The sequence below is a fragment of the Synergistaceae bacterium genome (genome assembly GCA_031272035.1).
In the GTDB taxonomy this organism is placed as follows: domain Bacteria; phylum Synergistota; class Synergistia; order Synergistales; family Aminobacteriaceae; genus JAISSA01.
This window is the reverse complement of record JAISUO010000013.1, coordinates 1-57,671: the sequence shown is the minus strand read 5'-3', so window position 1 is coordinate 57,671 and position 57,671 is coordinate 1. Positions and strand designations below refer to the sequence as shown.

48 protein-coding genes are annotated in these 57,671 nt (G+C 55.6%); 43 read left to right on the top strand and 5 right to left on the bottom strand.

Annotated elements, in window-relative coordinates:
* The first annotated feature begins 88 nt into the window (after positions 1-88).
* The 14 genes from LBR61_01455 to LBR61_01390 all read left to right on the top strand — a co-directional run bounded on the left by LBR61_01455 (position 89) and on the right by LBR61_01390 (position 20,180).
* On the top strand, positions 89-1,651 hold the full coding sequence (locus LBR61_01455) for an FAD-dependent oxidoreductase (GenBank protein MDR1730738.1): 1,563 nt from the start codon (positions 89-91) through the stop codon (positions 1,649-1,651).
* Positions 1,652-2,036: 385 nt separating this feature from the next.
* Positions 2,037-2,453: a tripartite tricarboxylate transporter TctB family protein gene (locus LBR61_01450; GenBank protein MDR1730737.1), complete on the top strand. Its 417-nt coding sequence runs from the start codon at positions 2,037-2,039 to the stop codon at positions 2,451-2,453.
* 29 nt (positions 2,454-2,482) lie between these two features.
* On the top strand, positions 2,483-3,967 hold the full coding sequence (locus tag LBR61_01445) for a tripartite tricarboxylate transporter permease (protein ID MDR1730736.1): 1,485 nt from the start codon (positions 2,483-2,485) through the stop codon (positions 3,965-3,967).
* 143 nt (positions 3,968-4,110) lie between these two features.
* Positions 4,111-5,103, top strand: a complete 993-nt coding sequence (locus LBR61_01440; protein MDR1730735.1) for a tripartite tricarboxylate transporter substrate binding protein — start codon at positions 4,111-4,113, stop codon at positions 5,101-5,103.
* Between the two features lie 118 nt (positions 5,104-5,221).
* The gene (locus LBR61_01435; protein MDR1730734.1) at positions 5,222-7,357 is read left to right on the top strand and encodes an acetate--CoA ligase family protein; all 2,136 of its coding nucleotides are present in this window, start codon (positions 5,222-5,224) and stop codon (positions 7,355-7,357) included.
* 45 nt (positions 7,358-7,402) lie between these two features.
* Complete coding sequence (locus tag LBR61_01430; GenBank protein ID MDR1730733.1) at positions 7,403-8,209, top strand: enoyl-CoA hydratase/isomerase family protein; 807 nt, start codon at positions 7,403-7,405, stop codon at positions 8,207-8,209.
* Between the two features lie 267 nt (positions 8,210-8,476).
* On the top strand, positions 8,477-9,619 hold the full coding sequence (locus tag LBR61_01425) for a mandelate racemase/muconate lactonizing enzyme family protein (protein ID MDR1730732.1): 1,143 nt from the start codon (positions 8,477-8,479) through the stop codon (positions 9,617-9,619).
* Positions 9,620-9,635: 16 nt separating this feature from the next.
* On the top strand, positions 9,636-10,442 hold the full coding sequence (locus LBR61_01420) for an enoyl-CoA hydratase/isomerase family protein (GenBank protein MDR1730731.1): 807 nt from the start codon (positions 9,636-9,638) through the stop codon (positions 10,440-10,442).
* A 35-nt stretch (positions 10,443-10,477) separates the two neighbouring features.
* Positions 10,478-12,619, top strand: coding sequence for an acetate--CoA ligase family protein (locus LBR61_01415; protein MDR1730730.1), 2,142 nt, complete (start codon positions 10,478-10,480; stop codon positions 12,617-12,619).
* A gap of 70 nt (positions 12,620-12,689) precedes the next feature.
* Positions 12,690-14,054, top strand: a complete 1,365-nt coding sequence (locus LBR61_01410) for a sodium:solute symporter family protein (GenBank protein ID MDR1730729.1) — start codon at positions 12,690-12,692, stop codon at positions 14,052-14,054.
* Positions 14,055-14,398: 344 nt separating this feature from the next.
* Positions 14,399-15,934, top strand: coding sequence for a histidine ammonia-lyase (gene hutH, locus LBR61_01405; protein MDR1730728.1), 1,536 nt, complete (start codon positions 14,399-14,401; stop codon positions 15,932-15,934).
* A 25-nt stretch (positions 15,935-15,959) separates the two neighbouring features.
* On the top strand, positions 15,960-17,204 hold the full coding sequence (gene hutI / locus LBR61_01400) for an imidazolonepropionase (GenBank protein ID MDR1730727.1): 1,245 nt from the start codon (positions 15,960-15,962) through the stop codon (positions 17,202-17,204).
* Positions 17,205-17,437: 233 nt separating this feature from the next.
* The gene (locus LBR61_01395; GenBank protein MDR1730726.1) at positions 17,438-18,820 is read left to right on the top strand and encodes a sodium-dependent transporter; all 1,383 of its coding nucleotides are present in this window, start codon (positions 17,438-17,440) and stop codon (positions 18,818-18,820) included.
* A 67-nt stretch (positions 18,821-18,887) separates the two neighbouring features.
* Positions 18,888-20,180: a hypothetical protein gene (locus tag LBR61_01390; protein MDR1730725.1), complete on the top strand. Its 1,293-nt coding sequence runs from the start codon at positions 18,888-18,890 to the stop codon at positions 20,178-20,180.
* A 207-nt stretch (positions 20,181-20,387) separates the two neighbouring features.
* Here the strand turns inward: LBR61_01390 and LBR61_01385 are convergent, their stop codons facing one another.
* Entirely contained in the window at positions 20,388-21,143 is a 756-nt protein-coding gene (locus tag LBR61_01385; GenBank protein ID MDR1730724.1) for a YoaP domain-containing protein, read from the bottom strand.
* Positions 21,144-21,390: 247 nt separating this feature from the next.
* Between LBR61_01385 and LBR61_01380 the strand changes: the two genes are divergently transcribed.
* The 4 genes from LBR61_01380 (at position 21,391) to LBR61_01365 (ending at position 28,629) form a co-directional block, all read left to right on the top strand.
* Positions 21,391-23,034 carry a nucleoside kinase gene (locus LBR61_01380; GenBank protein MDR1730723.1) on the top strand — a complete coding sequence of 548 codons (1,644 nt, stop codon included), beginning with the start codon at positions 21,391-21,393 and terminating at the stop codon, positions 23,032-23,034.
* A gap of 103 nt (positions 23,035-23,137) precedes the next feature.
* Entirely contained in the window at positions 23,138-24,865 is a 1,728-nt protein-coding gene (gene ade / locus LBR61_01375) for an adenine deaminase (GenBank protein MDR1730722.1), read from the top strand.
* Positions 24,866-24,976: 111 nt separating this feature from the next.
* Positions 24,977-26,278, top strand: coding sequence for an NCS2 family permease (locus tag LBR61_01370; GenBank protein MDR1730721.1), 1,302 nt, complete (start codon positions 24,977-24,979; stop codon positions 26,276-26,278).
* 32 nt (positions 26,279-26,310) lie between these two features.
* The gene (locus tag LBR61_01365; protein ID MDR1730720.1) at positions 26,311-28,629 is read left to right on the top strand and encodes a hypothetical protein; all 2,319 of its coding nucleotides are present in this window, start codon (positions 26,311-26,313) and stop codon (positions 28,627-28,629) included.
* Here LBR61_01365 and LBR61_01360 read toward each other — a convergent pair.
* The gene (locus LBR61_01360) at positions 28,606-29,430 is read right to left on the bottom strand and encodes a sulfite exporter TauE/SafE family protein (GenBank protein ID MDR1730719.1); all 825 of its coding nucleotides are present in this window, start codon (positions 29,428-29,430) and stop codon (positions 28,606-28,608) included. The two genes, LBR61_01365 and LBR61_01360, sit on opposite strands and share 24 nt — an antisense overlap.
* 35 nt (positions 29,431-29,465) lie before the next feature.
* A complete protein-coding gene (gene pgsA / locus LBR61_01355) occupies positions 29,466-30,035 on the bottom strand; it encodes a CDP-diacylglycerol--glycerol-3-phosphate 3-phosphatidyltransferase (GenBank protein MDR1730718.1) in 570 nt (189 codons plus the stop codon).
* 319 nt (positions 30,036-30,354) lie between these two features.
* Between pgsA and LBR61_01350 the strand changes: the two genes are divergently transcribed.
* The 3 genes from LBR61_01350 to pdxA all read left to right on the top strand — a co-directional run bounded on the left by LBR61_01350 (position 30,355) and on the right by pdxA (position 34,222).
* On the top strand, positions 30,355-31,617 hold the full coding sequence (locus LBR61_01350; protein MDR1730717.1) for a class II fructose-bisphosphate aldolase: 1,263 nt from the start codon (positions 30,355-30,357) through the stop codon (positions 31,615-31,617).
* A 229-nt stretch (positions 31,618-31,846) separates the two neighbouring features.
* Complete coding sequence (locus tag LBR61_01345; protein ID MDR1730716.1) at positions 31,847-33,109, top strand: hypothetical protein; 1,263 nt, start codon at positions 31,847-31,849, stop codon at positions 33,107-33,109.
* 57 nt (positions 33,110-33,166) lie between these two features.
* Positions 33,167-34,222 (top strand): 4-hydroxythreonine-4-phosphate dehydrogenase PdxA, encoded by a 1,056-nt coding sequence (pdxA, locus tag LBR61_01340; GenBank protein ID MDR1730715.1) that lies wholly within the window; start codon positions 33,167-33,169, stop codon positions 34,220-34,222.
* A 65-nt stretch (positions 34,223-34,287) separates the two neighbouring features.
* On the opposite strand, the gene LBR61_01335 is transcribed toward pdxA, so the two are convergent.
* Together LBR61_01335 and LBR61_01330 are read right to left on the bottom strand one after the other, a co-directional pair.
* On the bottom strand, positions 34,288-36,426 hold the full coding sequence (locus LBR61_01335; GenBank protein ID MDR1730714.1) for an FAD-dependent oxidoreductase: 2,139 nt from the start codon (positions 36,424-36,426) through the stop codon (positions 34,288-34,290).
* Positions 36,427-36,591: 165 nt separating this feature from the next.
* The gene (locus LBR61_01330) at positions 36,592-37,101 is read right to left on the bottom strand and encodes a rubrerythrin family protein (GenBank protein ID MDR1730713.1); all 510 of its coding nucleotides are present in this window, start codon (positions 37,099-37,101) and stop codon (positions 36,592-36,594) included.
* Between the two features lie 277 nt (positions 37,102-37,378).
* Between LBR61_01330 and fapR the strand changes: the two genes are divergently transcribed.
* The 22 genes from fapR (at position 37,379) to LBR61_01220 (ending at position 57,468) form a co-directional block, all read left to right on the top strand.
* Entirely contained in the window at positions 37,379-37,957 is a 579-nt protein-coding gene (gene fapR, locus LBR61_01325) for a transcription factor FapR (protein MDR1730712.1), read from the top strand.
* A gap of 87 nt (positions 37,958-38,044) precedes the next feature.
* The gene (gene plsX, locus LBR61_01320) at positions 38,045-39,034 is read left to right on the top strand and encodes a phosphate acyltransferase PlsX (GenBank protein ID MDR1730711.1); all 990 of its coding nucleotides are present in this window, start codon (positions 38,045-38,047) and stop codon (positions 39,032-39,034) included.
* A gap of 17 nt (positions 39,035-39,051) precedes the next feature.
* Positions 39,052-40,023 carry an enoyl-[acyl-carrier-protein] reductase FabK gene (fabK, locus tag LBR61_01315; protein ID MDR1730710.1) on the top strand — a complete coding sequence of 324 codons (972 nt, stop codon included), beginning with the start codon at positions 39,052-39,054 and terminating at the stop codon, positions 40,021-40,023.
* Entirely contained in the window at positions 40,020-40,967 is a 948-nt protein-coding gene (fabD, locus tag LBR61_01310; GenBank protein ID MDR1730709.1) for an ACP S-malonyltransferase, read from the top strand. Before fabK ends, fabD begins: the two co-directional genes overlap by 4 nt.
* Complete coding sequence (gene fabG, locus LBR61_01305; GenBank protein ID MDR1730708.1) at positions 40,964-41,716, top strand: 3-oxoacyl-[acyl-carrier-protein] reductase; 753 nt, start codon at positions 40,964-40,966, stop codon at positions 41,714-41,716. The genes fabD and fabG overlap by 4 nt, the downstream gene beginning before the upstream one ends.
* Before the next feature lie 31 nt (positions 41,717-41,747).
* Positions 41,748-41,999: an acyl carrier protein gene (gene acpP, locus LBR61_01300; GenBank protein MDR1730707.1), complete on the top strand. Its 252-nt coding sequence runs from the start codon at positions 41,748-41,750 to the stop codon at positions 41,997-41,999.
* Between the two features lie 191 nt (positions 42,000-42,190).
* On the top strand, positions 42,191-43,432 hold the full coding sequence (fabF, locus tag LBR61_01295; GenBank protein MDR1730706.1) for a beta-ketoacyl-ACP synthase II: 1,242 nt from the start codon (positions 42,191-42,193) through the stop codon (positions 43,430-43,432).
* A 34-nt stretch (positions 43,433-43,466) separates the two neighbouring features.
* Entirely contained in the window at positions 43,467-44,195 is a 729-nt protein-coding gene (gene rnc / locus LBR61_01290; protein ID MDR1730705.1) for a ribonuclease III, read from the top strand.
* Complete coding sequence (locus LBR61_01285) at positions 44,183-45,040, top strand: hypothetical protein (GenBank protein MDR1730704.1); 858 nt, start codon at positions 44,183-44,185, stop codon at positions 45,038-45,040. The genes rnc and LBR61_01285 overlap by 13 nt, the downstream gene beginning before the upstream one ends.
* A 309-nt stretch (positions 45,041-45,349) precedes the next feature.
* Positions 45,350-46,438, top strand: coding sequence for a uracil phosphoribosyltransferase (gene upp, locus LBR61_01280; GenBank protein MDR1730703.1), 1,089 nt, complete (start codon positions 45,350-45,352; stop codon positions 46,436-46,438).
* A gap of 10 nt (positions 46,439-46,448) precedes the next feature.
* The gene (locus LBR61_01275) at positions 46,449-47,348 is read left to right on the top strand and encodes an undecaprenyl/decaprenyl-phosphate alpha-N-acetylglucosaminyl 1-phosphate transferase (protein ID MDR1730702.1); all 900 of its coding nucleotides are present in this window, start codon (positions 46,449-46,451) and stop codon (positions 47,346-47,348) included.
* Between the two features lie 4 nt (positions 47,349-47,352).
* A complete protein-coding gene (gene wecB / locus LBR61_01270) occupies positions 47,353-48,498 on the top strand; it encodes a UDP-N-acetylglucosamine 2-epimerase (non-hydrolyzing) (GenBank protein MDR1730701.1) in 1,146 nt (381 codons plus the stop codon).
* Positions 48,499-48,531: 33 nt separating this feature from the next.
* The gene (murA, locus tag LBR61_01265) at positions 48,532-49,800 is read left to right on the top strand and encodes a UDP-N-acetylglucosamine 1-carboxyvinyltransferase (GenBank protein MDR1730700.1); all 1,269 of its coding nucleotides are present in this window, start codon (positions 48,532-48,534) and stop codon (positions 49,798-49,800) included.
* Positions 49,797-50,669, top strand: a complete 873-nt coding sequence (locus tag LBR61_01260) for a hypothetical protein (GenBank protein ID MDR1730699.1) — start codon at positions 49,797-49,799, stop codon at positions 50,667-50,669. Before murA ends, LBR61_01260 begins: the two co-directional genes overlap by 4 nt.
* Positions 50,670-50,732: 63 nt before the next feature.
* The gene (locus LBR61_01255; GenBank protein ID MDR1730698.1) at positions 50,733-51,356 is read left to right on the top strand and encodes a uracil-DNA glycosylase; all 624 of its coding nucleotides are present in this window, start codon (positions 50,733-50,735) and stop codon (positions 51,354-51,356) included.
* Positions 51,356-52,054: a di-trans,poly-cis-decaprenylcistransferase gene (uppS, locus tag LBR61_01250; GenBank protein ID MDR1730697.1), complete on the top strand. Its 699-nt coding sequence runs from the start codon at positions 51,356-51,358 to the stop codon at positions 52,052-52,054. The genes LBR61_01255 and uppS overlap by 1 nt, the downstream gene beginning before the upstream one ends.
* Positions 52,035-52,853: a phosphatidate cytidylyltransferase gene (locus LBR61_01245; GenBank protein MDR1730696.1), complete on the top strand. Its 819-nt coding sequence runs from the start codon at positions 52,035-52,037 to the stop codon at positions 52,851-52,853. The genes uppS and LBR61_01245 overlap by 20 nt, the downstream gene beginning before the upstream one ends.
* Complete coding sequence (gene dxr / locus LBR61_01240) at positions 52,850-54,031, top strand: 1-deoxy-D-xylulose-5-phosphate reductoisomerase (GenBank protein MDR1730695.1); 1,182 nt, start codon at positions 52,850-52,852, stop codon at positions 54,029-54,031. The genes LBR61_01245 and dxr overlap by 4 nt, the downstream gene beginning before the upstream one ends.
* Positions 54,032-54,033: 2 nt before the next feature.
* The gene (gene rseP, locus LBR61_01235; GenBank protein ID MDR1730694.1) at positions 54,034-55,077 is read left to right on the top strand and encodes an RIP metalloprotease RseP; all 1,044 of its coding nucleotides are present in this window, start codon (positions 54,034-54,036) and stop codon (positions 55,075-55,077) included.
* A gap of 86 nt (positions 55,078-55,163) precedes the next feature.
* Positions 55,164-56,198 carry a (E)-4-hydroxy-3-methylbut-2-enyl-diphosphate synthase gene (gene ispG, locus LBR61_01230; protein ID MDR1730693.1) on the top strand — a complete coding sequence of 345 codons (1,035 nt, stop codon included), beginning with the start codon at positions 55,164-55,166 and terminating at the stop codon, positions 56,196-56,198.
* Positions 56,199-56,280: 82 nt separating this feature from the next.
* The gene (gene argF, locus LBR61_01225; protein ID MDR1730692.1) at positions 56,281-57,228 is read left to right on the top strand and encodes an ornithine carbamoyltransferase; all 948 of its coding nucleotides are present in this window, start codon (positions 56,281-56,283) and stop codon (positions 57,226-57,228) included.
* 48 nt (positions 57,229-57,276) lie between these two features.
* Positions 57,277-57,468, top strand: coding sequence for a hypothetical protein (locus LBR61_01220; protein ID MDR1730691.1), 192 nt, complete (start codon positions 57,277-57,279; stop codon positions 57,466-57,468).
* Positions 57,469-57,671 lie beyond the last annotated feature (203 nt).

Below are 57,671 nucleotides of genomic sequence, written 5' to 3'. Positions count from 1 at the left end.
TTCTGTATCAGAGTTATTCTGCAAAAATATTTTCTCAGACATAAATGACGGCTGTATAAACAGAACTGGAAGGAAGGGCGTGATTGATGTGAAAATCAACGACCGCTATGACGTGATAGTTGTCGGAGGGGGCGGGGCCGGGCTCTGCGCCGCTCTGGCGGCGCGGGAAAAAGGCGCTTCAGTTCTGCTGCTCAGCAAATCCCCTCCGGGGAAAAACAACTGCACGGCTTTTGCGGCCGGAGGTTTTCGATTTGCCGGGCCGGGAGTCCCCTGGCAGGTTCATTATGACGAAACATTCAATACCGGAAGACAGATAAATGACACGGCGATGCTGGAAGCGTTCAGTCGGTACGGAGCATTGGCCGTTCTGAATTTACAGCGGTTTGGAATGCGCATGTCGGTCCATTCGCATGGAGCGCGTGTTGGACAATATGCCCCCAACCCCACCATCGGCGGGTACGGGATGACCGTTCCGCTTTTGAAGAGAGCCGTGGAGATGGGAACAGACTGGCTGGCCAACTACGGTGTCGACCGCGTCCATACGCAGGGTGACCGGGTTATCGGAATATCGGCCGTAGACTTTGAGTCCGGCACGGCGTATTATTTTTCCTGTTCTTCGCTGGTGATCGCCACCGGAGGCGCGGGCCGGGTCTATGGGCGTACAAACAACCCGCTGCCAACCACCGGCGACGGTTATCACCTTTTGTATAACCTGGGGCTGGAATTTCGGGATATGGAATTTGTGCAGTTTTACCCCATGGGCCTTGCGGAACAGAACCTGCCATGCTGGTTCATCGGCCTGACAAGTATTGACTGTGCTCCGTTGACGGATAGCGGAGGCCGCGAATTTCTGAAGGAGCTTTTACCCGAGTGGGGCCTCAAAAACGGTAAAGACGCAAACGACTTTGCGCGTGATCGTTCGGCAATCGCCATAGCAAAAAAATGGGCTGAAGGCGAAGAAGTTTTTCTGCACATGGAGCAGTTATCCCCGGAACAATGGGAAATGCCCCTGTTTAAAGATGCGCTCAGAAGATCGACCCCCAAACACGACATGACTTGCAAACCCGTGCATATCAAACCGCTTGTGCACTACATATCCGGTGGCGTCGTCATCGACGAAAACGCCCGTACTCAGGTTGACGGTCTGTTTGCCTGCGGAGAGGTTACCGGCGGTGTCGACGGAGCGAACCGCATAGGAGGAAACGCTCTGACGAATATTTCTCTTTTTGGCCTGCGCGCGGGAGAAAATGCAGCTTTGTACGCGCTTTCCAATCCCGTCGGGGCGATGTCCGCGTCCCCGGAGACAGTCGCAGAGGCGGACGCCGATGGCCTGTACTCACCCGTTGAACTGCGGACCAGGCTGCAATCGCTGATGGACTCCCACGTGGGGCCCCTCCGCAGCGGTCCCAAACTTGTCGCAGCACTGGCCGGAATAGAAGAACTGCAGGAAAAGGCAAAACGCACAAAAATAAGTTCAACAAAGGATTTTAAGGCAAACTATGAACTGCGAGGTATGCTCACCACCGCATGGCTGATCAGCGATGCGGCCCTGGCTCGTGAAGAAAGCCGGGGCGTTCATTATCGCGAAGACTTTCCGGACGAAAATCCACAATGGCAAAAAACTCTTCTGCAGCGAAAGAAGCATATATAAGTTTTAAATTCGGGTATTATTTGCAAAAAAACTGTATAATATTGAGAAAAATTTGTATTTTTTATGCTAAAATTACAAATAGGGAAATCAAAACTATACATAAGCAAATTTGATTAACAATAAATAGTATTGTCAAAGAGATGGCATGAAGATCAAAGATATCGCTATGACGCAGCGATGTTGTCATAGTGGCAGGATTTTTATTAGTAATTATAAGCTTTTGAATGCTATTTTCCGTACATACGGGAAGTTCACCAAGAGATCGAATACTCGAGTCTGACGCTTTCGCCCATCTTTTTGCAATCGAGCGAAAAGTTTAGCATAATTATAAGTTTCAATATAAATAAATTGAACGCACTTTATAGTATGCAAAGGGGAGTCTGATTTGAAAAGAAAGGGAGAAATGATTTTTGCGGCCGCGTGTCTGGGGGTCAGCTCTTTTTTTCTGTATCTCGGCGTGGATAAGGTAATTCACCGCAAATATGCCGCCCAGGGGTGGTTTCCGATGTTTGGCGGGCTCTTTTTTGTGATCGCGTCCGCCATGTGCCTGATTCAGGCCCATCGGACGGACAAAAACGAAGCGCTCTTTGTGGGCTGGAGAGAAGTCTCACTGATAACGGTCAGCGCGCTCGTCTTCGTGTTTATGCTCAGGTACCTGGGATTGACGACAGCGTCTTTCATCTTTTCGCTCGGCCTCATGTTGGCGCTCAACTATCCTTTTAAGCGTTCTCTGGCGGCTTCAGCCGGTATTTCTCTGTTTCTCTACATTCTGTTTGGCCGGCTTGTTGTCATAGTCTTTTGAGCGGCAGTCTGAAGGAGAGTGCTTAAATAATGATGGATCAGCTGCTTCATGGATTTGCCACGGCTATGTCGCTGCAAAATCTTCTGTGGTGCGCAGTGGGCTGTGTAGTCGGCACCGCTATAGGTGTGCTTCCCGGATTGGGGCCGGTGGGAGGGATGGCCATTCTGTTCCCCTTCTGCACGTCGCTGGAGCCCCTGCCGGCGCTCATTATGATGGCGGCGGTTTTCTACGGCTCTCAGTACGGCGGATCGACCACCGCCATACTGATTAATGTGCCCGGCGAGGCGTCTTCTGCCATCACAGCCGTGGATGGATACGCGCTGACCAAAATGGGACGGCCCGAGTCGGCCCTGGCTATCGCGGCTATATCCTCTTTCATCGCCGGAACTTTGTCTCTGCTGCCTCTCACTTTTGTCGCCCCCAGGGTAGCGATGATAGGGCTGAAGACTTTTGGCCCGGCCGAGAACTTCTCTCTGGTTCTCTTCGCCTTCACCGCGCTCCTGAGCATAAGCGGGCGCAAGCTCTGCAAGGGCATAGTGTCAATCTGCCTTGGACTCATGCTGATATCGATAGGCGTTGACCCGGTGGCCGGTTCGTTCCGTTTCACTTTCCACAACGCCTACCTCATGAGAGGATTTGATTTCGTGTCTGTCTGCGTTGGGCTGTTCGCGTTCAGCGAGGTGATGCTCACCCTTGAGACAAAACTTGGGCAGGTGATAACCTCCATAAAGGGCTGGATGTGTACTTTACAGGATTTAAAAGACTGTGCCGGGGCTTTCTGGCGCTCGACGGTCATCGGGTTTTTCACAGGCATAATCCCTGGGATGAACGTATCTGTGGCGGCTCTTTTGGCGTACGACATCGAAAAGCGCGTCTCAAAACACCCGGAGACGTTTGGCAGTGGCGCTATAGAGGGTGTAGCCGCCGCCGAGGGAGCGAACAACTCCGCCACGTCAGGAGCGATGGTGCCGCTGATGGCTCTCGGCCTTCCTCCTACGGCGTCAATGGCTATTCTGTTCGGGGCGTTCACCATTTTCGGACTCACTCCCGGTCCAACCCTTTTCACACAAAAACCGGACGTAGCCTTCGCCATAATAGCCAGTATGTATCTCGGAAACGTCATGCTTCTCATAATGAATCTGCCGCTGGTTTCCATATGGGCTCGCATGGCGACCATCCCATACGCTGTCATGGCGCCTGTTATCGTCATTTTCTCCCTGGTGGGCGCTTTTACGATTCGTTATGCGTGGTTTGACGTGTTCGTGGCGATAGCTTTCGGGTTTATCGGGTATTTCATGAAAAAGTTCGACTACCCCCATCTTCCCGTGATCATAGCGATGGTTTTGGGGAACAAAATGGAGGCAGCTTTTGGACAGGCTTTGTCACTCGGCGGCCCACGCATATTTTTTGTGCGTCCGGTCAGTCTCGGACTGCTGATTTTGTCGATAACCACGCTGATCTGGTTTTCAGTCCGCAAGTACGCCTCTTTACGGGAAGTGGAGGACGACACATAACGAAAAGGATGGCCGCAGCGCAATCCAGCAATGTGAGAAGAGGTGGTGGAACGAGAGGATTAACGTGTGACAGGCGGGATTAAAACCGTTTTGAGCGTGGAAAGATTTTTGAAATTTAAAAAAATTATTGGGAGGTAACAGTTATGAAAAAATATGCTTTTTATGTGGTACTGATGCTGATACTGACGGCCATGACCGCCGGAGTGGCACTGGCCGCCGCCCCCAAATACCCCGAAAGAGACATCACCATTATTGGTCCCTGGTCTCCCGGCAGCGGAACGGACACGATAGGCAGAGTGGTTGCGCAGTACGCGTCTGAAAAATGGGGAGTGCCCGTCAACGTCATCAACAAGGTGGGGGCGTACGGAATAAGCGGCGTTCAGGAACTTGCCGAAGCGAAACCTGACGGATATACGCTGGGGACGAGCTGCCAGGCCGACGCCCAGGTGATGTATGCCATATTCGGAGACAATCTTCCGTTTACAAAAGACCAGCGCACTTATATCGTAAAGCTCTCCGAACTGCGTTTCATAGCCGCCGTCAGCGTCGAGCAGAACATAAAGACCTTCGAGGAACTGATGGAGTTCGCCCGCACCGACCCGAGCTTCCGCTGGAGCGGCGGTTCCGTGACCGGACTCACCGGTTTTGCGATAGCTTATCTGTTGAATGAGGCCGGCGTAAAGGATATAAATGCCAAACGCGTAAATTTCGAGGGCGGCGGCATGGATGCGACAGCGGCGATGGCAGGCGGGCACCTCACCACTTATTTTATCTCTGAAACGGAGTATAAGACTTACTGCGCCGGCGACAAACCTCTTCTTAGGCCGCTGGCTGTCGTAGGAGATCAGCGACTCAAGACCGCACCCGATCTTCCAACTACGAAGGAGCTCGGATATCAATGCACCCTGAAGGGATGGTACGGCATTACCGGCCCGGCCAATATCCCCGACTACGTTTATACCGCATGGGAAAAACTCGTCGAGGAGGGCAGGGAGGAACTGGAGAAACGTTACCAGAAGGCCGGAATCACCTTTACCTACCTTCCTCACAAGGAATTTACGGCTGAAGGCGACAAGATGTATAACGACGTTGTGAAGCTGATAAGTGAACTCGGCCTCGAATTCGACGTAGACTGACAGACGATATCCCGAACTTTTTCGATCAAAAGGTGGAACCGGCAGTACGCGATTTGCGCTGACCGGTTCGGCCTTTTAACATGAAAAGAAACGTCAATCAAAGGAGAACGAAACGAACATGCAGGCCAAAAATTTACGCCCCCTGTTTTACCCTGGTTCGGTCGCTGTCGTCGGCGCGTCGGACAAAGGGGGTGGAGCCATGCCCATCACGAATTTTCACACGTTTAATTACAAAGGGAATGTGTATCCCGTCAACCCCAAATACGACGAACTCGGCGGTTACAAGTGTTACCCCAGCCTCCTGGATATACCGGAGAAAGTAGACTGCGTCATTATCCGCCTTCCTGCCGCTTCCTGCGCAGATGTCCTGCGACAGTGCGCCGGCAGGGACATCCATGCGGCGATAGTCATCGCGGGAGGCTTTGCAGAAGTTGGCTCTGAAGGAGCCGCGCTTGAAGCGGAGCTGAAAAAGATTGCGGATGACAACGCTATATGCGTCAATGGGCCGAATGGTATGGGCATTTTCAACGTCTCCAGCAGCATACCGCTCTATATGTCGAACGCGCTGCCAAAAGTTTTTCGCCCGGGCAGGGTCGGATTCATGGCGCAGAGCGGTTCCATTCTGATAGGTTTCTTCGGAGCGGATTTCGGTTTAGGCTACAGCCACGTGATATCCTCCGGCAATCAGACCGTTTTAGGCCCGGGAGACTATCTGCGTTTTCTGGCCGATGATGAAAACACCGGAGTGATAGCTATGTACCTGGAGAGCATTGGGGACGTGGAGAGTTTCAAAGAGGGACTGGAGATGGCGCGCGCCAGGAAAAAACCGGTGATAGCGCTGAAAGCCGGGCGCTCAGAGAAGGGGCGTCTGGCGACGGTCGCTCATACGGGTTCTCTCGCTGGCAGTTACGATGTTTTCACATCATTTGCCGACAGACATAATCTTGTGGTGGCTAAAGATCTCGAAGAACTGATAATTAACTGCAAGCTGTTTTCGGAAGCTGGTTACAGACGCATCGCGCGCGGGATAGGCGTCTCGACGGTATCCGGCGGGCACAAGGTACTGGCGCAGGATTTGGGCGAAGATATCGGACTGGAATTTGCCGAGCTGAACCCCGAGGTAAAAGCAGCGCTTTCGGGCGTACTTCCATCAATTTCGCATATCGAAAATCCTGTCGACGTAACCGGAATCGGAGTTGGAAATTACGACATACAGTATGGTGTGATGAAGGCTTTGGCCAGCGGAGAAGAGATCGGCACCGTGGTTATGATGCAGGATTCCTGCCCGAATCTCGGCGACGGAATTTCGACTCGCTACGGCGTTCACGCCGCCGCTGCCGCTGCGGTTTCCAGGGAACATCCCGACAAGCTCGTCATCTTTTTAAACGGAATATCCAACGGATTCTCCGATATCATTGCTTCCCGGTTGGAGGGCGGCAACGTCATTTATATGGCGGGAATGAGAAACAGTCTTATTGCTTTGCGAAATTATCTGAAATGGACGGACGGTATAGAGCGCGGCTTCAAAACCGTTCCATGCGTTGAGGCGAACGCAGCGCGCAAAAAAAAGTGGATGGAAGCGCTGGATGGCTGCAGAGGCCGTACGCTGCCGGACGACATGGCGTTCGATCTGCTTCGGGATTACGGTCTGCCCGTCGCGCCGTTCGAGGTTGTTCACGACGCTGAGGGTGCAGCTGAAGCCGCGAAACGTCTTGGATATCCGGTGGCCTTAAAATCGTTGCTCGACGGCGTTTCCCATAAATCGGAGCTTGACCTGATAAGACTTGGCATTCAGGATGAGCCTCAGCTTGCCGTTGCGTATGGTGAACTTGCACCGAAAGCCGCCGTTCATAATTTGTCCCAGAGGGGATTTCTCGTTCAAAAAATGGCTCCAGGGGACAATGAACTCCTGGTTGCGCTGAAATACGAAAAAGGCTTTGGTTACAGCTGCGTGTGCGCGCTCGGGGGTGTTTTTGTCGAGATATTCCACGACTCCGCGTTGACTCTCCTTCCGCTCGCGTCCGGCGACATAGAAGGCGCGCTTCGCAGACTGAAGGGGTATCCTCTGCTCCGCGGTGCGAGGGGGCGCGCCGTCGTCGATACAGGCCCCATCGAGAATTGCGCTCCGGCGCTCAATCAAATAGCCGCCGAACTGGGCGAATACGTGGACGTGCTTGAAATGAACCCGCTCATAGCTTCACCCTCAGGGGTATGGGCTGTAGACGCTTTACTGGAAGTCCGCGGGTGTTCGTAAATTGGCTGACAATTTTTTGAAATTAAATGAGGAGATGATTTTACGATGTACGAACATCTGACGATAACAAAAAACGGTGCGATTGCGAAACTTATGCTGAACCGCCCCAAAGTGCGCAACGCGATAAGCGAGGTAACGCTGGAAGAATTGCTCGCCGCTTTGCGTGAACTTGAAAAGGATGAAGAACTCAAGGTCGTAATTCTGGGCGGCGAAGGCCCGGTATTCAGCTCTGGCGTCGACCTGTACGCCCATGCCTCGGAAATCAAAAATCATGTGCCGCAGGAATGGATCACCCATGCGAAACGGTTCCTTGACCTCGGCATAGCGACGTTCAACTTCGAAAAGCTGCTTATTACAGCGGTTCAGGGCGCGGCGCTGGGATTTGGCTTCGATCTCGCCATGAACAGCGACTTCACCATAGCCGGGGAGAGCGCCATATTCGGTCTTCCTGAAATGGACAGGCTGTCCGCCGACATGTATATGCTGCTCCCGTACATGACCCACATGAAAAAAGCGAAGGAAGTGCTTTTCATGTGCAACAACATCAGCGCCGCCGAGGCACGTGAATTTGGCCTGGTGAACAGAGTAGTGCCTGACGGCAAAGAGATGGAAGAGGCGGAGGCCTGGGCGAAGAAACTTGCGTCCGTTCCGGCGATAACTTTAAAGCAGACAAAAAAATCCATCAATAAGGCGTACGAGCTCTCCGGCCTCAAAGAAGTTTTCGAGTACAACCTGCTTGCTGCGGTGACAGTGTTCCAAAGCGGCGACGCAAAAGAGCGCGCGATAAAAAATAAATTCATCCTCGAACACGGTGTGAAAGCCTGGCTTAAGGCACATTCCGAGGGAAAATAACGTTTACGGACGAACAGTGACAGGAACGTTTCGAAGAATAGAATCGCGTGCCGGAGAAAGGGAAACGTGGTTTTATCTTTTTCTCCGGTATGACGGTTATCACGGTTCTTTTGTGTTGTGTTCGTTAATTTGTGTGGTCGATTGTTGCTATTGCTTTTTTGGAATCACCCACTATAATAGTCCACGATTTTCACTTTCACATATTAAACAGATAACACTGTAATTTGTGATTTAGGCATACGATGTCGACGAGAGGGTGGTATTTCTATGAAGATCACGGATATCAGTTATGACGCGGTGATGATGCCATATGGGCAGGATTTTTATCCAACGTGGTATCCGGGGCGGGTGGAGAAAGGACAGACGATTTTTGTCGTTCGCGTCATGACGGATGAGGGGATTGAAGGCCACGCGACCTGCGAGGCTCCGTTTGGAATTTTGTCCATCATGAAGGAGACGGTTGAATATCTCAAAACGTTTCTGGTGGGGGAGTCTCCTTTCGATATCGAGCGTCTGATTCTCAAATTTCGCGATGTGGCGCGAATAGCCGCAAGGCCCTGGCTGGTGGAAAACGCCCTGTGGGACATCGTCGGCAAGGCCTCCGGACAGCCGGTTTATAAACTCTTCGGCGCCGCCCGGGACAGAATCAGGGTGTACGCGGCCTGGGGAGAGATCCGCTCCCCTGAGCAGCGCAAAGAAGACGCCCAAAGGCTTGTCAGTGAGGGCTTCAAAGCCGTGAAGCTCCGGTTTCACCATGAAAAACTGAAGGACGATATCGCCATGATCGAAGCCGTCCGGGATGCTGTGGGAGATGCGCTGGAAATCATAGCGGACGCCAATCAGGGAACGGCCGTCGAGCGTCAGCGCGACGGAATCCCCCCGGTGTGGAGCTATGGACGGGCGAGAGATACCGCGCGGGAAATGGAAAATCTCAAATGTCTGTGGCTGGAAGAACCCCTTTTCCGATACGACTACGACGGGCTGGCCAGGCTGGCGGCGGAGGTGGATATTCCGATCGCGGGGGGAGAGATAAACAAGGGCATCCATGAATTCAAGCAGATGCTGGATAAGGGGAGTTATGACATTTTACAGCCCAACTGCACGATGTCGGAGGGGATGAGTCAGATTCGGAAAATTGCGGCGATCGCTGACTCCTTTGGAAAACTGTGCAACCCTCACGCGTGGATTCCCGGCCTCGGAGTTTTGCAGACGATGCATCTCGTGGCTTCTCTGCCGAATTTCACCTGGCTGGAGTACCCCTACGATCCGCCAAAGATAACGCCTGACGTCTTTCAGGGCATTGTGACCAAATATTATTCCCCTGAAAAGGACGGCTGCATCCCCATGCCCGACGCGCCGGGATTCGGGATAGAACTGGATGAAGCGAAAATAGCGAAGTACAGAATATAAGTGGAGGCGGTTTTGGATGAGTGCGCTTATTTATGAAGTGAAGGATCACATCGCGAAGATCACGCTTAATCGGCCGGAGACCCGCAACGCCCTGTCGCGGGAGCTGGTGGAGCTGTTAAGCGAAGCTCTCGACAAAGCGGCAGATGATAAGGAGGTTTACGTTCTCATCATCGCCGCCGCGGGAGATAAGGCTTTTTCGTCCGGATTCGACCTGAAGGAATCCATCTCGTCGCCGATCCTGGGCATTGAGAACAGGCGGGAAAACACCCGGTGGGAACTGGACACCTGGCTGAAAATCTGGGACATGAAAAAGCCGGTCATCGCGGCGGTCAGAGGCTTTTGTATCGGAGGAGGCGCTCATCTGGCGCTTATGTGCGACATGATTGTCGCAGCGGAAGATGCGCAGTTCGGAGAGCCGGAAATCGGTTTTTCCTACATACCGGATATCCTCATCCAGCCCTACAAGCTTCCTCCCAACAAGGCGCGGGAACTGATGATGCTGGGAGAAATGATGAGCGCGTCGGAACTGTATCGCATCGGCACCGTCAACAGGATTGTCCCGGCGGATAAAGTGGATGAAGAGGTGATGAAGATCGCCCAAAAACTTGCCTCTCAGCCCAGAGTCGCTTTGGGGATGCTGAAAACCCAGATCAATAAAGCCTATGAAATAATGGGATTCAAACATGCCGCCGACTTTGCCGCGGAGCTGTTCAACCTTTGCCGCCTGAATCAAATGGACACGGATACCGAATTCAACGAAATCGTCAAAAAAGAGGGATTCAAGGCGGCGATGGAATGGAAAAAGAATAAACAGAAAAAGTGACCCGACGGGGCGAAGTTTGAAACGGAGGATGTTCGATGAAAAGCGGGCAGACCTGGAAAAAAGAACTGGACGGTCTTTTGAAACCGGAAACGATAGCGGTTGTTGGCGCCACGGAAAAGGTTGGACCGGGAAGAAATACGGTTTACAACCTTCTCCACATGGATTTCAAAGGTACCGTTTATCCCGTCAACCCCAAAAGAGACGAAGTTTTTGGCCTGAAGTGTTACAAAAGCCTTCGGGAGCTTCCCGCAAAGCCGGATCTCGTCGCCATCGCTCTGCCGGCGGAGCGCGTTCTCGATTCTCTGAAGGAATGCGGAGACCTTGGCATAAGGGCGGTCATGGCCTATACCAGCGGTTTTGCCGAAACGGGAGAGCAGGGAGCGGAGTTGCAGCGAGGCATGACGGAAATTTGTGAAAAGCATGAAATCCGTCTCTGCGGCCCCAACTGCCTGGGACATTTGAACGTGAGGCTTCACACGGGAGCGTACAGCGCCTCCATACCGCCCGAAATGACCTCGGGCGGCATCGCGGTGATTTCCCAGAGCGGTTCCATGGCCATTGCGATGTTGCAGTATTTTAAAAATCTTGGATTGAGCCACGTGATTTCATGCGGCAATCAGGCCGTTCTGGAGCTTTCCGACTATCTTCTGTACCTGAGCGAAGATCCGGAGACGAAAGTTATCGTGACCTTCATTGAGGGCGTGAAGGACGGGCGCAGATTTCTCGACAGCGTGAGAGAGTGTAAACGCGGAGGGAAAGCGGTGGTCGCGCTCAAAACGGGGAAATCGGAGGTGAGCAGACAGGCCGTAAGGGCGCATACCGCCGCCATAGCCGGTGAGGACAGTGTTTTCGATGAAGCTCTTGCGGAAGCCGGAGTCATTCGGGTCGACGACTTCGACGAAATGCTCCAGGTGACGACGCTCCTGCTGAATGCCCCCAAAATGAGGGCCAAAGGTGTAACGATGACCACCATATCCGGGGGACAGATCGGTATGATCGCCGACCTTGCCTCGACGATGGGGCTCGAATTCATGACGTTCAGCGATGCCACTGTCGAAGGGCTGAAGGAAATCATTCCCCCGTTCCTGAAAATCGTCAACCCCATAGACGTGGGTCCCGTCGGATCCAGCAACTATGAGGATTACGCGCGCGTACTGAAGATTTGCGCCAGAGACCCGGAGTGCGGGCTGATTCTGGTCTCTCAGGATGCCCCGGCGGGGTTGGGTCCCAGCACCATAAGCCACTACACGAAAGTCGTTCATGCCGTCTGCGAGGTGTTTCGGGAGGGAGTCCCGGTGGTGATGTTCTCGAATCACTCGGGTCCCTTCTGCCCGGAGATCCTTAAAGAACTGTTCGAGACCGGCGTGCCCTACCTTCAGGGGACGCGAGAAACAATAAAGGCCGTGTGCGGCCTGATCAGACACAGTTTCGACGAGGACGCGCCTTTGGAGGAAGCTCGTTTTGTGCCGGAGGCGGACTGGAACGCCCTGGAGAAAAAACTGGATGAACTTTCCCGGGGGAAAAATTTTCTTGGAGAAAAGGAAGGCAAGGAGCTGATGTCTCTCCTGGGGATTCCCGTGGCGGAACAAATTTTCTGCGCGGATGAATCGGCGCTCGAACCGGCTGCCGCAAAGCTGGGTTTTCCCATTGTGATGAAGATCGAGTCCCCGGACATCGCGCACAAAACGGACGCCGGCGGCGTTGCTCTCGGCTTGGAATCCGTGCCCGCTCTGAAAAAGGCGCGCGAAGAAATGCTGCGGAACGTGGCGAAGAAACTTCCGAACGCGAAACTGGAGGGAGTTACGCTTCAGAAAATGATTCCCGACGGCGTGGACCTCATCGTCGGAACCCACGAGGACCCTCAGTTCGGCCCTGTGTTGGTGTACGGCCCCGGGGGCATTTACGTGGAGGTGTTCAGGGACTCTTCTCTCGGCCTGATTCCGGTTGACAGGAAAAAGGTGAAGGAGATGATCGCGAAGTCCAAAAGCCGTCCGCTGCTGGGAGAGATGAGAGGTCGGGCGGCCTTCGACACGGCTCCGCTGGAGGATCTGATGCTCCGGCTCTCGGAATTTGCGTATCGTTTCCGGGAAAAAATTTCCGCAACGGACCTCAATCCCGTGCGCATCGGTTCATCCGGGGTCTGCGTGCTGGACGCCCTGATCATCCTGAAACAATGAGAAACAGTTTACTTAAATGAGAAGCGATTTATTTATTCGAATATATTTTCATCTCTAAGGAGGAAAGGCAATGACGTTTATAGTGATTCTGGGGCTTTATCTGGTGGGAATGTTCGCGGTTGGCGTGTATGGAAGCCGATACGCCAAAGATACCAATTCCTTTCTGACAAGCAGCAAAAGAGGGACGCTCGCCATCGTGACCGCGTCCTACATGGCGAGCCATTTCGGAGCAGGTTTTGTCGTCGGAGGGGCTGAACAGGGCGCTCAGATCGGCATCGGCGGAATATGGTTTGGGTTTGCCATGGCCCTGTCGTACGTGGTTTTCGGACTGGTTATGGCCCGCGGAATTTATCGGGCCGGATACATCACCGTAGCGGACCTGCTTTACAAGACCTACGGAGATCGCGTCACGTCCACCGGCTACGCCATCTTCAACTCCATCGCCAGCGTGGGGATCATCGCGGGGCAGATCATGGCGGGCCAGCGTCTGCTTCAGGCCGTCGGTCTGGACGGATTTACGGGAGCTGCCATCGTTACGATCGTTGTCATCGTTTATTCCGCCATGTCCGGTCTGTGGGGAGTTATGATGACGGACTTCATTCAGATGATTGTGGGCGGCGTCGGGCTTCTGAGCGTTTTCTTCGTGGTTCTGTCGGCCGGCGGATTCGGGTACCTCCAGACAGCTCTTCCGGCGAATTTTTTCAGCGTCGTCCCCGAATCCTGGAGCACCTATCAATTTTTGATGATCCTTGTTCCGACGACGTTGTACGGTTTCCTTTCACAGGCTTCGTTCCAGAGGGTCGTCGCGTCGAAGGATGAACGGGTCGCGGTGGTCAGTCCCTTCCTGTCGGCCGCGCTTCTGATCCCTCTTGCCTGTCTGCCTCCGATCATCGGAATGTACGGACATGCCGTTTTTCCGGATCTGCAGGCCGGATCGGTGCTTTTCAACGTGATCCTGAACGGTCTCAATCCGATTTTCGGCGCGCTGTTCATCGCCGCCATCATCGCGGCCATAATGTCCACGGCCGACTCACAGATTCTGGGAGTTACCGCCAACATCGTCCACGATATTTATCAGAACACTCTCAATCCCAACGCCAGTGAAAAAAGCTGCAGGTACCTGTCACTGGTGGTGGCGGTCGCGACGGGCGCGGTGTCGATGTTTGTGGCCCTGAGCTTCACCACGATCATAGGGTTGCTTTCGTTCACTTATTCGATCCTGGTGGCCGGTATGCTGGTTCCGGTTCTCGGAGGGTATCTGTGGAAGGGCGCCACGGGTCAGGGGGCTACCGCGGCGATGATTACGGGCGTTGTCGTCCTGTTCCTTGGCCGCTACGAAATTCTTCCGGTTCCTTATCCTCAGCTGGTCGCCGCGATCCCCGCTCTGGTGGTGCTTGTCGCGGTGAGCCTCGTCACCGGGAAGGCTAAAGCGTAAGCAATTTTATGTATTTTTAAACACAGTGTAATACTCAGACAATATTACAGACTGTGCCGCAGGGGTCCCCTGAAGGGGGCCCTTGTTTTTGTATTCACGCCTGTTTATCTTCTGTTTATCTTCAGTGCAGCCGCGGCGGATTTTTCATTTTCTTCGACTTTTTATTACTCGGTCACTTTTTTACATTAAAGCGATGTTATTGCTGAGGACGAAAGATTTGCTTACAATAGATACAGATTGGATGTGTTATTTTTACGCTTCGAGAGGTGGACTGTTTTCCTGGCTGAGTGTTTTGCGATGAAACTGATCGCGATTAAAATATTTTTATTTAGGGGGCGCGCGATATGGGTGGAAAAACGATAGTTCTGGATGGACTTTCTCTGACGCTTACAGACATCATCAAGGTGGCGAGAGAAGGCTATGGAGTTGGTTTGAGCGACGCGGCCGTTACGGCTGTAAAAGAGGCGAACGCGCTTGTGGAGCGATGGGCTGCATCAGATGAAGCTGTCTATGGCATAACGACGGGTTTTGGCGATCTGGCTTCCGTGAAAATTTCTCACGGAGACAGACGAACTCTGCAGGAAAATCTTCTGCGCAGTCACGCCTGCGGGGTGGGGGAGCCGTATCCGAAAGATGTGACCCGCGCAATTATGCTTCTGCGCATCAACACCCTCAGCCGCGGCCACTCCGGGATCAGTTACGCGACGCTTTCCGGACTGATAAACCTCCTGAACGCCGGAATCCATCCCCTGATTCCCTGTCAGGGTTCCGTGGGGGCCTCGGGGGATCTTTGCCCGCTTTCACATCTGGCCATCGCTCTTTTGGGCGACGGAGATGCGGAATATAAGGGGAGAATTATCCCTGTAAAGGAGGCCCTTGCCGATGCCGGTCTGAAGCCGATATCCCTCGGAGCCAAGGAAGGGCTGGCGCTCAACAACGGCACCACCGTCATGAACGCCGTGGGGGCGCTGGCGCTGCTGGACGCCCTCCGGCTGAGCAAAGTGGCGGACATTGTGGCTGCCATGTCCATGGAGGCCATGCACGGCGTTCCTTACGCTTATGACGCCCGCACTCACGCGCTGCGTCCCTACAGGGGCCAGGGTAGCGTCGCGTCCAACATGCGCCGCATGATCGAGGGCAGCGAAATCGTGGAGCGGTATAAAAAAGACCGGGTGCAGGACGCCTATTCCCTGCGCTGCGTGCCTCAGGTTCACGGGGCCAGCCGCGATGCTCTGGGCTATGTCCGTTCAGTGCTTGAGCTTGAGATCAACTCGGTCACGGACAACCCCCTGATCTTCCCGCAGGAGGGAGAGGCGTTGAGCGGCGGAAACTTCCACGGTCAGCCTCTGGCTTTGGCGATGGACTTCTTCGGTATTGCCATGGCCGAGTTCGCCAGTATATCCGAACGCCGTCAGGCCCGAATGGTGGACAGCTCCCTGTCCGGTCTGCCTCCGTTCCTCATTGAGGACAGCGGGACCAACAGCGGATTCATGATTCCCCAGTACACGTCGGCCGCTCTGGTTTCGGAGAACAAGGTGCTGGCCCATCCCTCGTCCGTGGACTCCATCCCCACCTCGGCCAATCAGGAGGATCACGTTTCCATGGGAGGCTACGCGGCGCGCAAAGCGGTCAATATTTTGAAAAATACGCAAAAAGTCCTTGCCATTGAAACGTTATTGTCGGCTCAGGCTCTGGATTTCAGCCGTCTTTCCCTGCGACCGGGGAAGGGCACTCTGGCGGCTCACGAGTGCGTTCGGAGAGCCATTCCCTACCTCAAAAAAGACGAATATCTGCATCCCCTGATCGGGCGGGCTCTGGAGCTGACGGAGCGCGGCAGTCTGGTGGACGCCGTCGAAACCGAAATCGGCGAACTGGCGTGAGATCGTTTCAGGAGGGCCTTCGAGAATGACGCGTAAAATATTCAGACATGCGCATGTTTACACCCCGCGGACTGGGGGCGCCGCAGCAGCCGGAACGGCTCAGGGCAGCATCGACGAATTTGCCGACGCCTGTATTCTCGTGGAAAACGGCCGAATTGCGGCCGTGGGGTCCTGCGAGGAAGAAAGCCTGGGCTGCCGGGCCGCGGAGGTCGATATGGAGATCGACCTTGAAGGCGCGGCGGTCATTCCGGGTTTCGTCGATCCCCATACTCACGCCTGTTTTGCCGCCTGCCGCGAGGGGGAATTTTCCATGCGTGTGGCGGGCAAGCCCTATCTCGATATTCTGAAGGCGGGAGGGGGAATTTTATCCTCGGTGCGCTCCGTCCGCGGAGCCTCCTCTGACGAACTCTTCTGTTTTTCAAGGCGTCTTCTCGAAAACACTCTCCATTATGGAACGACGACGATCGAGATCAAAAGCGGTTACGGACTCGACACAAAGGACGAGCTGAAACTTCTGGAGGTTATCGGTCGACTGGGCCGCGAAACGCCCCAGAGCGTCGTCCCCACTTTTATGGGAGCCCACGCCGTTCCCGAGGAGTATAAATCGGCTCCTGAGGGTTATGTCGAACTTTTGCGGGATGAAATGCTGCCGGCGGTTATAAAGCAGGGTATCGCGAAATTCTGCGACATCTTCTGCGAAGAGGGTGTTTTTTCTGTGAAAGAAAGCCGCAGAATCCTGACGAAAGCCCGGGAACTGGGATTGAAACTCAAGGTGCACGCCGATGAGGTCAACGACCTTGGCGGGGCCTCTCTTGCCGGAGAACTCTCCGCCACCTCCGCTGAACATCTGCTTGCCGCTTCCGATGAGGGAATCGCGGCCCTTGCCAGGGGTGGAGTCGTGGCCGTTCTGCTTCCCGCAACGGCCTACAGTCTGCAAAAACCCTTTGCCCGCGCCCGGGCGATGATTGAGCGGGGGGTTCCGGTGGCTCTGGCTACGGACCTGAACCCAGGGTCCTGTTTCTGCGAGTCGATGCCCTTCGTGTTCAGCCTTGCCGTTTTGGGAATGCGCATGACCCCTGCGGAAGCTCTGACGGGAGCCACATTGAACGCCGCCTGGGCGATTGGCATGGAAAAGGAAGTTGGGAGTATCGAGCCCGGAAAACTGGCGGATTTCGTCGTACTGGACGGAGAAACTCCGGCGGTGCTGGCCTACGCTTCCGGCGCCAGACCCATCCAATCCGTCTGGAAAATGGGAGAAAAAGTGGCCTGATACCAATTTGTTTTCAATCGAATGTTATCGAATGTTAATGAAGAAGCTAATGTTTGAATATTATTGCTTTTAGCTGTTCTACTTTAAACAACCAGCGGTTCTAATTCCATTTCCAGACCCAATGTGTTTTAATTGGGTCTGGAGTCTACTTTGGGAGAGGAGTGTAATTTGGTGAGGTATGACAGCGTCGGATTTGAAGCGGCGCTGAAGAATCGAAGGGAGGGCCTTGCGCAATGAACGAAAAGCGCGGCAGAGAGTCTTTGGGGAGTCGGCTGGGGTTTATCCTCGTATCGGCAGGTTGCGCGATCGGTCTGGGGAACGTGTGGCGTTTTCCTTCTATCACCGGACGTTACGGCGGAGCGGCTTTTGTTTTGATCTACCTTGTTTTCATCCTCTGTCTCGCCATGCCTATCATGGTGATGGAGTTTGCCGTGGGCAGAGGTTCCGGGCAGAGCATTGTGGGTTCTTTCAGGCAATTGCAGCCCAAGGGAACGTCATGGTCCATCTTCGGATATTTCGGACTTGCGGGAAACTATATCCTGATGATGTTCTATACGACCGTCGCCGGATGGATGCTGGCGTACACATGGTATACCCTGACGGGCAGTTTCGAAGGTCTTTCACCCGATGAAACCGGAGCTTTTTTCGGGGCGATGCTGATGGACCCGAAGATGATGACGTTCTGGATGTTCGCCGTCGTCGCCGCAGGGTCGGCCATTTGCGCCTGCGGAGTGCAGCGCGGGGTTGAACGGGCAACCAAGCTTATGATGAGCGGGCTTTTCGTCCTGATGATCGCCCTTGCCATCCGCGCGGTCACGCTTCCGGGCGCGGAAAAGGGGATTGAGTTCTACCTGAAACCCGACTTTGGACGATTGGTGGAGAACGGTCTGTGGGATGGAATTTACGCCGCGCTGGGGCAGTCGTTTTTCACGCTCAGCCTCGGCATAGGCAGTATGGCCATATTCGGGAGCTACATCGACAGGGAACATTCTCTGGCCGGCGAGTCGATTATCATCACGGCTCTCGACACCTTCGTGGCGTTGTGCGCCGGACTCATTATCTTTCCGGCCTGCTTTGCCCACGGCGTGGAACCGGGAGCCGGGCCGGGACTGATCTTCGTCACTCTGCCGAACATGTTCAACAGTATGTCGCAGGGACGTCTGTGGGGAACCCTGTTCTTTCTTTTCATGTCCTTCGCCGCCATGACCACGGTGGTGGCGGTGTTTGAGCACCTCATCGTGAGCTCCATGGACATCCTGGGGTGGAGCCGTAAAAAATCCAGTATCGTGAACATTTTAGCAATTTTCTTCCTGTCTTTGCCCTGTGTGTTCGGCTTCAACATCTGGTCGAGCTTCGAACCTCTCGGCAGTGGAAGCGGAGTGCTGGATCTGGAGGATTTCATCGTCAGCAACAACCTGCTGCCCCTGGGGGCGTTCGTCTACCTCCTTTTCTGCTGTTCCCGGTATGGCTGGGGATGGGAGAAGTTCACGGCGGAGGCCAATCAGGGCAGGGGAATCAAAATCGCCTCCGTAATGCGGCCCTATTTCACTTATGTCGTTCCGACCGCAATAATTATAATTTTTATCTTCGGATACTACGAGAAGTTTTTCAAATAATCATCTGTTGACGCAGGATGATTTGACAGCGCGAGTAAAGGTTCGAAAACCTGGAGTGTGAACGATTATGGACTGGAAGGAGCTTTACCGAAACAAACTGATATCGGCGGAGCAGGCCGTCGGAAAAATTTTCTCGGGCAGTTCTGTGGTGACATCCCACGCCGCGGCGGAGCCTCAGACGATACTTCGCGCTATGGCCAGCCATAAAGAAAATTTCAGGAATGTTCGTATCTTCAATCTTATGAGCATGGGGGAACTTCCCACCTGTCAGCCCGGGATGGAATCTCATTTTTTGCACAACACCACCTTTGTCAGCATGGGAACCCGTGAAGCCGTCAATACCGGCCGCGCCTGCTTCACCACCTCGTTTTATTCGGAGACGCCGTGGCTTTTGAGAGAGGTCATTCCGGTTGACGTGGCCGTCCTCTCCCTGTCCCGACCGGACCGGCACGGGTATTGCAGTTTCGGCGTCACCCTCGATTATCAGCGTCTTTTGGCTGAAAAGGCAGGAGTGGTCATCGCTCAGGTCAATGAACTCATGCCCCGGACGCATGGAGACTGTTTCATCCATGTCAGTCAGCTGGATTACATCGTCGAGGTTTCGGAGCCGCTTCCGGAACTGCCAGAACCGCGGATTGGAGATGTGGAACGCGGTATAGGAAAGAACTGCGCCTCTCTGATTCGGGACGGGGATACGCTGCAGCTGGGAATTGGAGCGATTCCCGACGCGGTACTTCTTTTTCTGAAGGATAAAAACGATCTGGGCATTCACTCGGAGATGTTTTCCGACGGAGTGGCGGAGCTGATGGAAATGGGAGTCATCACCAACAGGGCAAAGACGCTGAACAGAGACGTCAGCGTGGCCACGTTTCTGATAGGGTCGAAGCGGCTTTACGATTTTGTCGACGACAACCCTTCCATCAGGATGTTCCCTGTGGATTACACCAACAATCCCTGCATCATCGCTCAAAACGACAATATGGTGGCCATCAATTCCTGTCTGCAGGTGGATCTTTATGGACAGGTGGCGGCGGATACCCTGGGTCCGAAGCAGTACTCCGGGGCCGGAGGTCAGGTCGACTTCGTCCGGGGGGCCAATATGAGCCGGGGAGGACGCGCCATCTTCGCCGTTCCCTCCACGGCGGCGGGAGGAAAGGAATCCCGTATCGTCGCGGACCTGAAACCGGGGGCCGCGGTGACCACCACTCGAAACGACGTCAACTATGTCGTCACGGAATACGGCGTGGCGCAGCTGAAGGGGAAAACACTGCGAGCCCGGGCGCTGGCTCTCGCCGCCATCGCGCACCCCGCCTTCAGAGATCAGTTGTACGAGGAAGCGAACAGGCGTTTTTGGATTTGATTTTTGTGCGGAAGCGCTGATTTTCAGACCTTTTATACCAATTTGAAATAAAAGGCCTAAAGTTAGAATGGCTAAAAGCAGTGATATTCAAACATTAGCTTCTTCATTAACGCTCGGTTGAAAGCAAATTGGTATTACTTCAAATTGGCATAAAACCGGCCGCGCTGGAGCCTCCACAGGTTTCAGCGCGGTTAATCATTACTTCCTTTACAGACCTTTTTCAGCCAGTAATTTTTCAAATTTTTTCTCGGACAAAATTTCGTTTGTCAAAAACCCGCCATTAAAAAACAGGCAGTATGAGGTGGACGGTGCGGGAGCGTTTTGCGCTTCTTCCGTCGTTTCAAAACGTATCGCCCTGAACGGAACTGATTTTGCCTTCGCCATATCTTCGATTATCGGCACATACTTTGCCGTATACGGGCATTGGTGAGCGTAGTACAAAACAAAACCCTGTTCGTTAATTTCAGGCGTTTTGACTGCCTGCTTAAAACACGGTTTCGGAGAGCCCGTGTCAAAGGGCAGATACAGCAGTTCATAAAACGGCTCTGCCGTGTCCGCGACAACAAAACCTTTATATTTCAAATATTGAGGATCGGATAAAAACGGCATTTTCTTTTTTGAAGACAAGACGCAAAGTCCTTTTTTGCCTTTTTCTTTGCTGTCTTTTGTACATTCGTCCAGAAGCAGATTGGAATAACCCTGCCCTTTGAATTGCCCCGATATCCAAAAGCAGTTTATGTGCATATACCCTTCCGCTTCAACAGGACACCATGCTTTTTCAGCCGGGATGTATTCAATGAAACACTTGCCCCTCACATCGCATTTTTTGAAAACAAGCCCGTCCGCAAAGCGCTCCGCAAGCCATGACTTTTTGGCGGCAACCTGACAGTCCCCGTTATTTGAGATAGCGCAGCAAATGTGTTCCCGCTCCAGATTTTCTCGGGTTAGGGTTACGATGTTCATCGATATTTCCTCACAAAAGTAAAATAATTTTTTCTCAATTATAGCGGATGATGTAAGCGTATAGTGAAAACGAAGCCCCTCGCGGGCGGACGAAAACGCGGAAACGGCAAAGACGGCGGGAATTTTTGATTTTTTGGCTTAATTTTTTGAGTGGAAATTTTGTTCACCGAGAAATTTAAAAGCATACTCCCTGAATTTGCGGTATGATGATGAGATAAGGGTCGTCGCATTTCAGGGAGGTTTTCTTATGGCTTTTACAATTAAATTCAAAGATGGAAAATTTGTGACCGGAGAGACGCCGCTTTCCGGACAGAACGTCATGGCCGAGCTGGGGTTTTCTCTGAACGACGGTATTGTGGCGTGGCGGGTCAATAACTACATACGACCGCTGGAGTGGGTCATTGAGGAGGACGCCGAGGCGGAGTTCCTTTCGACGACAACCCCGGAGGGATTGCAGGTTTACAAACGGACGCTGGATTTTCTCTTCGTTATCGCCTGCAAACGGGATCTCGGCCGCAAGGCGATTCTGCGGCACTCCATCAATGAGGGGCACTACTGGGAGTTCGAGGACGGAGATATTTCGCAGTCGGATGTCTACCGGCTGCACGCGGCCATGAGCGACATGGTTCGGCAGAATATTCCCGTCATTCGGAAACTTCTGCCCGTCGACAAAGCCAAACGAATCTTCGAAGCCCAGGGCGAGCCGGAAATCGCCGATCTTTTCGTGCGAGCCAATGTGGACCCTGTGGAGGTTTATCGATGCGGTTCGCAGTATGGGTATTTCTGCGGCACGCTGGCTCCTTCCATCGGCGTCCTGAAGGTGTTCGACCTGGTGCAGTTCTCTCATGGAGTGGTGCTTCTTTCCCCGACGCTGGCGTCTCCGGACAGCACCGAGCCCTTCCGGACCGACCGGGCTCTGGGGGACATCTTCTTCGATTACGCCAACTGGCTGAAGGCGCTGGGGCTGAACTACCTCAGCAGTCTCCACCAGCTGGTGGCGAAGGGGAAAAGCCAGGAGCTGATCCTTATCTCCGAGGCTTTTCACTCCCAGCGCCTGAGCAAAATGGCCGCTGAGATCAACTCCCGTCCCGACGTGAAGGTGGTTACCATCGCGGGGCCCTCGGGGTCGGGGAAGACCACCTTTTCGGAACGCCTGAAAATTCAGCTCATCGTCTGCGGAAAACGCCCGGTGACGCTGCCTATGGATAATTATTTCCTTGAGCGGGTGCAAACCCCCCGGGATGCCAGCGGAGAGCTGGATTACGAAGTTTTGGAGGCCCTCGACCTGGACCTTCTGAAGGACAACCTGACCCGTATTTTGCAGGGAGAAGAGGTCGTCACGCCCCACTACGATTTCCTGCAGGGCAAAAAGACGCCGGGAAGAAAGATCAAACTGGGACCCGACGATATTTTGATCATGGAGGGAATCCACGGCCTCAACGACAGAATTCTGGACATGCTTCCGGCGGACAGGCGATTCACCATTTTCGTCTCGCCTCTGACGGGCATCTGTCTGGATCCCCACAACCGCACCAGCACCGGCGATAACCGTCTCCTGCGGCGCATCATTCGGGATTACCGCACCCGAGGCAAATCTGCCGAGGCGACCCTCGCCATGTATCCAAAGGTGGTCAGGGGCGCGATGCGTTACATTTTCCCCTACCAGAACCGGGCAAACGCCATCTTCAACTCGTCGCTGCCCTATGAGCTGGGAGTCCTCAAAAGCTATGTGGAACCCGTTCTGCATACGGTGCAGGAAAACTCTCCCTTTTTTGGAGAGGCCCTGAGGCTGCTCAACATTCTGAAATTTGTGCCCTCCATCCAGTCCGAGGGGATTCCCAACAACTCCGTCATTCGCGAATTCATAGGGGGAAGCTGTCTCGACGTTTGAATGACCTGTGCCCCGTAAAAAGCGTTGCCTGGACGAATGTGGGAACAGATTGTTATAATTTTGTGTTGCAACAGAAGACCCGAAACTTCAGGGAGGTTTGTCTGTGAAGGAAATACTTGCGGTGGCCCGCGGAGACCGGGCTGCGGATTTCGTCGTCAAAAACGCGCGGGTAGCCAATGTCTGTACCATGGAATACGAAAACGTCGATGTAGCTGTGGTCGGCGGCCGAATCGCCGGAGCGGGGAAGAACTACGAGGGCAAAACCGTTCTGGACGGAGAAGGCAAAGTTTTAATTCCCGGCCTGATTGACGGACATGTGCACATCGAAAGCACGATGCTGACGCCTCCGGTGTTCGCGGACAACGCGGTCTCGCGCGGGACCACCACGGTCATGGCCGACCCTCACGAAATCGCCAACGTTCTCGGAATGAGAGGCGTTGAGTATATGTACCTGGCCAGCCGGGGACTTCCCCTGGACGTTTTTCTCGGAGCGCCCTCCTGCGTTCCCGCCTCCGACCTGGAGACGCCTTACGAAAATCTGGAAATGGATGACATCCGTGAAATGTTCGCTCAGGGATGGTGTCAGCACCTGGGGGAAGTGATGAATTTTCCGGGGGTCATCGCCGGAGATCCGGAGGTGTGGGGAAAAATTCAGGCGGCTGGAAATGTTCCGCTGACGGGACACGCGCCCGGAGTGCGGGGGAAGGAGCTGTGCGCTTATCTCACCGCGGGCATATCCTCGGACCACGAATGCTCCCAGGCGGACGAAGCTCTGGAAAAACTGCGCCGGGGGATGTGGCTGATGATGCGGGAAGGGGCCTCCACTCCCGATCTGGAGAGGCTGGCGCCACTTCTCCGGAACAAGCCGGAGCTGGCCGCGCGGTGTATGTCCGTCACGGACGACGTGAGCGCCCGGTACCTCGTTCAGGTGGGACACATGGACGTGAAGGTCCGCCGCCTGATCGAGTGCGGAGTCGATCCCCTGACGGCCCTTCGGACCGTGACTCTTTCTCCCGCGGATTACTTCGGGCTGAAAGATCGAGGGGCGATTGTTCCAGGACGGATCGCCGACATGGTTCTGATCGACAGTCTGGAAAATTTTCAGGTCGACCGGGTGTGGAAAAACGGCCGGCTGATGGTGGAAAAGGGCCGGCTTCTCCGAAAGAGCGAGCGGAAGGTCAATTTCGAGGACTTTTGTCGGAAAGGGGAGAGCGTTATCCCTCTGACAGAGGAGCAGCTTCGAATTAAAAATCAGACGGGGGCAAAGGTTCGCGTCATTCTGACGAAGGAGGGGTCGCTGTTCACGAGGTCTTCCTGCGAGGAACTGCCCCTGGACGAAGACGGGACAATCCTGCCTGATGCGGAACGGGACGTGGCGAAAATTGTGGTCCGCCAGCGGCACAGGGGCGCGGGACGATTCGCGGTGGGCTTCCTGTCGGGTCTGGGGATGAAAAAAGGGGCGATCGCTTCTTCCGTGGCTCACGATGCGCATAACTTTGTAGCCGCCGGGATGGACGACCTGTCCCTGACGACGGCTCTGAACTGCGTGGGAAAAAACGGGGGCGGTCTGGCCGTAACCTGCGGCGGCGAGGTTCTGGAGTTTTTCGCCCTGCCCGTGGCGGGGCTCATGTCAACCCTGGACGCCGTTTGCGTGGCCGAAAAACTGGATGCGATCGAAAAAAAAGCGAAAGACCTGGGAATTGCCGCCGATCATCCCTTTATGATGCTGTCGTTTCTCTGCCTGTCCGTCATTCCGGAACTCAAAATTACGGACCAGGGATACGTGGATATTACCCGGGGAGGGATTCAATCGCTTTTTATACCTTTATAGCGTCAGCCACGACGTAAGGGAGAGCCTTTAAGCAGTTATATGTTCAGCATACGGTATCATAATAAAATAAATGCGGGAAAAATAGATGCAATGAAAGGAGTTGTATACACAATGAATTTTCTGGAAAGTCTGTTCAAACTGAAGCAAAATCGTACTACGGTGAAAACAGAGGTGCTTGCGGGCTTTACCACGTTTATGACCATGGCCTACATCATTTTCGTCAATCCGGATATTCTTTCCAAAGCGGGGATGCCCTTTGATTCTCTGGTGGTTGCCACCTGTCTGTCCGCGGCTGTCGGCACGTTTCTGATGGCTTTTCTGGCCAATTATCCCATAGCTCTGGCTCCAGGCATGGGACTGAACGCCTTTTTCGCCTTCACCGTTGTGATCGGAATGAAACTGGACTGGCGGGTGGCCCTGTTTGCCGTTTTCGTAGAAGGAATCATTTTTGTGGTGCTGACCCTGACAAAACTGCGGGAAGCCATCGTCAACACAATTCCGAAAACGCTCAAGATCGGGATCTCCTGCGGCATTGGACTTTTCATCATCTTCATCGGGCTTCAGGGCGTGGGGCTTGTCGTTCACAGCGACGCGACGCTGCTGACTCTGGGCAACCTGAAGAACAATGTGCCCGCCCTGCTGGCCCTGGGTGGCCTGATACTGGTGGTGGTTCTCGAATATTTCCGGGTCACGGGCGCTCTTTTGATTGGCATTATTATCATTACCGCCGTGAGCGTGATCATGGGCAGGACCGAGCTGCCGCCGGCCTTCATCACCACTCCTCCTTCCCTGACGCCGATTTTCGGGCAGTTCGACTACACCATGCTTGCCAGTCCCGAATTTTGGAGTATCGTCTTCACCTTCTTCTTCGTGGACTTTTTCGACACGGTGGGGACTCTGGTGGGCGTTTGCAACCGCAGCGGCCTGCTGGACAGAGAGGGCCGGCTTCCCAACGCCAGAGGCGCGCTTCTGGCCGATGCCCTTGGAACCGTGGCCGGAGCCGTATTGGGAACTTCAACTGTTACGTCCTACGTGGAAAGCGCCAGCGGCATCGCTCAGGGCGGGCGAACAGGGCTCACATCGGTGGTGACGGGCATCCTGTTCCTGCTTGCCATTTTCTTCAGCCCCCTGGTGGGAATCGTGCCGGCCAGCGCCACGGCGCCGGTGCTGGTGGTCGTTGGCGTCTACATGATGGCCGGTTTGCGGGACCTCAATTACGAGGACTGGACGGAGCTGGTTCCTTCCATGCTGGCGTTTTTCATGATGCCCCTGGGTTATGGAATCTCCGTGGGAATCGAGTTCGGCATCATCTCGTTTGTGCTGCTGAAGTTCTTCACGGGTAAAACGAAAGATGTAAGCCTTGTCATGTACGGCCTTGCCGCGCTGTTCATTCTGAAAGAGGCGTTTCTGTAGAGGGCCGGGGACGATATGATGGGAGAGGAAAGATGACTGCGACCATCGACAGGTTTCTGATGGAGGTGGAGGGCGAAGATGTGGCCTTTTTACGGGACGACGAATCCGACCGTTTCCCCGTCGTTTGCTGTGGAATGGCGAACGGTGAGGGAGGGTGGATCGTTCTTGGCGCGTCCTGTGAGAATGAAGAACTGACGATTGAGGGCGTCGCGGACATCGCGCAAATGGAGCGGCAGCTTCGGCTTCGTATGCGGGATCCGCAGGAAATCAGTTTCGACCCCGTTTTGTCTTTTCATCCCCTGGTGAGCGTCGATAAAAAACTGCTGGCCGCTCGCGTGGAGCCCGCAGAGTGGTGGAGACGTCCGGTTTATACGGGAGGGGACTGCGTGACGGGGTCCTGCCGTCGGGTAGAGGGAGTAGACGTGATCTCCGGGAGAGACGTGCGTTTTCGCCTGGCTCTTGACGCGCTGGAAACCCTGCGCGACGATATTCCCGTTCCAGGGCTGTCGATTTCCGACCTGGACGCCGAAGATGTCGCCTCCTTTCGAGAGGCCGTCCTGAAAAAACGACCGGAGTGGGGCAGTCTTCCCGAGAGCGAGTTTCTGAAACGGGCCCAGGTTCTGGACGATTCCGGGGAAGTGACCCGGGCGGGGCAGCTCCTTCTTGGGAAGAAAAACGGCGATGAATTAAAGAATAATAATGAATTAAAGAAAAAAGCGCCGGTTCGAATCACTCTGAAATCGGCAAATGAGGCGGAACATGAAGAAGAGGAAGAATTTTTCGAGACCTCCAACCTCTGGCGGGCCTGCAGAGAGCTGTTGCCCCGCCTTTGTGATTCCCTTTCAAAACCCTGCGAAGAAGCCGTGAGGGAGTGTTTTTTCAACGCGCTGATCCACGCCGAACACGACGCGGGAGGCATTGAGGCGAAACGGGATGTTTCCCGTATTGTCATTGCCAGCCCTGGGCTTTCCCGTTCCCACGGACGTGACGGGATCGAGTGCCGCAACTATCGGCTTCTGTGCATGATGAAGCTGGCGGGACTTGCCCGGGGCGAAGGGCGGGGCCTCAAAATTATTCGGGCCTTTGACGGAATGTTTCGCCTGCGAAGCGATGTACTGGAGCTTCGGACCGTTGCGGAACTTCCTCTGGAGATGGGGCCCCTTGCTCTGCTGCCTGCGGCCGCGCCGGAGGAAACGCCGGATGTTTCGACAAACGTATCCGAAAAACCGGTTCTCGGCTGGATGCCCATTCTGGAAAAAGAACAGGGTCGTTCCCTCGTGGAGGCATCCCGGGAGACTCTGCTCATTCCCGACCTGCTGAGGGTTCCGGATTATGGCCCTCAGGCCCTCGTGGCCGCATCCGAAGAAGAGGAAGAATCGGAAGAAGAAAAATCTGAAGGGAAAAATTTTGTTAAGGACGCTTCGATCATTGTTCCTGCGCCGGCGGAACCTGTCGCTGTGGAAGTTCCGGAGGAAAAAAGCGCAAAAGCTGAGGCGGAGCCCGTCGGGACAGAGGAATGCGTCTCTTTTGATACGAAGGAAACGGTGAAGAGCGAGACTCCCGAGGCCAAAACACCCCAGACTCCGGAGACTTCCGCCGGAGAGGAAGAAAAACAGAAATCTGTTCCGGCAGAGACCCCGCCCCTGGAAATTATCGAGGAAAAGCAGGAAGAGCCGCTCCTTTCGATTCCCGAGTCGATTCCGGAGGAAGAGTTGCCTCGCCCCCCCGAGAAGGTCCCTGTTTTCGGAGACGCGGCCCATGACCTGGAAGAATATATTTCTTCCCTGAAGAACGATCCCAAAAAACTTGCGGAGATCAATGGATTTACTCACGGAACTCAGGCAGAAGAAAAAGAACCCGAAGAGCCTGAGGCGCCGGCGAAAGCCGAAAAAACCGAAAAAATTGAGGAACCCGCGGAAACTGCGGAAACTGAAGAAACTGCAGAAGCGGAAGCGCCTGAAGAAACAGAGACAGTAAAAGTGCAGGAAACGGAAACGCCCGATAAAACGGACCCCGAAGAGCCTGCTTCGGAAGAAAAATCACCAGTGGAGGAAACTCCGCCGGAGAAGGAATCCGACAGCGAAGCTGAATATTCTCCCCTGGTGAATATGGTGCGGTCCACGCCCCGACTTCCTCCGGCGATTGTCCGGGACGCCATTGTGGAGCTCTGCAGCGAATATCGCGGTCTTAAGGAGCTGTCGTCGCTGTTGTCCCGCTCTCAATGCTCTCTGAGGCGGCATTATCTGACCGCAATGCTTCGAGATGGTGTGCTTGAAGCGGAACTTCCGGATAAACTCGGTTCTCCGGACCAGCGTTACCGGGTTCCTTCAGCGAAAAATCAGGTTCAGTGAAGCGAGAAAGGTGAGGAGGCAGATCACATTTTTAAAGGCTTTCTGGGGAATTTTTCCCGCCAGGATGAATCCCGCGAGAACTCCCAGCGCAATGGCGGGAATGGCGGCCACGTCCAGTTTCAGCGTTTGAAGGCTGATGCTCCCCAGAGAGACGAAAAGGGGGATCTTGGCCCAGTTCATGAAAAACGCGCAGACGGCTACCGTCCCCAAAAACTGAAATTTGTTGCGGCGGGACACGATCATATAGAGTGACACGATGGGTCCCGCCGCGTTAGCCAGGGAGGAGATCAGCCCGGTTGAAAAGCCAAAAAACGCTGAAATCGCAAGAGAAGGTTTTTCAGGTGGCGGCGCGTCGGAGGCGTTTTTTCCCTGGGTTCTTTTGCCCCAGGCCTCCGTCAAAAGGCTGATCAGAAGCAAAATCAATATCGCCCATCCAATGAGGAGTCCGAATGTTTTGTTGTCCACCGCCCGGACGATAAAGGAGGCCCCCCAGATCCCCAGCCCCACGAACAGGAGATAGGGGAAGCAGTAGTTGCGTTCCGCGTAACGCCGCCAGTGCCACACCGACATTATGTCCGCGATCATGTAAATGGGCAGCATGACTCCCACCGAGATTTTCGGGGGAAGGATCATGGCCATGAGGGGAACGGCGATGATGGTGGCGCCGGGGAGTCCCGCCTTGGCGAATCCCACGATGAAAACGGCCAGACAGAAAATTCCCCAGTCCGGCAGGGTCAGGTTCCACTGCCCCAGAGACAAAAAATTGAAAAGAAGATCGAAAAGAGAATTGAAGAAATGCATCGTCACCGTCGCTCCATTTCCTCAGGCCGTCCCGGTCACTCTTCCACCAGGAGCTTCGCGCCGCCGATAAGATATTCCATACCGGACCAGACGGTGAGGAACATGGCGCACCACATCAGAATCATACCCCCCGGCAGTTTCAGAATCAGCAGAATGATGGCAATGATCTGAAACACGGTCTTGATTTTGCCTCCCCGGGAGGCTGCGATCACAACCCCTTCGGCTGAGGCCACCAGTCGCAACCCCGTCACGACAAACTCCCGGGTGATGATAACCACCACAATCCAGGCCGGAATTCTCTGCAGTTCCACCAAAGCCACCATGGCGGCGATGACCAGCACCTTGTCCGCCAGAGGGTCGATGAATTTTCCAAGTGTTGTGACCAGCTTGTGCCGTCGGGCAATGTAGCCGTCCAGGGAGTCTGTCAGCGCCGCCACAATAAAAACGCCTGCGGCCAGGGCATCTCCGAGACTGGGTCTTTCCGCTCCCAGAAAAGAGAGAAATGGGAAAGGGGTTTTTATCCGGAGAGTGAGAAAGAGCAACACCAGCGGCGCCAGAAAAACGCGCACAAGACTGAGTGTATTGGGTAGATTCAAAGATTTCATTTTCACCTGACGCAAGCCTCCGCCATAATTTGAGTACACGATACAGGGGATATTCGCGCCCTGCAATTATAGCGTAAAAGAAATAAAAAGCACGTATGAGTTGCCCAAAAACCGCTGTCGTATTATTGACTTTAGGCCTTTTACTTCAGACTGGCATAAAAGAACGCTCATTTACCTGTTTTATGGAAAAATAAACTTATTGGTTCAGTCGCTAACAGGTAAATTTTGTTTTTTATGAATTATATGGTAATATAATTTTGATATTTAACGGGGCAGTGCTTTATAAGGAGCGCCTGTGGACGGAGATGAATATGAGACAATGGTGGATGTGAATGGAAAAGCGTACAAGGCTATGCTGGAAAGAAGACCGCTGAACGTCAGAGCTCTGTGGGGAAACGAAGAGGTTGGACTGGTGAGCGGAAGGGATATTTATACGGCATGCCGGGAGTTGGGTTGTGTGGTTTTGGCGGCCAACTGCCGTAATCCTCTGACGGCCAAAGGCGTGCTGCGAGCGGCCAAAAAACTGAATGCCGCCGTGGTTCTGGAGGTGGCAAAATCTGAAACGACGTACTGCTTCGGAAATTTTGAAAACATGCCTGCCTGGGCGGCCCGTTATTCCAAGGAGCTGGGCGACGGCATAATTTTTGCCATGCATGTGGACCACTACGGTATAAAAGGGGAGGCCGACTTCGTCAAAGCCGTGCCCAATATGCCGAAACTGGTGGCCGAGGGTTGGACTTCCATTGCTGTAGACGCCTCCCATCTTGACGATTATGAAAATTTGCGCGCCACCCGGGACGTGGCCATGAGTATTCCCGCCTACCTGGGGCTGGAGGTGGAGGTCGGCGAGATCAAGGGGCCGGGTGAACTTTCCACGGTGGAAGAGGCGCTTTTCTTCATTGGCGGGCTCAACGCCTGGGGGGTCTACCCCGATCTGCTGGCGATTTCCAACGGCTCCCAGCACGGAACCTATGACACTTCCAGCGGGCAGCAGGAGGGCATAGATTTGAACCGCACCATGGAGATCGCGGAGGCGATTCGGCCCTACGGCGCTTCCATCGCCCAGCACGGAATATCCGGAACGCCGATTCGAAAAGTGGAGGAATTTTATAAGTACGGCATCAACAAGGGCAACGTGGCAACGCTCTTTCAAAATGTCGTTTTCGGCGTTCGCATGGACCCGGAAACGGGCAACGCGGATACTTCCACGGGATCCTACGTCAAGGAAAGCGGCCGGGGCATCGAAGATTCCCTTTGGAACCGGATCGTTTCCTGGGCGGACGGAGAAAAACTGAGCCGGAAGAGCGGAGATTACAAGAAGGCCAATCTGCCCTTCGGCAAGGCCGTCATGGAGGCGCCCGACGAAATTGTGGAGCGTATCGTCGGCGAAACGGAGGAATGGGCGACCCGATTCATCAAAGCGATGAAGTCCGAGGGCAGCGCCGAGAAGGTCCTGGAGGTCATTGGACGCCGCTTCGACCACAATGCCGCACCGGACAGAAAACCCCTCAACCCGAGGGAAAACTATACGGCTGACAGGGCTCCGAACAAAAAGAAAACAAAGGGGAACTTCGACGACTGATTCAATAGTCCAAATATCCCTGAGAAGATGAATTTTTTCGTCTTCGGTTCAGAGAGCGTTTTTATTGTTGTTGTCCTCCGTAATGTCCTGGCGGCAGGAATGACGATGCCCTGAAGCCCGAACTTCGGGGCATTTTTGTATACCTTTTCTCGCAGACCGGAGCATTTTCGGCGCTTTATCCCCGGAAAACGGGTTCGAAGGCAAAATGCGGAAGGAGATTTTTTTTGTCATGAACGGGGCAAGAGGAAGTTTCGAAAAATACGCTGTGATCGTCATCGCGGATGATCTGACCGGCGCGGCGGACACGGGCATTCGATTTTCTTCGATCGTCGAGGACATGTGGCTGACCCCTTCCGGAGCCTCCTGTCTTCAGGAAGATTTTTTCGAAGAAGGACGGACGAAGGGACTGGCCGTCTTTACGGATTCGCGGCATTTTGGAGCCCGGGAAGCCCGCCGGGCCCTCAGAGGCGCTTTCGAGGACACGGGACTGAAGGGAGAAATCGTTTACAAAAAAGTCGATTCCACGCTGCGAGGTCAGGTCGGGGCAGAAGTTTCGGAAGTCCTTGCTCTCACAGGGAAAAAAATCGCCCTGATTGCCCCCACCAGTGTGGAGCAGGGGCGTACCGTGCGGAACGGACTTCTCTTTCTGCATGACGTCCCCGTGGCCGAGACGGAAGTGGGAAAAGACCCCCGAACTCCCTTAAAAACGTCGAATGTTGTGGATATTGTATCGGGGCCGGAAAAATTGCAGGCTCGCCTGTTGGACCTTTCAACACTGTCCCGAGAAAAAGAGGCCCTGGACGCTCTTCTTGACTCCTGGTCCTCGGACTCCCCCTGTCTGGTTGTCTGTGAGGCCGTCACCCGGGAAGATTTGAAGATCATCGCCGCGCTGGCGGCTCGGCCCGACTGTCTGCCCGTGGGGTCGGCGGGGCTGGCCCGGGAAGTCGTCGAACTTCTGTCTTCCCGAAAAAAAACGATGATCGATCGGCCGCGGTCGGGAACCTTCGCTGGCAGAAAACTCTGGTTTTGCGGAACCGCCGCCAGGGTGACCCGCGTCCAGGGGGATCGCCTGGCGGCGGAAACGGGGATGCCCGTGCTGACCCTGTCGGAAGAGGAAGTGAAAAACGGAGAACGACTTTCCCAATGGATCGAGGAGTCGCTTCGCGCTCTGAGAAAACCCGACGCCGAACTGCTGATTCGCGTGGGGGAAGAGCAGATGAACCCGACTGCGATTCTGGAGGCCATGCGGGTCATCGTCCGAAAATTGGCCTCCGGCGTTCGGATCGACAATTTTTTCCTTTCAGGAGGCGACACGGCCAACGTCGTCCTCTCGGAGCTGGAGCAATACCCCCTGAAGCTGGAAGAGGAGTTTTTACCCGGCCTGATCCATTCCCAAAACGTGCGGACCGGCCAGAACTTTTTCACGAAATCCGGCGGCTTCGGAGGCGATGAGGTCCTGCTTCATCTGCATCAATACCTTATGGAGCACTGAGCGCGGAGCCGCTCTGCTCCGCCGAACCCTTATTTTTGGAAAGGAACAGGAATTCTGATGGAAATATTCAGGCCTATTTTGGGCATCTCCATGGGAGACCCGGGAGGAATCGGTCCCGAAGTTGCGGTGAAAGCTCTTGACGATCCCGAAGTTCATAAATACGGGCGTCCTTTGATCGTGGGCGACGCGCGAATTGTGGAGGACGCGCTGCGCTTCTGCGATCTGAAGGAAAACCGAAAGGACGGAAGGCCGCCGCTTGAGCTGAACGTGGTCAAAAAGGTTGCGGACTGCGTTTTCGAGCCCAATATCGTCAACGTTTACGATCTGGAAAACATGCCTCTCGAAGAGCTTCGGCACAAAACGGTGACGGCCCTGCAGGGAAAGGTCTCCTTCGAGTACGTGGCGAAGGTGATTGAACTGGCCCTGAAAAAAGAGGTGGATGCCACGGTGACGGGCCCCATCAACAAAGCCGCGCTGAACCTGGGGGGCTGCCACTACTCCGGGCACACGGAAATTTACGCCGACCTGACGAAGACCCGAGACTACACGATGATGCTTGCGGACGGAAATTTTCGGGTTTCCCACGTTTCGACCCACGTTTCTCTGAGGACAGCCTGCGACAGGGTAAAAACAGCCCGGGTTCTGCGGGTCATCGAACTGACCTGGGACGCCCTGAAAAAAATGAAAGTCGAAAATCCCCGGATTGCGGTGGCGGGGCTCAATCCCCACTGCGGCGAAGGCGGACTTTTCGGAACGGAGGACGACGTGGAAATCCGCCCCGCCGTGGAGCAGGCCTGCGAAAAGGGCATGACCGTCGAGGGACCTCTGCCCGCGGACACGGTCTTCAGCAAAATGCTGGGGGGCATGTACGACGCCGTGGTCTGCATGTATCACGACCAGGGACACATTCCAACCAAGCTCGTGGGGTTCAAATACGACGAGAAAACCGGACAGTGGGGACAGCTCGCCGGCGTCAACATCACTTTGGGGCTGCCCATCGTCCGAACCTCCGTGGACCACGGAACGGCCTTCGGCAAGGCGGGAGAGGGACGGGCAAACCCCCAGTCCATGAAGGATGCCCTCCGCATGGCCGCTCAGCTCGTGGCTCAATAAAGCGCGGAAGTCCTGCTTCGGGCCTTTTACTTCAAATTTTATTTCAAATTGGTATCAACCGGGTATCAGCTGTTTTTCATCGTCATGGCCTTCATGAGGATTTCAGCGGCTTCCCCCCGGGTGACGGGCCGGGCGAGGGCGGACTCCATATTGGTTCCGAAAAGGCCGGGAACGCCCAGATTTTGCAGAATATCGGCGCTTCTGGCCTTTGTCGTTCTCTCGCTTTTCGAGGGGAAATCCCCCCATTCGAACGCGCGAAAGACCGCTTCGAGAAACTCCTGCCGCGTCACGGCTTTTGCCTTCCCCTCGATATTTTTCGTTTCATCCGGCTCCCGTTCGGCGAAGGTTCCGGAGGCCGCCCGGGCTCTTTTCAGTATGTCGAACATTTCGCCTCGCGCGACAGGCCTGTTCACGCCGAAAATCCCTTTAGCGGACGGATTGAGACGGGGAGGCACGATGGGGCGGAGCAGCCTGTGCAGGCTGGAAAGCTGGATTGCCCGGAAAAAGGGATGTTTCGACGAAACGTCCGAGTAGTTGCTGAGAGACAGAACGACGCCAGCCTCCAAAAGAGTCCGCTGGACCCTCACGGGAGGAACCTCCCGAAGCGGCAGGCCGTCCCGCAGAGAAAGGGCTGCCAGCGCCCCCGCCGCCTGTCCCACCATCATGCAGATGGGCTGAACCCGCAGAGCGCCGGAAACCAGCCGCGTCATCGAAAGATTTTTTTCAGCGGCGAGAAGCCCCTCGACGTTTTTCGGAATCAGAATGCGCAGGGGAACCTGAAAAGGATTGCGGGGACGATTCAGCTCGATGGAGGCGGTTCTTTCGTTCAGGTTTCGTTCCATGTGAGCATCCTCGTTGGCGCCGTGCAGGTCCAGTCCATATCGGCCGATGGCGATGGCGTCCTCAAATTCGTGGCTTTGTCCGTCCAGATAGTTCTGAGAGTTGTAAAAAAGCTCCTCTGACGTCAGCGTGTGATCTCCAATGACCCTCCGCGACTCCCGAACGTAGGGGATGGGGGGCATACGACGGGCGATTTCCCGCCATTCCTCCGGCAACTCGCCGGCGGCGGGCGGAAGAGCGGCGGCGTTGTATTCGTCGTTGGCCACGGACCAGGGCTCTCCAAGTTCGTTTTGAATGTAATAAATAAAATGAAGCGTTCTGAGAAAAGCCTCTTTTTCCATCTGAGCGCGAATTTTTTCGTCCTCCAGATAGGCCACCGGCAGACCAGGGATTGTTTTGATCACGTGACCCGGATAATCGTTACCCCAGTTGACGCTGGTTTTTGTGATGAATTTCCAGTTTTTGCGCTGTCCGTCGTAGTTCTGAGGCGTGGAGGAATCGGGGAGGCCGCGGTAGGCGTTGTGGGTGACGAAATCCACAGGAAGCCGGACGGGATAGGTTCCCTGAAAGGTGCCTCCCTTCGCGGTGACGTAGCGTTCATAGATTTTTCTGGCTTCCGGATAGCCGGGCAGGGGCGTGGTGACACGAAGACTGCCGGGAATGCCCCGGGGGTAACGCTGAATGATGGTGATCCAGGTGATGTCCTGAATGACGGCCTTCGGATCGATGGAAGGCGTGGCGGAGTTTCCGGCCCGATACCCGGCGCCTGCCAGAGGTAAAATATCTCCGTATTCCGTGGCGTCGATCAGCACGCGGCACCTGATTTCCCGCTCTGTCCCGTTCCGGTCCGTGATCGTGACGCCTGTGATTCTGTTTCCCTGCCGCTCCACCCGCGTCACTTTGGTTCGCAGAAGAATATCGAGAGGCCCGGGGCTCGCGGCGCGGATTTCATCCGCCATTTCAAAAAGAACGCGCTGTCCCGTCGAGGGTTCGAATGCGATATTTTTCGCGTTCCAGTAACAGGTGGCCATGGATTTGCCCAGTCGGTCGTAATGACGTTTTATCCGGGCGATGAAATGACGGTACAGCCCGCTGCGCAAAGGGCTCAGGTCGTCCATGGTGGAGACGCCCGCGGCGGTGGCCTGACCGCCGATCCAGTCGCCAGGTTCTGCCACCAGAACCCCCGCTCCCAGTTTTGCCGCCTGAAGAGCGGCCGCCATGCCGCTTATCCCGCCTCCGGCCACGATCACATCGTAAGCTGTGGCGTCAGCCTCCGCGACGTCCGGTCGTTCTGACAAAAACAGAAATAAAAACGAGAATAAGAATGAAAAAAATATCCCTGCTCTCATCCATCGTCGAGACACCTGAAGATCTTCTCCTTATATAAAATAAAAATTTGCTCCCGATTTTGTGAGTACAGCCTAAACAGTGTCTGCGTTCTTTTAGTTATTCTATCAGAAATAATGGCCGGACATAAAAAAGCCGTTCACGGAGTGAACGGCCGGCTCGGGTATAAAACGGTTCGGGAATCAACAGCAGGGATTCTCTTTGAAAACAGCCGCCTTTGCGCCGCAGATAGGGCAGACGTCGGGGGCGCGGCCCTCGTGGACGTAGCCGCAGACGGGGCAGAGATACCAGCTGGAGTCCCTGCCTTTCAAAGAAGCGATGTTGTCGATGGCCTGTTTATAAAGGGCGGCATGAACTTTTTCGGCCTCGTTGGCCATGTGAAAACTTCTGCGAGCCTTAGCGTCGTTTTCCTCCTCGGCGTCTTCGATGAATCCAGGGTACATGGTGGTGAACTCGTAAGTTTCACCCTCCAGCGCCGCCTGCAGATTGGCCGCCGTGTCCTTCACCCCGTCCATGGCGCGGAAATGGGAATGGGCGTGAAGCGTCTCCGCCGAGGCGATGGCGCGAAACATTTTTGCAACTCCAGGATACCCCTCCCTGTCTGCCTGTTCCGCAAACGCCAGGTATTTTCTGTTTGCCTGAGACTCTCCGGCAAACCCCTCTGCCAGATTTTTCATTGTCTTTGAAGCCATTGAAAACCCCTCCAAAACGTAAAATAAGAAGTAATAAAAGTAATATCTGTCACTGCAAGAAAAGGCTAATCAATAAACAACAAAAAGTCAAGAGTTTAATTATCAAATGTATGTTATTATCAAATAGCTATGTATATTGATGTGATTCTTCATTCAGAAAACAGGTTCCGAAAAATATTTTTATATATTTCCTGAGAATAACACTTGACGATCTTTCTTTTCGACTCTATACTGCGTACCTGATTTATCAGAACAGCTATCAGTAGCAGGTACTAAATTGGGGGCGTTTGAGATCAGGTCTGATAAGAAATATCGTCAGGATCGTCTGGTTGGACTGCTGAACAACAATCCGATGGCTACGGATGAAGAGCTTGCCTCGCTGCTGGCGGTAAGCGTGAGCACCGTGCGTCTGGATCGCGCCCTCATGGGGATTCCCGAATTGCGCGAGCGCGTTCGCCGTATGGCCCAGGAGGCGAGCAGCAAACTGCGTTCCCTCAGTCGCAGCGAAATCGTCGGGGATCTTCTGGAACTGGAACCCAATCGCTGGGCTCTTTCAGTGCTGCGTACCACGCGGGATATGGCTTTTCGTTTCACGGACGTGCTGTGGGACCATTATATTTACGCGCAGGCGAGTTCCATCGCGGTGGCCGTCGTCGAAGCGGGACTGGTCATTATCGATTCAATGCGGGGCTCCTACAAGGGACATGCCAAAGTGGGCGACGTTCTGGTGGCCAGAGCCAAGGTGGGAGTCAGCAGGAAAGGGCGTTATATCGTCAGCGTACGAACCCGCGTCGGAGAGAAGGAAATTTTTGTCGGACGTTTCATCACCGAGGTTCTGGACGCGAAACTGACGTGATTTGGGGCCTCCGCGGATATGCGAGGGGATTTCTGCATGGAGAGTTCAATGGAGAGTTTATATGGAGAGATTATATAAATGAAAAAACTGACCATAGCCCTGGACGCCATGGGCGGCGATCACGCGCCGAAAGAAATCTGCAGGGGAGCGGTTCTGGCCTGCAGAGAACATCCGGACCTGGAGATTATTCTGACAGGCGACGAGGAAAAAATAAAACCCTGTTTGAGCGGGGCTTCTCCGGATCTTCTGAGCAGACTGCGAATTGTGCATACCACGGAAATCGTGGGGATGGACGAGCAGCCAACCATGGCCATTCGCAGGAAGCACGATTCGAGCATGAGGGTGGCCATGGAAATGGTGCGGGGAGGGGAGGCCCAGGGGTGTCTTTCCGCCGGCAATACGGGGGCGATCGTCGCCGGCGGCGTCCTTGTGGTGGGGCGTCTGCCCACCATCGACCGCCCGGCGCTGGGCGTTCCCCTGCCCACGATACGCCGCTGGACGTTTCTTCTGGACGTGGGAGCTTCGGTGCGGTCGAAACCTCTGAACCTCGTTCAGTACGCTCAAATGGGGAATGTTTACTCCAAAAAAATACTGGGAGTGGCGGAGCCGGAGATTGCGCTGCTTTCCAACGGCACCGAGGAAATCAAAGGAGACGACGTCATTGCCGAGGCGCGCGAGATGCTGCTGCAGAGCTCTCTGAACTTCAAGGGTTACGTCGAAGGGGACGACGTTCCCTGGGGGCGGGCTGACGTTGTGGTGTGCGACGGTTTTACGGGCAACGTGATCCTGAAGTTCGGAGAAGGGCTGATGCAGGGAGCCCGGTCGATTATCGAAGAGGAGATGGGACATCGCTTCATGCCCAAAGTGGGGATGCTTTTTATGATTCCCATGGTGCGCGCTCTCTGGTCCCGTTTCAACTACGAAAAATATGGCGGCACGCCCCTGCTCGGAGTCAGAGGGACGGTCATAAAGGCTCATGGACGTTCGAAGGCTCCCGCCATTTTGGGAGCGCTTTCCGCCGCCCGGAACTTTATCATTAAAGACGGAGTAGGGCAGATTCGCGAAGAACTCGAGTGAAGTATGGGGTGAACAAAATGGAACAGAGAACACGGATGCAGCATAATCGCGTGTGCAAACTTTTGGGCACGCAATATCCTCTTCTGCAGGGGGCGATGGCCTGGGTCGCCGACGCCGTGCTGGCCGCGGCTGTCAGCAATGGCGGCGGACTTGGGATCATCGCGGCGGGAAACATGCCTCCGGAGGCGCTGGAAGAGGAAATTTCGAAGGTTCGAAAACTGACGGATCGCGCCTTTGGGCTCAATATCATGTTGATGTCCCCGACGGCTGACAGCGTGCTGGAGCTGGCCGCCAGAGAAAAAGTGCCGGTGGTGACCACCGGAGCGGGGATTCCCGGCAGGGTTCTGCAGCGTCTGAAACCGTTGGGAATCGTCGTCATTCCCGTAGTTGCATCCGTTGCTCAGGCCAAACGCGTGGAAAAGCAGGGTGCGGACGCGGTCATTGCGGAAGGGATGGAGGCCGGAGGGCATATCGGAGAACTGACCACGATGGTTCTGGTGCCCCAGGTGGCCGCGGCTCTCCGGATTCCCGTCATCGCGGCAGGGGGGATTGCCGACGGGCACGGCGTGGCGGCGGCTTTTGCCCTTGGAGCCGAAGGAGTGCAGCTGGGCACGCGTTTTCTCTGTTGCGAGGAGTGTACGGTTCACACGAATTACAAGAAAGCGGTCATCGCGGCCCGGGACCGCAGCACGGTGATCACAGGGGCCAGCACGGGCCATCCCGTCCGATGCCTGAACAACAGGCTGACGGCTGAATTCGCCAGGCTGGAGGCGGAACGGGCTCCCAAAGAGGAGATCGAGCGTCTGGGAACCGGAAAACTGCGGAGCGCCGTCGTCGAGGGCGATGTGGAGTGGGGCTCGATGATGGCCGGTCAGTCGGCCGGCATGGTAAACTCTGTTTTGCCCGCCGCGCAGATTGTGGAAAGTCTGTTTACGGAGGCGACCGAAGTATTGGACCGGATAACCGGCGAAGGAGAGAAGTTGAATTGAAGTACGCATTTTGTTTTCCCGGGCAGGGAGCGCAGGAGGTCGGTATGGGCAAGGCCCTGTACGAGTCTTTTTCCTCCGCGAGGGATATTTTCGACGAGGCGGATGACGCTTTGTCCTTTCATATCACCCGGACTATTTTCGAGGGGCCGGATGAGGAACTGAAACGGACAGCCATCACGCAGCCCGCGATTATGACGGTGAGCGTCGCCGCTTTTCGCGTTTTGGAAAAAGAAATGGGCGTGAAGCCGGAACCCGCTTTTGTCGCGGGGCACAGCCTGGGGGAATACACGGCGCTGGTGGCCGCCGATGTGCTGCCCTTTCGGGATGCGGCGGATCTTGTGCATAAGCGGGGGACCTGGATGCAGGAGGCGGCCCCTGAAGGCGTGGGAGCCATGGCCGCCATCATGGGACTGGACGCGGACTCAGTCATCGCGGCCTGCGCCTCCGTAGCCCCCCAGATGGAATGTCAGGCGGCGAACTTCAACGCGCCGGGACAGATCGTCATTTCCGGGCGGGCCGACTTCGTGGAAAAGGCCATCGCCGTCATGAAGGAAAAGGGAGCGAAAAAAGCGGTTATGCTCAACGTCAGCGCCCCCTTTCACAGCCGCCTGATGATGCCCGCCGCCGAAAAATTGAGGGCGCAGTTTGAAACTTACGAATGGAAAAAACCACAGTGGCCGATCATCTGCAATGTCAGCGCAACGCCCCTTTCGTCGGCGGAGTCGCTTCGACGGGCTCTTTTCGAACAGACCTACAGTCCGGTTCGCTGGGCGGATTCCGTAATTAAAATGGCGGATGAGGGCGTGGACACCTTTCTTGAACTGGGTCCCGGCGAGGTTCTGTCGGGCCTGAATAAACGCTGTCGGAAGGGCCTTGCTCTCATGGCGGCGGGAACTCCCGAAAAGCTGGAGGAGATGGCGAAAGTTCTGGTGAGTGGGCAATGACGGAGGTCGGGGATCGCAGGCTGGCGCTGGTCACCGGCGCGGGTCGGGGCATTGGCCGCGCGGTGGCTCTGGAGCTTGGAAAACGGGGATTCGATATTGCCGTCAATTATCGCAGCAGCGCGGCCGCGGCCGAAGAACTCTGCGAGCGGCTGAGCGCCGGGGGAGTTCGGGCAAAGGCCTTCAAAGCCGACGTTTCTCAGGGAGAGGAAGTCTTGGCTCTTTTCAGGGCCATTGAGAAAACGATGGGCCCCGTGCAGGTTCTTATCAACAATGCGGGCATTACCCGCGACAATTTACTGATGCGGATGAAGCCGGAGGAGTGGAACGACGTCATAGCCGCCAACCTGAACTCGGTTTTTTTCTGCACGAAAGAAGCGCTGCGCGGGATGGTGAAGGCCCGCTGGGGCCGTATCGTCAGCATCTCCTCGGTGGTGGGTCTCACGGGCAACGCGGGGCAGGCGAATTACAGCGCCGCCAAGGCGGGCATTATCGGATTCATGAAGTCCGTGGCGCGGGAATACGCCGCCCGTGGAATCACAGCGAATGTCGTCGCTCCCGGTTTTATCGACACAGATATGACGGGGGCGCTGAAGGAAAACGTCCGGTCCGCCATGTTGGGGCAAATTCCCGCCGGCCGTGCGGGTTCTCCGAAAGACGTCGCCGGAGCCGTGGCCTTTTTTGCGTCGGATGAAAGCGAATATCTGACGGGTCAGGTTTTGGCTGTTGACGGCGGGATGACTATGTGTTAAGGATATATACGTTGGGGGAGGGGGTGAGTTTATGAAGAAAGAAGATGTTCTTCCAAGACTTAAAGAAATTATTGTGGATCGCCTTGATGTCGAAGAGGACCAGATCGTCCCTGAAGCGTCTTTCGTCGAAGATCTCGGCGCGGATTCGCTGGATATCGTGGAGCTGATCATGGGAATCGAAGAGGAATTCGATATCGAAATTCCGGACGAAGACGCAGAGAAGCTGACCTCCGTTGGCGAAGCGATGAACTACACTCTGAGTAAAATCGGACTGGACGAATAAGGGTTTTGCCGAACTGAGCGCAGGGGGGAGGAAACGAACCTCCCCTCTGTTTTTGAAAATTTTTAAAATCAGGATAATTTCGCGCATCACGCTGCCTGCTATTGCACGTTGCTGTTGATATAAAGAAAAAGAGAAAAAGCATAAAAGCATAAAAGCATAAAAGGTTTTGCACCGGGGAGTGACACAGGCAAATGAGAAGAGTAGTTGTTACGGGATTGGGGCTTGTGAGCCCCATAGCCACCGGGAAGGACGCCTACTGGAAGGCTCTCAGGGAAAGAAAAAACGGAATCGGTCCGATCACCACCTTCGACCTTGGAGACTGTCCTGTTACATTTGGCGCAGAGGTGAAGGATTTCGACCCGACCCTGTGGATGGAGGGAAAAGAGGCCAGACGCTCCGACCGGGTGATCCAATTTGCGGTCAGCGCCGCCGGCATGGCCGTAGAGGATGCGCATCTGGACACGACCACTCTGGATCCCTATAAATTTGGAGTCTATATCGGCAGCGGTCAGGGCGGCATAGAAACGTCGTTCAACAACTTCCGGACGATGATGGAAAAAGGATCCAAACGTGTCAGCCCCTACTTCATTCCGATGATGATCAGCAATATGTCCACGGCCTACGTCGCCATAAGATTCAAGGCAAAGGGGCCGAATCTTTGTGTGGTCACGGCCTGCGCCACGTCGCTTCACAGCATGGGAGAGGCCTACCACGCCATCGTTCGCGAGGATGCCGACGTCATTCTGGCGGGAGGAACCGAAGCCGCCCTGCGGGGCATCAGCATTGCGGGGTTCGCCTCCATGAAAGCGCTTTCCACGCGTCTGGATTCCCCCGAAACGGCCAGCCGCCCCTTCGACCTCAATCGCGACGGTTTTGTCATGGGAGAAGGCGCGGGGGTGCTGGTACTGGAGGAACTGGAACACGCAAAAGCCAGGGGGGCGCATATCTATGCGGAATTTGTGGGATACGGCACCTCCTGCGACGCGGGGCATATCACCGCTCCTGACGAGGACGCGGCCGGGGCGATTTACGCCACAAAACGCGCGCTTCAAATGGCGGGATGGAAACCCGAAGATGTCGATCACATCAATGCCCACGGCACATCCACGCCCCTCAACGACAAGACCGAGGCCCTGATGATCAATACCATCTTTGGCGCCCACACGAAAAAACTGCCGGTTACGTCCACGAAGTCCATGATCGGACATTGTCTGGGAGCGGCGGGGGCGCTGGAGACCATCGCGGCGCTTCAGGCCATCGAAGAGGGCTTTGTGCATCCCACGCTGAATTATGAAACCCCGGATCCCGCCTGCGATGTGAATATCGTAACGGGCGAAGGCCTGAAAAAACCGATCGAAAGGGTTTTGGTCAACAATTTTGGTTTTGGCGGACATAATGGAGTCCTCGCCTTTCAGAAATACCACGCATCCTGAAGACGTCGCGGAACCGGAGGGACGTGAACGCGCATTGCGTTTTCTCCAGGAAAAACTGGGATATTTTTTTCGTGACAGAGAGCTTTTGTACACGGCTCTCTGTCACGCTTCGTATGCCAACGAGCAGGGCTTCGCAAAAAGCAATGAACGCCTTGAATTTCTGGGGGATTCCGTTTTGGGAATGATAACGGCCCATGTCCTCTACGAGTCGTATCCCGACGCCACGGAGGGCGAATTGTCGGCCTTCAGAGTCGACGTCGTCTGTCGGGACGCTTTGGTGGGCTGGGCCTCCGCTCTGAATCTCGCCGACGTCCTTTTGAGGGGGAAATCCCTGAAAGGGGACATGCCTCCCTCCCTCCTGTCCGACGCCATGGAAGCGATTCTTGGAGCCGTCTACCTGGACGGGGGATTTGAGGCCGCGTTTCTCGTCGTCAGGCGCTACCTCACGGTGTTGCACGGAGACTCCGTCGCGCCGGGAAGTCAGGACGCGAAATCCGGGCTTCAGACTTTTTTGCAGGCTCAGGATTTGGGGCTGCCGAAGTACGAGGTGGTTTCGGTGAAAGGCCCCTCCCACTCCCCACGGTTCTCTGTGCGGGTCAGCGCCGCAGGAAGGTCCTGGAGCGCCGAAGGGAAAAGCCGCAAATCCGCGGAACTGGAGGGCGCCGCTCTGGCTCTGGCCGAACTTTGTCCCGAAAAATTACGGATGAAAGACGAAAAAGAGGAGAAAGACGAAAAAGGGGGAGAAGACCTTTGCGAACCCTGAAAAAAATTTTCTCCGTATTGCTGATGTGGAGTTTTCTCTCCTCCGCGGCCTGGGGGGAGGGAAGCCTGGAGGTTACGGTGACGTCCCCCTGGCTGGCTTTGCTGGCGAATTTTATCGGCGGAGTGAACGTGAAGGTTACGGCCATCCAGGAGTGGAATGACGACGGAGAACTGGTCCGCCGGATACGGGCCCGCAACCTTCAGTCGCTGCCCTCCGAAATTCTGCTCATGGCCTTCGATTTTCGCGACGCCAAAGGGCTGGGCCTGCCCTTCGAACGATATCCCAACTATCGGCCTCTGTACACCGAGCTGCCTCTGGGGGAGGATAAAATCGACGCTTCCCTTTCCGACCCTTCCGTGGTTCCCTTTGTTTCCCAGCGCGTTCTGACGATACTGGCCGACTGGGATCCCGGCAATTATCCCTACTATCAGCGGCGTCTGGCGGAGCTGCAGGCGCGCCTCTACAGCTCCATCCTCGCGGGGCGGCAGATGCTCAGGGATCAGTCGATTTACGACCTCACGGGACACACCACGGCGCTTTTGCAGGCGGTGGGGTGCAAACTGACCCGTCCTTCTTCCGAAGAGTGGGCCTTATGGAGTCAGTGGAGGGAAATGTCCCATCTCATGGAAACGGTGTCTTTGCTGGCCGAAAAAAAATTCGTGGTGGCGGTGGACTATTCCACCCCCAAGGCGATACGCACTTCTCTGGCCCAAAATCCGGCCGTTTTTCTTTTTACCCGCCCCAAAATCGACCAGGATTATCCGGCCTTTCTTCACGACCAGTATCTTTCTCTCTGGAGTAAAATAACCTCCCGCCCCCTGCCGGTCAGAACCCAGCGGCGGTAAAAACGCCCCCCGCGCGGAGAACGTCCAAAGGCTCCGCGGCGGACGAAAAGTTTCCGCATTTTGCCTTTCCCCCGTTTTGTTTTTCCCTTATTTTATTTTTCCTTTTCGCATCGGACTGCAGCTTTAAGTGTATTGATACCAATTTGAAATAAAAGGCCTAAAGTTAGAATAGCTAAAAGCAGTGATATTCAAACATTAGCTTCTTCATTAACGCTCGGTTGAAAGCAAATTGGTATGAATCATGAATCGCAGGCTCTGTAGAAGTATAAAAATGGTATGATTTTATCAACTGTGTGGGAGGTGCGTAAAATGATCCTGTCGGTAGGATGCGATCATGCGGGTTTTATATTGAAAACGGCGGTGACGGACTTCCTCAGAAACAAAGGTGAAATTCTGGATCGCGGGATTCTCGCGGAGGAACCGTCCGACTATCCGGATCAGGCTCTGAAGGTGGCCGCGGATGTTTCGGAAGGCAGGGCGGCTCTCGGCGTCCTCATGTGCGGGACGGGAGTGGGGATGGCCGTAGCCGCCAACAAAGTCAGAGGTATTCGGGCGGGGGTCTGCAACGACGTGGAAAGCGCGCGCCTTGGAAAAGCCCACAATAATCTCAACGTCCTGACCATGGGAGGGCGCGTCATCTCTCCGGAGCAGGTCGCGCCCGTTCTGGAGGCCTGGCTCTCCACACCCTTCGAGGGCGGTCGGCATTTGGTGCGGATCAATAAAATCGCCGCGGCGGAAACCTCCATCCTCTCCGCGGAAACTCCGGGAAGGGGACGGGTTGTCGTGTTCAACCATCCTCTTGTGCAGCACAAGGTCAGTATCATCCGGGACAAAAATACCAGCGTAAAGGAGTTTCGCGAGCTGGTGCAGGAAATCGCCGGTCTGATGGTCTATGAAATCACGCGCAATCTCTCGCTGACGGAGACGGAAGTGGAGACCCCCGTGGCTCTCACGAAAGCCTGGGCCCTTACGGGGAAAAAACTGGCGGTGGTTCCCGTTCTGCGTGCGGGACTGGGCATGGTGGACGGCATTTTGCAGCTCGTTCCCAACGCGAAGGTGGGACACATCGGTCTGTACAGGGACCCTGAAACGCTGAACCCCGTGGAGTATTACTGCAAGCTGCCTCCGGACATCGGCGAGCGTGAGGTGTTCGTTCTGGATCCCATGCTGGCCACGGGAGGTTCCGCTTCGGCCGCCATCTCCCTGATCCGGGCAAGAGGCGGACAGAAGGTTTCTCTCGTGTGCCTGATTGCCGCGCCCGAGGGCATCAAAAAAGTCCATGAAATTCACCCGGAAACCGACATTTTTATTGCCGCCCTGGACAGTCGCCTCAACGATCACGGTTATATCGTACCGGGACTGGGTGACGCGGGAGACCGGCTGTTCGGAACGAAGTAGGCCGGGCGAAATGAGTTTGCAGTGGGTTTTGACGGGACTGTTCGGCTTTTTTTGGGGAGGGTTCGTCACCCCGATCTCCATCAGGCTGGCCCGCGCCTACCATATTATGGATTTGCCCGACCCTCGAAAGATACATAAGGTTCAAACTCCGCGGGGAGCCGGTCTGGGGTTGTGGGCCGGTTATCTTTTGTGGGCCCTTTATTTCGTGTCCGATTTCGCTCTGATAAAATACACGGCTGCGGGAGCGTCGATTGTGTTTTTTTGCGGCTACCTGGACGACATGAAGTCCATGAGCCCTTTTTTGCGCCTTGGAGTTCATCTGTGCGCCGCCGCCATCGTGCTTTGGCCTCTGCGGCTGCCCTTTCTCACGGCGGGGCTCTGTTTTTTCTGGATAACGGGAATGACCAGCGCCTATAACCTGATTGATGGGGTCAATGGTCTTTGTATCTCGCTTTTTATCGCATCGGGCGTGGCGCTTTGCTGCGTCGACAGTGGAGCGGCCCTGTTCGGCGTTGCGGGCTCCGCCATGGCGGTGGGGGTGCTGTGCTGGAATTTCCCCACGGCGCGGACTTTTCTGGGGGATGGCGGCAGCACGCTTCTTGGTTTTTTATTTTCCTGTCATCTGGTGGTTTTTTGCGCCCCCGTCCTGGGCAGGGCGAGACTCCATGAGCTTATTCTGCTGCTTCTGCTGTTCGGGGGAGTTCCCGTTCTGGACACGCTGATTGCCTTCAGCCGGAGAATTCTGAAGGGAAAATCGCCTTTCTACCCCGACAGGGGACATCTTCATCATCATCTGATGACGCTGACTCAGTCGCCCTGGGGGGCCGTGTCGTGTCTTTTGCTGCTGCACTCGCTTCTCCTGGCCGCCGGAGTGACGGTGTACGTTCGAATGTATGGAGCGGGGGCGTAATTTTATGGGGGAAAGGCCTGCTTTGCTCTGCGTGCTGGGAACCCGGCCCGAGGCCATCAAAATGGCGCCTCTCATTCTGAAGCTGAAGGAGACGTCCCGTTTTGTCGTCCGGATCCTGGCCAGCGGGCAGCATACCGATATGCTGTATCAGGCTCTGGAGGATTTCGGAATTTGCGCGGACGCGGACCTGAACGTCATGAAGGACCGCCAGACCCTGGACCATATCACCTCCGCCGTACTGGAGGGGGTGGGGACGTTTCTGGACGCGAACCCTCAGGACATGCTTCTGGTCCACGGCGACACGACCACGACCCTGAGCGCCGCGCTGGCCGGTTTTTACAGAAAAATTCCAATCGCCCACGTGGAGGCGGGACTGCGCAGCCGCAACATGGACTGCCCCTTTCCGGAGGAGGCCAACCGCGTTCTCGTGGACAGAATCGCGACGCTTTACTTCGCTCCCACCCGGCAGTCGGCGGACAATCTGACGGCGGAAGGCGTGGCGGCGGATCGGGTGTTCCTCACGGGCAACACGGTGATCGATGCGCTTTTTTGGACGCTGGAGCGCCGGGAAGAAACGACGATTCTGCGTGAAATCCCAAAAGACGCGTCTCTTGTCCTGATGACCGCTCACAGGCGGGAATCCTGGGGAGTTCCCCTGAGCCGGATCTGCGGAGCGGTGAGCGATCTTCTGAAAGAACACGACGACCTGTGGTTTCTGATCCCGCTGCACAAAAATCCCGTGGTTCGGGAAGTGATAAAAAAGGAACTGGGAGACTGCCCGAGGGTGATTTTCACAGAACCCCTGCGTTATCCCGATTTTGTCGCGGCCATGAACCGCAGTCTTTTTATCATGAGCGACAGCGGCGGCATTCAGGAGGAAGCCTCGGCCCTGAGAAAGCCCGTGCTGATTCTGCGGGAGCTTTCCGAGCGTCCCGAGGCCCTGACGGCGGGGACGGGACGACTTGTGGGCACAAAACGGGAGCGCATCGGAGAGGAGGCGTCGCGTCTTTTGAACGATCCCTCCTGGCTGGCGTCCTTTTCGGAGCGGGGGATGCCCTTTGGCGACGGAACCGCCTCGGAGCGAATCCTGGAGGTCATCGAAAAATATTTTGATAATTATTTTGCCGGAAGCAGACATGGATGCAGGTAATGAACGTTTTAAAAAAACATCGGAGATGATGGTATGGAGGTAATGAGGATATTGGGCGGGGTTCCCCTGCGGGGGACGATCAGAACTCAGGGCGCCAAGAACGCGGCCCTGCCGGTGATGGCCGCCTGTCTTCTTCTGAAGGGACGCCGAATGACCCTGGACAACGTTCCGGCTTTGCAGGATGTGGAAACGATGGTGGAACTGCTGAAAATTCTGGGGGTCGAGACGACGCGGGAGGGTCGCAGCGTGGTTTTCGACGTTCCGGAAACGGTGAACTGGGAGGCGCCGGAAAATCTGGTTCGCAGGATGAGAGCCTCCTCTCTGGTGCTGGGGCCGCTTCTGGCCCGGTGCGGACGCGCGGTTCTGCCCCTGCCCGGGGGATGTTCCATCGGCAGCCGGCCCATCGACCTTCATCTGAAGGGGCTTTCTCAGATGGGGGCGAAAATCGAGATCAAAAACGGTTTTGTTCACGCCCAGGTGGATCGCCTGAGAGGACGGAGGATTTATCTGGATTTTCCCTCGGTGGGGGCCACGGAGAACCTGATGATGGCCGCCGTTTTCGCCAGAGGAGAAACGATTCTCGAAAACACGGCCCGTGAGCCGGAGATCGAAAACCTGGCGGAGGCTCTGAGGGAGATGGGCGTCCAGATCGACATGGAGGGAACGGGCTGCGTTCGCGTTCGAGGGGTCGAGGACCTGCGGGACTGCAGGGTGCGGGTCATTCCCGACCGGATAGAGGCCTGCACCTATATTTTGGGAGGGGTGATGACGGGCGGGGAGATCTCCGTGGAGGACATCATTCCCGAACACATCGACTCCCTGCTGGCGAAACTGGAGGAGGCCGGAGTCTCCTTTTCCGTAAAGGACAATACCGTCGTCATCCATCCCGTCAAAAAGCTGAGGCCGGTTTCGATTCGAACGATGCCTTTTCCGGGGTTCCCCACGGATCTGCAGCCCCAGATGGTGGCGGCTCTGGCGCTTTCCAGCGGGGTGAGCATGATCGAGGAAAGCGTTTTTCAGTCGCGTTTTCTGTACGCCGGGGAGCTCAACCGCATGGGAGCGAACATCGAAATACGGGGAGACACCGCCGTCGTCCGGGGAGTTGACGCCCTGGACGGAGCTTCCGTGAGAGCCACCGACCTTCGAGCCGGAGCGGCTCTTATCCTGGCGGGGCTGGCGGCCGGAGGGGAGACCTGCATCGAACAGATGGAGCACGTTTTTCGAGGTTACGAACGAATCGACGAAAAATTGAGATCTCTGGGAGCTCGAGTGACCATCGAGGCCCGTCCGGACGTGAAATGACGGACCGGACGAATGTGGTAAAAACCGTTGCGGAAAAACCCGCGACGCCCGACCTTTCCGGGATAGAGGTGCTGGCTTTCGTTGGGGCGGCGGGGACGGGCAAGAGCCAGAGGGCGTCCCAGGTCGCCCGTCAGTATGGAATCGACTTCGTCGTGGACGATGGGCTGGTGGTGTCAAAAGGGCAGATCATGGCGGGCAAGAGCGCCAAATCCGAAAAAAATATGGTGCGGGCCATTCGCCGGGCACTGTTCGAGTACACGCCTCATCGCATGGAAGTCGTGACCTTTCTGGCTTCCCGGGGGGCGTGCAAAGTTATGGTCATCGCCACCTCCGTCTCCATGATGGAAAAAATCGTGAAGAAGCTGGGACTGCCTTCTCCCTGGAAAATTCTGAATATCACCGACGTGGCCACCACAGAGGAGATCAGCAACGCGCTGAGGGAGCGGCGGGAGAAGAAACAGCACGTGGTTCCGGTTTCCCGCACCCAGATTCAGCGCAGGTTTGCGGGGAAGCTCGTGAGCCAGCTGAAGGACCTCTTTAAATCCAGAGACCGTCAGGACGACAGCCGCACGGTGGTGAAACCCCCTTTCAGCTTCGACGGGAGGGTGACCATTGAGGAGGCGGCCATTGTGGCCATGGTTCGGCGTCTGGCCGTCATGGGAAACCATATCCTTCAGGTGAAGGAGCTGGACATCGTTCCCGAGGGGGACGACCTGAACGTGAAACTCGTCGTGGATATAAAACTGGGGGATAAAAACGCGTTTTCCATCGGCCGTCTGCTTCAGAAGAAGCTGAGCGTGGGACTGAGCTTTTTCACGGGCATGGAGGTCAAAAAGGTCAACATCCATATCAACGAGGTTGTGCTGTAATTATAAAAAATGACGGACGGCGGGATTGAAAGTGGATAATAAAAATGAAAGTGAACAATAAATATGGAAAACACTAAGGGAAAATTGTCCGAAGAAAGCCGGTCCAGGGCCTGGGAGGAACTGCGAGCCCGGGTGGAGGCCTGCCAGAGGTGCGAGCTGGCCCATACCCGTACCCGGGTGGTGTTTGGACAGGGGGCCGTGGATACGCCTCTCGTCTTTGTGGGGGAGGGGCCGGGAGCGGAGGAGGACGCGGAAGGTCTGGCCTTCGTCGGCCGGGCGGGACAGCTTTTGACACAGATCCTCACCGCGGGGGGGATTTCCCGGGATGCGGCATTCATCACCAACGTGGTGAAGTGCCGCCCTCCCAACAATCGCGTTCCTCTGCCGGAGGAAATGATGCGATGCGGGGATTTTCTTGAGGCCCAGCTTTTGCTGCTGCGACCGAAAATTCTTGTCTGCCTGGGGAACACGCCGACGAAATGGATTCTGAAAACAACGGAGGGAATCACGGCGCTTCGGGGTCGCTGGTTCGAGTGGAGGGGCATCGACGTCATGCCGATGTTTCACCCCAGCTATCTTCTGCGGAATGACTCCCGAAAAAAGGGAAGCCCTAAAGATTTGACCTGGCAGGACGTTCAGGCGCTGAAAGAGCGTCTGGAGCAGTATGGAAAGGAGAATAGAGCGTGATGACGGGAGAGAGGAACATCTCGCATTTGGCTATTATTATGGACGGGAACGGCAGATGGGCAAAAAAGCGAGGGTTGCCCCGCCTTCTGGGACATCGCGCCGGACTGCGCCGGCTGGAGGAAATGGTGCGGCTGGTGAAGAAGCAGGGGATTCGCTATTTTTCCGCCTACGTTTTTTCCACGGAGAACTGGAGCCGTCCTCAGATGGAGGTCGATGGCCTCATGAGCCTTTTCAGGCACTACCTCAAGCGCAAGGTCAAAGCGCTGAAGGAAGAGGGCGGGAGACTGCGCTTCTGCGGCAGACGGGACAAAATTCCCTCCGACCTGCTGGAGCTGATGCGCTGGGCTGAGGAGGAGACGAAGGACCAGACCACCATCGACTTCATCCTCTGCCTGAACTACGGAGGCCGGGCGGAAATTCTGGACGCGGTCAACGCTCTCATGGCCTCCGGAAGCAAAGGACCGGTCACGGAGGCGGATCTGAGGCGGTTTTTCTACCTGCCGGACGTTCCCGACCCCGACCTGATCGTGAGACCCAGCGGCGAGCTGCGGATCAGCAATTTCTGGATGTGGGAGTCCGCTTACAGCGAGTTCTACTTTACGGACGCGTTCTGGCCGGACTTTGACGAGAACGAGCTGCTTCGGGCTCTGAACGACTACGCGGGGCGGGAAAGACGTTATGGCGGCCTTAAATCGTAGGAATCTGACCCGAAGGACGTTCAGCGGGCTGGCCGTGGTTTTTGGCGTTCTGGCCGGAATCTGGCTTGGCGGATGGGTGTGGATCCTGGTGGTGGCGGTGCTGAGTCTCATCTCTCTGTCGGAGTATTACCGCCTTTTATCGGGACAGTTCCGGCTTTCCCGGGGAGTTGGCTACATCTCCGCTCTGGCGGTGATCCTCTCCTCGGCGGAGGGCGTGAGGCCGGTTTCCATCGCGCTGATTTTGTCGCTGACGGTGTACTCCATCTTCATGATAGAAATCGTGCGGCGTCAGATGTGGGGAACCAGCTTCGCCATCTGGAACGTTGGAGGAACCCTGTCGGGAATCCTTTTCATCATCGTGCCCTGGACCTCCATCATTCTGCTGCGGGACCTGCCTACGGGGGCGCTGATTCTGGTGTCCCTCTTCTGCTGCACCTGGAGCTGCGACGTGACGGCCTATCTGGTGGGCGTTCAGTGGGGCAAAAAGAGATTGTGCGAAAACGTCAGCCCGCAGAAAACCTGGGAGGGCTTTATCGGCGGAGTCATGGGAAGCGTTTTGATGATTGCCGTCATCGTGTTCGCGACGGAACAGCCGCCCTTTCCCCTCTTTCTGATCGGGCTGATCTGCGGACTGCCCGGACAGCTGGGGGACCTGGCGGAGTCTCTCATTAAACGGGAGACGGGGGCCAAGGACACGGGAAACCTGATTCCCGGCCACGGCGGCGTTCTGGACCGCTTCGACAGCATTTTGATCAACGGCCTTCTCACTTATTTGTTTTTTGGGGTGATCCAGCCGTGACGACGAATCCGAAGCGCGTCGCCGTTGTGGGGGCCACCGGAAGCGTGGGGACGGCCGTCCTCGACGTCTGCCGAGCCCATCGGGACCGTTTGGCTGTGACCGCCCTGGCGGCGGGACGGGATGCAAAAAAAATCGCGCTCCTGGCGAAAGACTTCTCCGCCACGCTGCAGATGGCGTGTCTGGCCTCCCCTGAAGCGGCGAAAACTCTCTCTGAACTTTCCTGCCTGCCGCCCTCCGTTCGGGTGCTCCAGGGGCCGGAGGGGCTGATTGAACTGGCGGTGGCTCCGGAGATCGAGCACGTGGTCTTCGCCTCGTCGGGTACGGCGGCTATCGAGGCCCTGCAGGCCGCGCTGAAGGCCGGGAAGGAGATTTCCCTGGCCAACAAGGAGAGCGTCGTTCTGGGGGGAAAATGGGTGATGCCCCTGGTGAGACGAGCCGATCAGCTGCGCCCTCTGGACAGCGAGCACAACGCGATATGGCAGTGCCTGCACGGAGAGGCGGCGCGGCCGCGAAAAATTTACCTGACGGCCTCGGGCGGTCCCTTCCGGGACTGGACCGCTGAGGAGATGAAAACCGTAACGCCGGAGATGGCGCTGAAACATCCCGTCTGGAACATGGGGGCGAAAATCACCATCGACAGCGCCACTTTGATGAACAAGGGCATTGAGCTGATCGAGGCCGCGTTTCTTTTCGGCCTGGAGCCGGGACAGGTGGACGCGCTGATTTCGCCGGGCTCCTTCGTTCACGGGATGGTGGAATTTGAGGACGGTTGCGTTAAAATGTTGGCCGGAGAACCGAACATGCGCCTGCCCGCGGCATCCTGCCTTTTTTGGCCGGAGAGGGCGATTCCCGAAGAGGGCTTTCCGTCTCCGGAGCCGGCGGGCAGGGTTTTGCGCTTCGATCCGGTGGATGAAGGCCGTTTTCCCGCGCTGGCCCTGGCTAAGGAGGCTCTGCGCAGGGGAGGGGCTTTTCCGGCTCTTCTGGTGGGAGCGGACGAGGTTGCGGTGGATCGTTTTCTGAAGAAAAAAATAAAATTTACGGACATCGCCGCCGTTGTGGAGGAAACGATGGCGTCATACGAAGATTCCGCTCCCGAATCTCTGGCCGAAGCCGTCGGGGTTCTGGAGCGGGCGAGGGTGAAATGCGCCGCGATCTGCGGTGGAAGGGAGATTTTATAAGGATGCTGGTCAGTATTGTTGCTTTTGTGATCGTCATAGGGATATGCGTTCTCGTACACGAATACGGGCATTATATAACGGCGCGGCTTCTGGGCGTCCAGGTTCACGAGTTCGCCCTTGGCATGGGGCCGGTTCTCAAACAGGTCCGGCAGAGTGGAGAGGCCCCCATGCTGTGGTCCCTGCGTCTTTTCCCCGTTGGAGGGTTCTGCCGTCTCGCGGGAATGGGAGAGGAGAACGAGGGTGAAACGGTTCTTCCGGGCAGGGGATTCAACGAGCAGCCCGCCTGGAAGCGTTTCTTCATCCTGCTGAACGGCTCTCTCAACAACATCATTCTGGCCCTGATTCTGACGGCTCTGTTCCTGTACGGTCACGGCGTCCTGAACATGGACGACACGAAAATCGGCACGCTGCTGGAGGGATACCCGGCCGCGGAGGTGGGATTCGAGGCGGGAGATCGCATCGTGGCGGTCAACGGCAAGCCCGTTTCGGCCTGGCGGGAGATGTCCGCGAGCCTGCGAGAGGCCGCGAAGCAGGGAGAGGTGAGTTTTTCCGTCGAAAGGGATGGGAAAACTTTCGAGATAAAAGCCGTCATTCCCGTCAGTCGGGAGCAGGGATACCCCATGCTGGGGATAACGCCGGCTCTGGTGCGATACAGTGCCATGGACGCCATCAAAAACGCCGCCGGTTACACGAAGGATATGACGCGGCTGATGCTCCGGGGAATATGGGAATGGATCACCCGACAGCAGGAGGTGGACGTCACGGGACCCATCGGCATCGCCTCCATGTCGGGCAAAGCCCTGCGCGAAGGGGCCTGGAGCTTTGTCACTTTCCTCGCCCTGATCAGCCTGAACCTGGGGCTGCTGAACCTCTTTCCCTTTCCGGCGCTGGACGGGGGCCGCATCATCTTTGTTTTTCTGGAGATGATCGTGGGACGCCGTCTTCCTGACAAGGTGGAAAATTTCATTCATATGACGGGTTTCGTCCTTTTGATCTGCCTGATGGTGTTTGTGACCTGGCAGGATATTTATCGCCTTTTCTTTTAATCTTTTGATAATAACTTTTTAATGACTGACCGAACCATCAGTCCGTATTTGAAAGAATGTAAAAAACAGAAAGTATGTAAAATAGAATGAGACATAAAATTAAAATTGGAAACGTCACGATAGGCGGAGATTCCCCCGTTCGCGTAGAAAGTATGCTCAAGCGCCCGCTGCCGGATAAGGAGGAGTGTCTCGCCCAGTGCGAGCGTCTGCGCCTCGCGGGGTGCGAGCTGGCCCGGGTGGCGCTGCCGGGGGCGGAACTGGCGGAACCCCTGAGCTGGCTTTGTCAGAGGACGCCGCTGGCCCTCATGGCCGACATTCATTTCGACCCCGCCCTGGCCGTGGCCGCCATGCGGGCGGGATGCGCCAGTATACGAATTAATCCCGGCAACATGCCCCTCCACAACCTGACGGAGATGATTTCCATCGCAAAGGACCTTGGGGTTGTCATTCGCATCGGCGCCAACGGCGGCTCCCTCTCGGCCCGTCAGCTGAAGGAGGCGGAAGGGGACCGGGCGAAGGCGCTGTTCCTCGCCGTGAGAGAACAGGTGTCGCTTCTTCTGGACCTGGGCTTTGAGGACATCATTCTGTCGGCCAAGTCCTCCTCCGTTCCGGAGACCGTCAGAGCCAACAGTTTCATCGCCCGAACCTGGCCGGAACTGCCCCTTCACATCGGCATTACGGAGGCGGGCCCCGGCGACGGGGGAATCGTCAAAAGCGCCGCTGGAATTGCCGCCATGCTGAGTCAGGGCACGGGTGATACGCTGCGGGTTTCCCTCACCGACGAACCGGAGCGGGAGGTTCGGGTGGGCTACGAAATTTTAAAGTCCCTCGGCCTGCGCTCCAGAGGCGTCAACCTGATTTCCTGCCCCACCTGCGGGCGCAGAAGAGCCGACGTGATGAAGCTGGTGAAGCTGATCGAGCCGATGACGGGGGATTTGCCGGACGGGACGAGCGTCGCCGTCATGGGCTGCGAGGTCAACGGCCCCAAAGAGGCGAAGCACGCGCGTTTCGGCATCGCGGGAACTCCCCTGGGAGCGGTGCTCTTCAAAGAGGGAAAGGTCGTCGGTGAATACAACTTCGAGGAACTGCCGGCGGTTCTTCCCGAATTCTTCAAAATGTAAATCCGGTTTATTATTTGACTCTGAGTTTCCCAGGGTTTATTATTTGAAACAAAATTAAATTTTGGGGGAGGAACCCTGTATTATGCCTGTGAATTTGAAAGGAAGAAGTTTTCTGACGCTGATGGATTTCACTCCGGAGGAAATCCTGTGGCTGCTGGATCTGGCCGCGGACCTGAAGGCGAAGAAACGCGCCGGCATCCGGGGGACGACTCTGGCCGGGAAGAACGTGGCTCTTTTGTTTGAGAAAGCCTCGACGCGGACCCGTTGTGCTTTTACGGTGGCCTGTATTGACGAGGGCGGGCATCCGGAGTTTCTGGGGAAAAACGACATCCATTTCGGAGGCAAGGAGGACGTGAAGGATTCGGCGCGGGTTCTGGGCCGCATGTTCGACGGCATCGAGTTTCGGGGCTTCAAACAGAGCGTCGCCGAGGAGCTGGCCCAATGGGCGGGCGTTCCCGTCTGGAACGGCCTGACGGACGTGGATCATCCCACTCAGGTTCTGGCGGACTTTCTGACGCTTCAGGAAAATTTCGGAAAGCGCCTGAAGGGACTTTCCCTGACCTATATCGGAGACGGGCGCAACAACATGGCCAACGCCCTCATGATCGGCTGCGCCAAGCTGGGAATCCATTTTACGGTCGGCTCGCCGAAGGAGCTTTTCACCGACCCGGCGCTGGTTGAAAAATGCCGGCCCTTCGCGGAAAAGAGCGGAGCGACGATCCGGATTCTGGAGGATCCACGGAAGGCCGTTCTGGGAGCCGACGCGGTTTACACCGACGTTTGGGTTTCCATGGGGGAGGAGGATCAGAAGGAAGTGCGGGTGAAGCTCCTCAGCCCCTACCAGGTCAACTCCGACTTGATGAAGGCCAGCGAAAAGGACTCGACGATTTTTTTGCACTGTCTTCCGGCGGTCAAGGGCTGCGAGGTGACGGAAGAGGTGTTCGAGTCGCCGGCCTCCAAAGTGTTCGACGAGGCCGAAAACCGTCTGCATACGATCAAGGCCGTCATGGTCGCCACTCTTGGGGCGTAACGAATAGATTTAATTTAAAAATGAAGAATTTGAAAATGGAGAGCCGATATGAGTGAAAATCGTGTTTTTCAGTGCGCGGAGTGCAAACATACCTTTCAGCAGGAGGTGGGGCAGCTTTCTCTGCGCTGTCCGGAGTGCCGGGGAAAAACCCTGCTGCTTCTGGAGGGTCCCTCTCTGAAGGGGGCCAAAAACTGCGGGGGAAACTGCGGCTCCTGCGGCGGCGGTTGTTCCTGCCACTGATTTTGTGAGACGGCTTTTCGACGGGGCCGGCTTTTCGGCGGTGAAGTCCGGCCCGTCCAGGCTGTCGTTTCAACGAACAGATTCTCACGACTGCGTGATATAATTCATTAGAATTATCAGAATTTATCAGCAGCAAAAGGGGGTCATGTTATGCCATTTCTGCTCTTGACATCCAACGGAGAGGCCGGTTACACTACCACACG

What these genes read in the sequence shown, in the direction of transcription:
- LBR61_01445 (MDR1730736.1), top strand. Translation starts at nt 2,483, where the DNA reads ATGATGGATCAGCTGCTTCATGGATTTGCCACGGCTATGTCGCTGCAA.
- LBR61_01440 (MDR1730735.1), top strand. Translation starts at nt 4,111, where the DNA reads ATGAAAAAATATGCTTTTTATGTGGTACTGATGCTGATACTGACGGCC.
- LBR61_01435 (MDR1730734.1), top strand. Translation starts at nt 5,222, where the DNA reads ATGCAGGCCAAAAATTTACGCCCCCTGTTTTACCCTGGTTCGGTCGCT.
- LBR61_01430 (MDR1730733.1), top strand. Translation starts at nt 7,403, where the DNA reads ATGTACGAACATCTGACGATAACAAAAAACGGTGCGATTGCGAAACTT.
- LBR61_01425 (MDR1730732.1), top strand. Translation starts at nt 8,477, where the DNA reads ATGAAGATCACGGATATCAGTTATGACGCGGTGATGATGCCATATGGG.
- LBR61_01420 (MDR1730731.1), top strand. Translation starts at nt 9,636, where the DNA reads ATGAGTGCGCTTATTTATGAAGTGAAGGATCACATCGCGAAGATCACG.
- LBR61_01415 (MDR1730730.1), top strand. Translation starts at nt 10,478, where the DNA reads ATGAAAAGCGGGCAGACCTGGAAAAAAGAACTGGACGGTCTTTTGAAA.
- LBR61_01410 (MDR1730729.1), top strand. Translation starts at nt 12,690, where the DNA reads ATGACGTTTATAGTGATTCTGGGGCTTTATCTGGTGGGAATGTTCGCG.
- hutH (MDR1730728.1), top strand. Translation starts at nt 14,399, where the DNA reads ATGGGTGGAAAAACGATAGTTCTGGATGGACTTTCTCTGACGCTTACA.
- hutI (MDR1730727.1), top strand. Translation starts at nt 15,960, where the DNA reads ATGACGCGTAAAATATTCAGACATGCGCATGTTTACACCCCGCGGACT.
- LBR61_01395 (MDR1730726.1), top strand. Translation starts at nt 17,438, where the DNA reads ATGAACGAAAAGCGCGGCAGAGAGTCTTTGGGGAGTCGGCTGGGGTTT.
- LBR61_01390 (MDR1730725.1), top strand. Translation starts at nt 18,888, where the DNA reads ATGGACTGGAAGGAGCTTTACCGAAACAAACTGATATCGGCGGAGCAG.
- LBR61_01385 (MDR1730724.1), bottom strand. Translation starts at nt 21,143, where the DNA reads ATGAACATCGTAACCCTAACCCGAGAAAATCTGGAGCGGGAACACATT.
- LBR61_01380 (MDR1730723.1), top strand. Translation starts at nt 21,391, where the DNA reads ATGGCTTTTACAATTAAATTCAAAGATGGAAAATTTGTGACCGGAGAG.
- LBR61_01370 (MDR1730721.1), top strand. Translation starts at nt 24,977, where the DNA reads ATGAATTTTCTGGAAAGTCTGTTCAAACTGAAGCAAAATCGTACTACG.
- LBR61_01365 (MDR1730720.1), top strand. Translation starts at nt 26,311, where the DNA reads ATGACTGCGACCATCGACAGGTTTCTGATGGAGGTGGAGGGCGAAGAT.
- LBR61_01360 (MDR1730719.1), bottom strand. Translation starts at nt 29,430, where the DNA reads ATGCATTTCTTCAATTCTCTTTTCGATCTTCTTTTCAATTTTTTGTCT.
- pgsA (MDR1730718.1), bottom strand. Translation starts at nt 30,035, where the DNA reads ATGAAATCTTTGAATCTACCCAATACACTCAGTCTTGTGCGCGTTTTT.
- LBR61_01350 (MDR1730717.1), top strand. Translation starts at nt 30,355, where the DNA reads ATGGTGGATGTGAATGGAAAAGCGTACAAGGCTATGCTGGAAAGAAGA.
- LBR61_01345 (MDR1730716.1), top strand. Translation starts at nt 31,847, where the DNA reads ATGAACGGGGCAAGAGGAAGTTTCGAAAAATACGCTGTGATCGTCATC.
- pdxA (MDR1730715.1), top strand. Translation starts at nt 33,167, where the DNA reads ATGGAAATATTCAGGCCTATTTTGGGCATCTCCATGGGAGACCCGGGA.
- LBR61_01330 (MDR1730713.1), bottom strand. Translation starts at nt 37,101, where the DNA reads ATGGCTTCAAAGACAATGAAAAATCTGGCAGAGGGGTTTGCCGGAGAG.
- fabK (MDR1730710.1), top strand. Translation starts at nt 39,052, where the DNA reads ATGGAACAGAGAACACGGATGCAGCATAATCGCGTGTGCAAACTTTTG.
- fabG (MDR1730708.1), top strand. Translation starts at nt 40,964, where the DNA reads ATGACGGAGGTCGGGGATCGCAGGCTGGCGCTGGTCACCGGCGCGGGT.
- acpP (MDR1730707.1), top strand. Translation starts at nt 41,748, where the DNA reads ATGAAGAAAGAAGATGTTCTTCCAAGACTTAAAGAAATTATTGTGGAT.
- fabF (MDR1730706.1), top strand. Translation starts at nt 42,191, where the DNA reads ATGAGAAGAGTAGTTGTTACGGGATTGGGGCTTGTGAGCCCCATAGCC.
- upp (MDR1730703.1), top strand. Translation starts at nt 45,350, where the DNA reads ATGATCCTGTCGGTAGGATGCGATCATGCGGGTTTTATATTGAAAACG.
- LBR61_01275 (MDR1730702.1), top strand. Translation starts at nt 46,449, where the DNA reads ATGAGTTTGCAGTGGGTTTTGACGGGACTGTTCGGCTTTTTTTGGGGA.
- wecB (MDR1730701.1), top strand. Translation starts at nt 47,353, where the DNA reads ATGGGGGAAAGGCCTGCTTTGCTCTGCGTGCTGGGAACCCGGCCCGAG.
- murA (MDR1730700.1), top strand. Translation starts at nt 48,532, where the DNA reads ATGGAGGTAATGAGGATATTGGGCGGGGTTCCCCTGCGGGGGACGATC.
- LBR61_01260 (MDR1730699.1), top strand. Translation starts at nt 49,797, where the DNA reads ATGACGGACCGGACGAATGTGGTAAAAACCGTTGCGGAAAAACCCGCG.
- LBR61_01255 (MDR1730698.1), top strand. Translation starts at nt 50,733, where the DNA reads ATGGAAAACACTAAGGGAAAATTGTCCGAAGAAAGCCGGTCCAGGGCC.
- uppS (MDR1730697.1), top strand. Translation starts at nt 51,356, where the DNA reads ATGACGGGAGAGAGGAACATCTCGCATTTGGCTATTATTATGGACGGG.
- LBR61_01245 (MDR1730696.1), top strand. Translation starts at nt 52,035, where the DNA reads ATGGCGGCCTTAAATCGTAGGAATCTGACCCGAAGGACGTTCAGCGGG.
- rseP (MDR1730694.1), top strand. Translation starts at nt 54,034, where the DNA reads ATGCTGGTCAGTATTGTTGCTTTTGTGATCGTCATAGGGATATGCGTT.
- ispG (MDR1730693.1), top strand. Translation starts at nt 55,164, where the DNA reads ATGAGACATAAAATTAAAATTGGAAACGTCACGATAGGCGGAGATTCC.
- argF (MDR1730692.1), top strand. Translation starts at nt 56,281, where the DNA reads ATGCCTGTGAATTTGAAAGGAAGAAGTTTTCTGACGCTGATGGATTTC.
- LBR61_01220 (MDR1730691.1), top strand. Translation starts at nt 57,277, where the DNA reads ATGAGTGAAAATCGTGTTTTTCAGTGCGCGGAGTGCAAACATACCTTT.